The 56,786-nt window shown below is 63.8% G+C and carries 49 protein-coding genes (1 of these 49 only partly in view); 14 read left to right on the forward strand and 35 right to left on the reverse strand.

Translation table 11 applies throughout. The features are described from left to right. Positions 1–721, reverse strand: the 5' portion of a protein-coding gene (locus CH296_RS27010; protein ID WP_094686129.1) for an IS110 family transposase. Its footprint begins 272 nt before the window's first position; 721 of the gene's 993 nt are visible here — the first part of the coding sequence; its start codon is at positions 719–721; its stop codon lies off the left edge, out of view. Between the two features lie 93 nt (positions 722–814). Between CH296_RS27010 and CH296_RS27015 the strand changes: the two genes are divergently transcribed. Together CH296_RS27015 and CH296_RS27020 are read left to right on the forward strand one after the other, a co-directional pair. Next, positions 815–1,231, forward strand: coding sequence for a hypothetical protein (locus CH296_RS27015; protein WP_256980587.1), 417 nt, complete (start codon positions 815–817; stop codon positions 1,229–1,231). 132 nt (positions 1,232–1,363) lie between these two features. Beyond that, positions 1,364–1,651, forward strand: a complete 288-nt coding sequence (locus CH296_RS27020; RefSeq protein WP_256980588.1) for a hypothetical protein — start codon at positions 1,364–1,366, stop codon at positions 1,649–1,651. A 50-nt stretch (positions 1,652–1,701) separates the two neighbouring features. Here the strand turns inward: CH296_RS27020 and CH296_RS27025 are convergent, their stop codons facing one another. The 3 genes from CH296_RS27025 to CH296_RS27035 form a co-directional block, all read right to left on the reverse strand. Further along, positions 1,702–2,034, reverse strand: coding sequence for a hypothetical protein (locus CH296_RS27025; RefSeq protein ID WP_094686082.1), 333 nt, complete (start codon positions 2,032–2,034; stop codon positions 1,702–1,704). Positions 2,035–2,145: 111 nt separating this feature from the next. Next, on the reverse strand, positions 2,146–2,703 hold the full coding sequence (locus CH296_RS27030; RefSeq protein WP_094686083.1) for a hypothetical protein: 558 nt from the start codon (positions 2,701–2,703) through the stop codon (positions 2,146–2,148). A gap of 3 nt (positions 2,704–2,706) precedes the next feature. After that, positions 2,707–3,069: a hypothetical protein gene (locus CH296_RS27035; RefSeq protein ID WP_143546433.1), complete on the reverse strand. Its 363-nt coding sequence runs from the start codon at positions 3,067–3,069 to the stop codon at positions 2,707–2,709. A 207-nt stretch (positions 3,070–3,276) separates the two neighbouring features. Between CH296_RS27035 and mobF the strand changes: the two genes are divergently transcribed. Beyond that, complete coding sequence (mobF, locus tag CH296_RS27040) at positions 3,277–9,462, forward strand: MobF family relaxase (protein ID WP_256980595.1); 6,186 nt, start codon at positions 3,277–3,279, stop codon at positions 9,460–9,462. 46 nt (positions 9,463–9,508) lie between these two features. On the opposite strand, the gene CH296_RS27045 is transcribed toward mobF, so the two are convergent. After that, positions 9,509–10,732 carry a hypothetical protein gene (locus tag CH296_RS27045; RefSeq protein WP_094686086.1) on the reverse strand — a complete coding sequence of 408 codons (1,224 nt, stop codon included), beginning with the start codon at positions 10,730–10,732 and terminating at the stop codon, positions 9,509–9,511. Positions 10,733–11,127: 395 nt separating this feature from the next. Next, on the reverse strand, positions 11,128–12,087 hold the full coding sequence (locus CH296_RS27050) for a hypothetical protein (protein WP_094686087.1): 960 nt from the start codon (positions 12,085–12,087) through the stop codon (positions 11,128–11,130). A gap of 417 nt (positions 12,088–12,504) precedes the next feature. Here CH296_RS27050 and CH296_RS27055 point away from each other — a divergent pair, with 417 nt between their 5' ends. Next, positions 12,505–12,894: a hypothetical protein gene (locus CH296_RS27055; protein ID WP_094642651.1), complete on the forward strand. Its 390-nt coding sequence runs from the start codon at positions 12,505–12,507 to the stop codon at positions 12,892–12,894. A gap of 75 nt (positions 12,895–12,969) precedes the next feature. Here the strand turns inward: CH296_RS27055 and CH296_RS27060 are convergent, their stop codons facing one another. The 6 genes from CH296_RS27060 to CH296_RS29950 form a co-directional block, all read right to left on the reverse strand. Then, on the reverse strand, positions 12,970–18,993 hold the full coding sequence (locus CH296_RS27060) for a helicase-related protein (protein WP_256980596.1): 6,024 nt from the start codon (positions 18,991–18,993) through the stop codon (positions 12,970–12,972). A gap of 158 nt (positions 18,994–19,151) precedes the next feature. Continuing rightward, entirely contained in the window at positions 19,152–19,766 is a 615-nt protein-coding gene (locus CH296_RS29355; protein ID WP_094686089.1) for a hypothetical protein, read from the reverse strand. Positions 19,767–20,011: 245 nt separating this feature from the next. Further along, positions 20,012–20,473 carry a DUF4913 domain-containing protein gene (locus tag CH296_RS27070; RefSeq protein WP_179277837.1) on the reverse strand — a complete coding sequence of 154 codons (462 nt, stop codon included), beginning with the start codon at positions 20,471–20,473 and terminating at the stop codon, positions 20,012–20,014. After that, complete coding sequence (locus CH296_RS27075) at positions 20,470–22,368, reverse strand: type IV secretory system conjugative DNA transfer family protein (protein WP_094686091.1); 1,899 nt, start codon at positions 22,366–22,368, stop codon at positions 20,470–20,472. The genes CH296_RS27070 and CH296_RS27075 overlap by 4 nt, the downstream gene beginning before the upstream one ends. Then, positions 22,362–23,024: a TraI DNA relaxase gene (locus CH296_RS27080; RefSeq protein ID WP_094686092.1), complete on the reverse strand. Its 663-nt coding sequence runs from the start codon at positions 23,022–23,024 to the stop codon at positions 22,362–22,364. The genes CH296_RS27075 and CH296_RS27080 overlap by 7 nt, the downstream gene beginning before the upstream one ends. Before the next feature lie 393 nt (positions 23,025–23,417). Further along, complete coding sequence (locus tag CH296_RS29950) at positions 23,418–23,966, reverse strand: DUF2690 domain-containing protein (protein ID WP_094686093.1); 549 nt, start codon at positions 23,964–23,966, stop codon at positions 23,418–23,420. 535 nt (positions 23,967–24,501) lie between these two features. On the opposite strand from CH296_RS29950, the gene CH296_RS27090 reads away from it, so the two are divergent. The 3 genes from CH296_RS27090 to CH296_RS27100 all read left to right on the forward strand — a co-directional run bounded on the left by CH296_RS27090 (position 24,502) and on the right by CH296_RS27100 (position 28,898). Beyond that, complete coding sequence (locus tag CH296_RS27090) at positions 24,502–25,053, forward strand: hypothetical protein (protein WP_094686094.1); 552 nt, start codon at positions 24,502–24,504, stop codon at positions 25,051–25,053. 153 nt (positions 25,054–25,206) lie between these two features. After that, positions 25,207–25,968 (forward strand): DUF4839 domain-containing protein, encoded by a 762-nt coding sequence (locus CH296_RS27095; RefSeq protein WP_143546435.1) that lies wholly within the window; start codon positions 25,207–25,209, stop codon positions 25,966–25,968. Between the two features lie 101 nt (positions 25,969–26,069). After that, complete coding sequence (locus CH296_RS27100) at positions 26,070–28,898, forward strand: DNA methyltransferase (protein ID WP_094686096.1); 2,829 nt, start codon at positions 26,070–26,072, stop codon at positions 28,896–28,898. A gap of 68 nt (positions 28,899–28,966) precedes the next feature. Here CH296_RS27100 and CH296_RS27105 read toward each other — a convergent pair whose 3' ends face one another. The 3 genes from CH296_RS27105 to CH296_RS27115 all read right to left on the reverse strand — a co-directional run bounded on the left by CH296_RS27105 (position 28,967) and on the right by CH296_RS27115 (position 32,656). Beyond that, positions 28,967–29,869 carry an HNH endonuclease gene (locus tag CH296_RS27105; RefSeq protein ID WP_143546436.1) on the reverse strand — a complete coding sequence of 301 codons (903 nt, stop codon included), beginning with the start codon at positions 29,867–29,869 and terminating at the stop codon, positions 28,967–28,969. An 832-nt stretch (positions 29,870–30,701) separates the two neighbouring features. Continuing rightward, positions 30,702–31,136, reverse strand: a complete 435-nt coding sequence (locus CH296_RS27110) for an ASCH domain-containing protein (RefSeq protein WP_218830276.1) — start codon at positions 31,134–31,136, stop codon at positions 30,702–30,704. Then, on the reverse strand, positions 31,109–32,656 hold the full coding sequence (locus CH296_RS27115; protein WP_143546437.1) for a hypothetical protein: 1,548 nt from the start codon (positions 32,654–32,656) through the stop codon (positions 31,109–31,111). The genes CH296_RS27110 and CH296_RS27115 overlap by 28 nt, the downstream gene beginning before the upstream one ends. Positions 32,657–32,753: 97 nt before the next feature. Here CH296_RS27115 and CH296_RS27120 point away from each other — a divergent pair, with 97 nt between their 5' ends. The 3 genes from CH296_RS27120 to CH296_RS27130 all read left to right on the forward strand — a co-directional run bounded on the left by CH296_RS27120 (position 32,754) and on the right by CH296_RS27130 (position 35,409). Then, positions 32,754–33,005 carry a hypothetical protein gene (locus CH296_RS27120; RefSeq protein WP_094686099.1) on the forward strand — a complete coding sequence of 84 codons (252 nt, stop codon included), beginning with the start codon at positions 32,754–32,756 and terminating at the stop codon, positions 33,003–33,005. 328 nt (positions 33,006–33,333) lie between these two features. Beyond that, positions 33,334–33,636, forward strand: a complete 303-nt coding sequence (locus tag CH296_RS28675) for a hypothetical protein (RefSeq protein WP_143546438.1) — start codon at positions 33,334–33,336, stop codon at positions 33,634–33,636. A gap of 600 nt (positions 33,637–34,236) precedes the next feature. Beyond that, entirely contained in the window at positions 34,237–35,409 is a 1,173-nt protein-coding gene (locus CH296_RS27130) for a hypothetical protein (RefSeq protein WP_179277838.1), read from the forward strand. Between the two features lie 102 nt (positions 35,410–35,511). On the opposite strand, the gene CH296_RS27135 is transcribed toward CH296_RS27130, so the two are convergent. Continuing rightward, complete coding sequence (locus CH296_RS27135) at positions 35,512–36,141, reverse strand: hypothetical protein (protein ID WP_143546440.1); 630 nt, start codon at positions 36,139–36,141, stop codon at positions 35,512–35,514. 33 nt (positions 36,142–36,174) lie between these two features. After that, a complete protein-coding gene (locus tag CH296_RS27140; protein WP_068050821.1) occupies positions 36,175–37,083 on the reverse strand; it encodes a nucleotidyltransferase in 909 nt (302 codons plus the stop codon). A 298-nt stretch (positions 37,084–37,381) separates the two neighbouring features. Here CH296_RS27140 and CH296_RS27145 point away from each other — a divergent pair, with 298 nt between their 5' ends. Further along, on the forward strand, positions 37,382–38,065 hold the full coding sequence (locus CH296_RS27145; protein WP_143546441.1) for a DUF3800 domain-containing protein: 684 nt from the start codon (positions 37,382–37,384) through the stop codon (positions 38,063–38,065). Positions 38,066–38,484: 419 nt separating this feature from the next. Here the strand turns inward: CH296_RS27145 and CH296_RS27150 are convergent, their stop codons facing one another. Beyond that, the gene (locus CH296_RS27150) at positions 38,485–38,820 is read right to left on the reverse strand and encodes a hypothetical protein (protein WP_179277839.1); all 336 of its coding nucleotides are present in this window, start codon (positions 38,818–38,820) and stop codon (positions 38,485–38,487) included. Positions 38,821–39,046: 226 nt separating this feature from the next. On the opposite strand from CH296_RS27150, the gene CH296_RS27155 reads away from it, so the two are divergent. Next, the gene (locus CH296_RS27155; RefSeq protein ID WP_094686103.1) at positions 39,047–39,415 is read left to right on the forward strand and encodes an Lsr2 family protein; all 369 of its coding nucleotides are present in this window, start codon (positions 39,047–39,049) and stop codon (positions 39,413–39,415) included. 116 nt (positions 39,416–39,531) lie between these two features. Here CH296_RS27155 and CH296_RS27160 read toward each other — a convergent pair whose 3' ends face one another. Together CH296_RS27160 and CH296_RS27165 are read right to left on the reverse strand one after the other, a co-directional pair. Continuing rightward, positions 39,532–40,182 carry a hypothetical protein gene (locus tag CH296_RS27160; protein ID WP_094686104.1) on the reverse strand — a complete coding sequence of 217 codons (651 nt, stop codon included), beginning with the start codon at positions 40,180–40,182 and terminating at the stop codon, positions 39,532–39,534. An 88-nt stretch (positions 40,183–40,270) separates the two neighbouring features. Next, positions 40,271–41,365 carry an LGFP repeat-containing protein gene (locus CH296_RS27165; protein ID WP_256980589.1) on the reverse strand — a complete coding sequence of 365 codons (1,095 nt, stop codon included), beginning with the start codon at positions 41,363–41,365 and terminating at the stop codon, positions 40,271–40,273. 136 nt (positions 41,366–41,501) lie between these two features. On the opposite strand from CH296_RS27165, the gene CH296_RS29725 reads away from it, so the two are divergent. Continuing rightward, positions 41,502–41,792 carry a hypothetical protein gene (locus CH296_RS29725; RefSeq protein WP_256980590.1) on the forward strand — a complete coding sequence of 97 codons (291 nt, stop codon included), beginning with the start codon at positions 41,502–41,504 and terminating at the stop codon, positions 41,790–41,792. Here the strand turns inward: CH296_RS29725 and CH296_RS27170 are convergent. Continuing rightward, complete coding sequence (locus tag CH296_RS27170) at positions 41,754–42,383, reverse strand: hypothetical protein (RefSeq protein ID WP_179277841.1); 630 nt, start codon at positions 42,381–42,383, stop codon at positions 41,754–41,756. The genes CH296_RS29725 and CH296_RS27170 overlap by 39 nt on opposite strands. 544 nt (positions 42,384–42,927) lie before the next feature. On the opposite strand from CH296_RS27170, the gene CH296_RS27175 reads away from it, so the two are divergent. Beyond that, entirely contained in the window at positions 42,928–43,296 is a 369-nt protein-coding gene (locus CH296_RS27175; protein ID WP_094686107.1) for a hypothetical protein, read from the forward strand. A 40-nt stretch (positions 43,297–43,336) separates the two neighbouring features. Here the strand turns inward: CH296_RS27175 and CH296_RS27180 are convergent, their stop codons facing one another. The 14 genes from CH296_RS27180 to CH296_RS27240 all read right to left on the reverse strand — a co-directional run bounded on the left by CH296_RS27180 (position 43,337) and on the right by CH296_RS27240 (position 56,629). Beyond that, positions 43,337–45,724: a DNA topoisomerase III gene (locus CH296_RS27180; protein ID WP_094686108.1), complete on the reverse strand. Its 2,388-nt coding sequence runs from the start codon at positions 45,722–45,724 to the stop codon at positions 43,337–43,339. Between the two features lie 69 nt (positions 45,725–45,793). Next, on the reverse strand, positions 45,794–46,366 hold the full coding sequence (locus tag CH296_RS27185) for a hypothetical protein (RefSeq protein WP_256980591.1): 573 nt from the start codon (positions 46,364–46,366) through the stop codon (positions 45,794–45,796). Further along, positions 46,363–46,509 (reverse strand): hypothetical protein, encoded by a 147-nt coding sequence (locus CH296_RS29140; protein ID WP_179277842.1) that lies wholly within the window; start codon positions 46,507–46,509, stop codon positions 46,363–46,365. Before CH296_RS29140 ends, CH296_RS27185 begins: the two co-directional genes overlap by 4 nt. A 75-nt stretch (positions 46,510–46,584) precedes the next feature. After that, positions 46,585–46,983 (reverse strand): hypothetical protein, encoded by a 399-nt coding sequence (locus tag CH296_RS27190; protein ID WP_094686109.1) that lies wholly within the window; start codon positions 46,981–46,983, stop codon positions 46,585–46,587. A gap of 36 nt (positions 46,984–47,019) precedes the next feature. Next, on the reverse strand, positions 47,020–48,660 hold the full coding sequence (locus CH296_RS27195) for a peptidoglycan DD-metalloendopeptidase family protein (protein WP_094686110.1): 1,641 nt from the start codon (positions 48,658–48,660) through the stop codon (positions 47,020–47,022). Next, on the reverse strand, positions 48,657–48,995 hold the full coding sequence (locus CH296_RS27200) for a transposase (RefSeq protein WP_094686111.1): 339 nt from the start codon (positions 48,993–48,995) through the stop codon (positions 48,657–48,659). Before CH296_RS27200 ends, CH296_RS27195 begins: the two co-directional genes overlap by 4 nt. Then, positions 48,995–50,839, reverse strand: coding sequence for an ATP/GTP-binding protein (locus CH296_RS27205; RefSeq protein ID WP_256980592.1), 1,845 nt, complete (start codon positions 50,837–50,839; stop codon positions 48,995–48,997). Before CH296_RS27205 ends, CH296_RS27200 begins: the two co-directional genes overlap by 1 nt. Positions 50,840–50,890: 51 nt before the next feature. Next, positions 50,891–52,396 carry an SCO6880 family protein gene (locus CH296_RS27210; protein ID WP_094686112.1) on the reverse strand — a complete coding sequence of 502 codons (1,506 nt, stop codon included), beginning with the start codon at positions 52,394–52,396 and terminating at the stop codon, positions 50,891–50,893. Then, positions 52,393–52,821, reverse strand: a complete 429-nt coding sequence (locus CH296_RS27215) for a hypothetical protein (protein WP_094686113.1) — start codon at positions 52,819–52,821, stop codon at positions 52,393–52,395. Before CH296_RS27215 ends, CH296_RS27210 begins: the two co-directional genes overlap by 4 nt. Continuing rightward, on the reverse strand, positions 52,818–54,377 hold the full coding sequence (locus CH296_RS27220; protein WP_094686114.1) for a hypothetical protein: 1,560 nt from the start codon (positions 54,375–54,377) through the stop codon (positions 52,818–52,820). Before CH296_RS27220 ends, CH296_RS27215 begins: the two co-directional genes overlap by 4 nt. After that, positions 54,374–55,210, reverse strand: a complete 837-nt coding sequence (locus CH296_RS27225) for a hypothetical protein (RefSeq protein ID WP_094686115.1) — start codon at positions 55,208–55,210, stop codon at positions 54,374–54,376. Before CH296_RS27225 ends, CH296_RS27220 begins: the two co-directional genes overlap by 4 nt. Beyond that, positions 55,207–55,845, reverse strand: coding sequence for a hypothetical protein (locus CH296_RS27230; RefSeq protein WP_094686116.1), 639 nt, complete (start codon positions 55,843–55,845; stop codon positions 55,207–55,209). Before CH296_RS27230 ends, CH296_RS27225 begins: the two co-directional genes overlap by 4 nt. A gap of 54 nt (positions 55,846–55,899) precedes the next feature. Then, complete coding sequence (locus tag CH296_RS27235) at positions 55,900–56,175, reverse strand: hypothetical protein (protein WP_094686117.1); 276 nt, start codon at positions 56,173–56,175, stop codon at positions 55,900–55,902. Between the two features lie 163 nt (positions 56,176–56,338). Continuing rightward, on the reverse strand, positions 56,339–56,629 hold the full coding sequence (locus tag CH296_RS27240) for a hypothetical protein (protein WP_094686118.1): 291 nt from the start codon (positions 56,627–56,629) through the stop codon (positions 56,339–56,341). Positions 56,630–56,786 lie beyond the last annotated feature (157 nt).

Consider the following 56,786-nt stretch of genomic DNA (forward strand, 5'->3'; position numbering starts at 1 on the left):
GTGCGAGACCGGACAACGCGGCCAGGCGGTCGGCGCTGCCGATCGACTCCATGTCCCCGCCGGTGGCGGCGATGAATTCCGCTCCCAACAGTGGACCGATACCAGGCAGCGATTCGAGCATCTCCGCGTACCGATGCCCGCCGAAAACCTCGGTGATCTGTTTGTCGAGGGCCGTCAACTCGGCGAGGATGTCGAGCGCTTGCCGCGCCAAAAGCGCAATGGTGGCGGCCGCAACGTTTTGACCGGTGATCCGGACACTTTGTGCGCGTGCAGCATCGAGCGCTACCTCGGCGACCTTTGCTGGGTTGTAAACACCATGCTTACGAAGCCAGGTCTCCAACCTTGATCGCCCGGTACGGCGGATACCGTCGGGGGTCTGATGGCCGGTCAGCAAAATCAGCGTGCCTTTCGCATTCGACAAGTCCAACGCACGTTCGAGAGCAGGAAAGAACTCGCTGAGCAGCGCTCGAATCCGGTTGATCGTGCGGGTCCGGTCGCGCATGCGATCGGTTCGGTAGCCAGTGAGGATACGTAGCGCAGCTGCGGTCTCGTCCGGTATCCGGACTGTGTGCAGGTCGTGGCGCATTCGGGCCTGATCGGCGATGATCGCGGCATCCTTTGCGTCGGTCTTTCCTTCGCCGCAGCAACAGCGCCGCAGCAGCAACAACACCCGCCCCAGCCGCCGAGCCAGCGCAGCGCAGAACGCGCGGACCACCGTCATCGTCACCCACACCACACCACACCACCGCCATCGTCACCGGGCCCATAGACCGCCACTAGCACCGTCACCGCGGCCGCGACCGACGAAGCGCAGATGATCGTCGCGTTCGGGCACGTGATGATGACCTTCCACCGAGCCGAAGCCGTCTGCGACCTCATCGCCGGATTCGCCTCCGTCCGAAGCTCACTCGTCGGCGTGGACGGACACGCCCCCCACCGGGCGCAACCCGGCACACAATTCGGTGCCTCCGCGACATCCGTCGTCTGGCTCGGCGGCCCCGAACACTCCGTCGTCGCGCACAGCCGCTACGTCCCCGAACAACGCCGCACCGTCCACTGGGCAGACCTGCACATGGGCCCGATCACCTGGCGCATCACCGACCGCGTCGGCTACGACACCCTCATGGAGGAGCTGCGCCGCGTTCACCGCACTGCGGTCGGGGTATTCGTCGACGGCGGCCGCTTCCGCCGAGACCCCACCAAAATCCTCGACGCATTCGACAACGCCTGACCTGTTACAACACGTTCGGCCCCGCACCGCGGGGCCGAACGTCGTTATCCACAGCTTCGCCGGCCATCCACACCCGACCGACAATGGCGGTCGCGGCCCGCCCACGACAGCGCGAGAAAAGGAACACCGACGATGATCACCTGGACCGTCACCACCCGCCCCGAAAACAACCCCGAGATCCTCACCGCATCCGGAGCCGAACCGGACCTCGCCAGCGCCAAGAGAGCAGCCGCCAACGCCGTCCGCTACGCCCTGCTCGACGCCCGCGAACACGTCTCACCCGACAACGGCTGCGCCCCGTCGTATCTGGTCACCCTCGACGGCAACTTCGCGCTCATCGTCGGCCTCGGACGGTGCCGGACCGCGAACTTCAACGGCGTCCTCGACAGCCTCGAACGGTTCGACGGCACAGGGGAATGAACCTGCTCTATCTGTGAACCGCGTGCGGATCCGTCGGTGCGCTCGGGCGGTCAGTAGTAGTCGTTGCCGTAGGGGTCGCAGCGGTATCCACGGCGGGGTCGGTCGGCGACGCCGCTGGAACCGCCGAGCGCGAACAGGGGAAGCATGAACAGCATCACCGCGATGAACGCGCCGATCACTGCGATGAACGTGGAGAACACGACAGCGAGGACGACGAGGTATGCGCCGACACCGATGACGGTGAGAATGTTCGCCACGAACCCCTTCCATCCGGGGTCGTTCTCACCGAGGTACCGCACGTACCAGATCAGAAATCCGGCACCGGCGATGGCGAGCAGGGGGAGCGGGCCGACGTCGTCGGTGAAGAGCGAGGAGAGCGTCATCTTGTAAGTCCTTCTCGTGTGAGGACTGCTCTCACCGGTGCGGCGGGCGGCCCGAGCCTGATGGATCACTGCGTACCGTGCGCCACCGACATTGATCGGTCGCGCCCGCTTTCAGAACAGCGTCGGCGGTGCTTGCGCGCCGAAGCTGTGACCGGCGAGAGCGGCCAGCAGCCTTGGTTCGTCGTATCCGTCTTGGAGCGCGTCGCGGATCGCGACCGCGCGCCCATAGCGTCCGCGCTGATCCCCGCCTGCCGGTGTCGGTCCGATATGTCGGCCGACGGCAACAGCGTGCGCGAGGTTCGCCGACTGGGTGCCGCGTTTGAGGTGACCGTCGGCCACTCGCACGCACAGTGTCTCGTCGCAGTCGTGTTCGCCGACGATCCCATCTTCGAGGTCGCCGTATTCGAGCAACAACGCGAACCGGTGCGCCGAAAGCGTCCGTGGACTGACACCGTCGGTGAAGGTGAACCTCCCATAGGAATCAGGGAAACTGACGGCTGAACGCCACCACCAGCACGTCGGAGTTTTGACAACCTTCATCCAGAACCGCGCCACCGTCTTGGCGGTCAGCGGTCCTTGTAATGGTCGCCAAATCCGAGACACCGGCTGCGGCGCAGCGGCGTCGGTGGCGTCGCCGAACAACGCCAGTTGCATCACCGAAGCGCTCACCGGTTACCCCCGGCTCGTGGTGGGCTCGACTTCCGTGACGCTGTCGATCGTCGCCGCCTTGCTCGTCGTTGCATCCTCTGTCGACTCCGTGTCGGCGGCGGCGAGCACGGCAAGTAGTTTGCGTGCTTTTCCGGTCGTGATCCCGGCGAGTGACGCGGCCGCGCCGAGTGTTCCTTCCCTCGCACGGATGTCGTCGAGCGCGCGCGCCATCGCCAGCGTCGCGGCGTCGATCTGCTCGGCGGCGGTGAAGAACGCCGTCAACGAACCCATGTTCGCCTCGTCCCGGCGCTTGCGGTCCGCGAGCGCTTTCTGCTGCGCCGCCCGCGCCCGAGCACGCGCAGTCATCCGAGCCTGTGTCGACGCCATGCGGCCAACCATAGCCCCAAACCGCGTCAACTCCACAGATCCTGACACAACCTTCCCGCCACATGACCGATCCACCACCACCGAAACCCCAGTTCACAGATCCGATACCAACCCTCACCAACTATCGGACCAAAGCCAGGTTCAACCCCACACACCTCATGCACTATGGATGCTGACGCGTTTTCGCTGGTACAGTCCGCGGTTGTGATGGGTCTGCATAAGCTGACCGCTGGGGACGGGTACGAGTACCTGACCCGGCAGGTTGCGGCTGCCGATTCCACCGAGCGTGGGGCCTCCTCGCTGGCCGATTACTACTCCGAAAAAGGCGAGTCACCCGGCCGCTGGGCCGGGGCCGGCCTCGCCGGTCTGGGGTCGGTCGCGGCAGGCCAGCAGGTGTCCGAAGCGCAGATGAAGGCCCTGTTCGGTGAAGGTCTGCACCCGAACGCGGACCTGATGTTCGAGCTGGCACTCGCGCAAGGCGCGTCCCAGGCCGACGCTGCCCGGTCGGCGAAACTGGGCCGGGCGTTCAAGATCGACTCCGGAGCGACCGCGTATCGGGTGGCGTGCGCGGAGGCGTTCGTGGCGCACAATCTCGCACGCGGGCAGAAGTGGAACGCCCCGATCGACGACGCCGACCGCGCGCGGATCCGCACCGATGTCGGATCGAAGATGTTCGCAAAGGAGTACGGACGTGCTCCGGCCGACGAACGGGAACTGTCCGGGTGGGTGGCCAAGGTCGGCCGGCAGAAGACCACAGCTGTGGCCGGTTTCGACTTGACGTTCACACCGGTGAAATCGGTGTCGGCATTGTGGGCCGTCGCCCCGCGCGAAGTCTCGGAACAGATCGAAGCTGCACACGAGTCCGCGATCGCCGCCGCGGTGACGTACCTCGAGAAGCACGCGTGCTTCACCCGCGTCGGGACCGGGGGAGTGGCGCAAGTCGACGGCAACGGGTTGATCGCCGCACAGTTCACCCACCGCGATTCACGCGCCGGGGATCCGAACCTGCACACCCACGTCGCGATCAGCAACAAGGTCGCCGCGACGATGCCCGACGGCACGACCAAGTGGCTCGCACTCGACGGGGCCGCGTTGTACCGCAACAACGTTCCCGCCTCCGAGGTCTACAACACCGTCCTCGAAGCGCAGTTGCGTGAACGCATCGGCGTTCGGTTCACCGAGCGAGCGTCGACCGATCGCAGCAAACGTCCGGTCCGCGAAATCGACGGCATGGACGAACGTCTCGCGGAGCGGTGGTCCTCGCGTAGCGCCGCGATCAAACTCCGCACCGCCGAACTCGCGCGCGCCTTCCAGGCCGATCATGGACGTGAACCGACCGCCATCGAAGCGATCTCCCTCGCCCAGCAAGCGACGTTGGAAACCCGCGCCGCCAAACACGAACCGGTCTCGCACGCCGACCAACGCAGCGGCTGGCGAGCCGAAGCGATCGAGATCCTCGGCTCACAGAAGGCGCTGTCGGAACTGGTCTCCTCGATCACCGCGCACACCGCCGCCGAAGCGACGACGGACTTCGATCACGCCTGGGTGCGCGAGACCGTCGAACGCTCACTCGACATCGTCTCGCGGAAACGATCACGGTTCCTGCGGCACAACATTCGCGCCGAAGTCGTGCGGCAAGTACGCACCTTCGACCCGCCGGCCGAGCGCATCGATGCACTCGTCGAGAAGGTCACCGACCTTGCGTGTGGGGAGGAGTTGTCGATCGACCTCTCCGGTGCCGCCGGCACCGACCCCGCTGCCGATATCGCCCCGGATGTGATGCGCCGACGTGACGGTGCCGATGTGCACACCCGCCACGAATCGCAGTTGTTCACCACCGCAGCAGTACTCGATGCCGAGGCGCGCATCGTCGCCCTCGCCGGGCGCACCGACGGTATTGCGATCGACGACAAGCACGTCGAGATTGCGTTGCTCGAATCCGCAGCGAACGGTCTCGACCTCAACGCCGGCCAGCGGTCGCTGGTGCGTGCGATGGCGACCTCGGGAGCGAAAGTGCAACTCGCACTCGCCCCCGCAGGTACCGGCAAGACCGCGTCGATGAAAGCACTGACGACCGCGTGGCAGAACGCCGCAGGTCGCGTCGTCGGGTTCGCGCCGACCGCTGCCGCCGCCGCAGTCCTGCGTCAAGATATCTTGACGACTACCGACACGTTGGCGAAGTTCGTCGACATCACCCAACGCTTGCGCGAGGGCCGGTCGGTGAAAGTTCCGCAGTGGTACACCGACATCGGCGAGGACACTCTCGTCATCGTCGACGAAGCGGGCATGACCGGCACCCTCGATCTCGACGAAGCAATCACTGCACTCGTCGAGCGCGGTGCAACGGTGCGGTTGATCGGTGACGACCAACAGCTTGCCTCCGTCGCCTCCGGTGGCGTGCTCCGCGATATCCACGACCGCATCGGTGCGTTGTCGCTCTCGCAAGTCGTCCGGTTCCGCGACCCGGCCGAAGGTGCCGCGTCACTCGCGTTGCGTGACGGCGACGAAGCCGCGATCGGGTTCTACATCGACCACGGGCGGGTTCACGTCGGATCGATTGCGACGGTCACCGACGACGCCTACACCGCGTGGGCGGCCGACCATGCGGCCGGCAAGGACGCGCTCATGCTCGCCCCGAAACGCGAGCTCGTCGCCGAACTCAACACCCGCGCACGCACCGACCGCCTCGCCGCCACCGACACGCGAGTCGGCCGGGAAGCAGTCCTCGCCGACGGGCTCATGGCCAGCGCCGGAGACACCGTCCGCACCCGCTCGAACGACCGCCGCAACCCGCTCTCGCAGACCGACTGGGTCCGCAACGGTGACCGCTGGATCGTCGAGAAAGTCGGACGGGACGGCTCGCTGCGGGTCCGGCACATGGAACTCGGACGCAGCGTCACCCTCGACGCCGACTACGTGCAGTCCGCCACCGAACTCGGCTACGCCGGAACCGTGCACTCCGCGCAGGGCTCGACCGCCGACACCTGCCATGTCGTGGCCACCGGCGACGAAACCCGCCAGCTCGCCTACGTCGGACTCACCCGCGGCAAGCAAGCCAACCACCTGTACTTGGCGACCGCGTCGGACGGCGACATGCACACCGCGATGACCGAACGCGGAATGCTTCCCCCGACCGCGGTCGACGATCTCCGCGAGATTCTGCGGCGCGACGGCGCACAGGTCTCGGCGCACTCGACTCTCGCCGAAGCCGACGATCCGCACCTCAATCTCTCACCGGCTGCGCGGGCCTACGACTACTCGGTGGCCACCGGCTCCGAAGTGCACCTCGGCCCGGAGGTGATGGCCGCGATCGACGTCGCCGCCGAACAAGAAGCCCCCGGTTTGACCGACGAGCCCGCATGGCCGACCCTGCGCGGACACTTGGCGATCCTCGGTGCACACGGCCGCGATCCCGTCGAGGCCCTGCGCAGTGCTGTCCGCTCGCGCGAACTCGATACCGCCCTCGACCGGGCCGCGGTGCTCGACTGGCGTCTGAACCCGAGCGGCAAGCATTCCTCCGCCTCCGGGCCGCTGCCGTGGCTACCCGCTATCCCGACAGCGGTACATGGTCTGCCCGAGTGGGGTGCGTACCTCGACGCCCGCCAGGAACTGGTGACGGCGCACTGCGCACGCATCGCCGCCGACGTCGCCACGTGGACACCGACGACTGCACCGGTGTGGGCGCGCCCGCTGCTCACCGACGAACCCGACCGGGGGCTGCTCACCGATCTCGCGGTGTTCCGAGCCGCACACGACGTCGACCCGGCCGATCGCCGTCCGACCGGACCCGAGCAGCTCGCCGCCGCATCGGTGAAAGCACAACGCAGCCTCGACCGCCGCGCCGCCGAGCTGATCGACACCGGAAACGATGCCGTCGCCCGGTGGCGTCCGTTCGTCGACGAACTCGACACACACATCGCCCGCGATCCGTACTTCCCGATCCTCGCCGACCGACTCTCCGCCGCCGCACGCGCCGGAATCGAAGTCCACACCCTCGTCCGCGACTCCATCGCCACCTCGCCGCTACCCGACGAGCTGCCCGCTGCCGCACTGTGGTGGCGACTGTCCGGTGAACTCTCCGTCGCCGCGCTCGACGCCGACACCGACGGCGCGGTCCTCGAACCATCGTGGGCACCGGTACTGACCGAACTGCTCGGCTACACCGCCGCCGTCCGCGTCATGTCCGACGCGGCGTGGCCCTCGCTCGTCGCGACCGTCGACGCCGCCGACCCGACCCTGTGGACCCCGGGACAGTTGCTCGGGACCGCGTACGAGTTCCTGCACGGCGGCATCGACCCGGTCGATCACGGTGTCACCCTGCCCGCCCACGAACTCGCCACCGCCCTGACGTGGCGGGCCGAAATGCTGGTCCGCGAGAACCACCTCGCCCGCACCTACACCCCACCCACCGCCGAACCACTCTCGATCGAGGACGAAGAAGCCGTCCCCGTCGTCGACGACGCGGTCTCCGACACCGTCGGCGGTGAGCTGCCAGACGAGTTCGTCATCCCGGCACCACTACCCACCCACGCTGCCGCGACCGACACCGTCGTCGACGGCTCGAACCCCGCGATCCCGGTCGACGCCGATGCGGACTACCTCGCCTCCCTCGACGCACTCGACGCCCCCGTCGACTACGACCACGCGCCACCACCGGAATACGACAGCGGCTACGACCAGCCCCCACTGGGGTACGACGGCGAGTACACCGGGGTCGACCACGAGGCCGGCGCACCATTCGACATCGACGCCGCCGACACGATCGGCACCGCCGACGCCGAGGCCGATGTGTGGGATGCGTTGCGCTCGCAGATCGAGACGATCGAGCTGCCGTACCCGAGGGTCACCACCGACGAACGAGTACGACTGCTCACCGCAGATCTCGACGACGCGAAAACCAGGTACCGGGAGCTGCGCGGTCGAATTTCCGACGGCACCAGCCCCGCACAGTTCCATGCCCGCACGATGCTCGCCGAGCTGCAGGAGCGAGCCGACCGGCAACGCCCCGCCCGCATCGAGATGCTCGACACCCGCCAGGAGTGGACCGACCGCGAGTTCGAGGCCGAAGCGCTCTGGCATCACATCGACACCGTCATCCGGCCCGCCGTGGCCGCCGACGTCGCGGCTGCCGGGGACGACGACGATGCCCGCGCCCTCGCGCAGCGCGGTCTCGACTGGGAGATCTGGCGCGCCGGATTCGTCGACGACACCGCAACCGCAGCCCGCACCCGCGCACACGACGCCGCCGCCGAGTACGAGCGGGTCACCGCTGCCGACGGGGGAGAAGTCACCGCCGTCGACGTCACCACCGCACGCCTGGCGGCCGAGAGCATCGACCTCGCCGCGCTCGCCGAGCTCAAGGCCGACGTCGACCGCACAGAAGCGATGCTGTGGCGGGCCGAACAAGCAGCACAGCGCGCCGCGATGACCGACACCCCGACCCTTACACAGCAGGTGCAGCCCTCCGTTGAGGCTGTCGACGCACCAGCAGCCGACGCAGTCGAGCAGCTCGAGCGGACGGCCCCGACAGAGCTGGCGGTAGAGGACGCCATCGAGGCTGCACCCGAGCCGCCGCCGGTGCTCTCGCCGGCCGATGCCGCTCTGCTCGCGAAGATGGAGAAGGACCCGATCCGGCTCGTTCCGGACGCGGAACTGACTGCGTTCGTCGACCGAGCCGGACGCGACCGCACCGAACCCACCGTGGTTGCGGATACCGAGAAGCTGTATGCCCGACTCGACGAGCAAGCCGCAGCGATCGCAGCAGCCCGCGAACTCGCCACCGAATTGCGTCGCATCCGTGCCGACCACGAGGCCGCACGCAGCGAACACACGTCGCTCACCGAGCAGCTGTCGACCGCGAAGCGACGCGACCGCAAGACCCTCGAACCCGCTGCCGAGGACGCACGGCTACGCGAAGAACGTCTCGCCCGCCAGTTCGGCGACACTCAACGCGCCGCCCGCGACGCCGCCGGCCGGGTCCAAGCAGAGACCAGCGAATGGCCCGCGATCGCGGCACGCGCCGCCGACCCGGACCGCCGCGCTGCCGACCTCGCCGCTGCCGCTGTGTTCGACACCGCCATCACCGAACGAGGTCGGCGTTTGCGAGCAGTGACGCTGGCCGGCGAACGTCATGCTGCCGAACAGCGGGTACGCGCCGTCGCTGGTACAGCGCGCACGGTGGAGGCCTTGTCAATCGAAGGGCTCACCGACACCGACAACCGTGTCAGCGGCATCGAACCGGTCGACTCGGATGCGCAAAAGCGCATCGCGCACCTGTTCGCCGACGCGCCCGGCCCCACGCGGTCGCGGACCCGTACGCAGACCATGAATGCTGAACAGCAGGTGGGCCCTGTCGTCACCGAACGCCAGCACGAAAACGATTACGGACTCTGATCTTCCGGGTTACCGGAACATCGGTGAGCCCAGTTCTGCATTGGGGTCACTCATCGGTTTCTGCCTGTACAGCGGCCAATTCGGCTGCGACTGCGGCGTCTGCAACCTTGGCCAAGAGTTCGATGAACGAAGCGTCGTCCGGGCTCAACCTGTATGGAGGGGACACGTAGATGACGTCATCGTCTCCCAGTTGCAATTCGGCAGACGAGTCGTAGAGGCACTCGATGCCGCCGGCAATCACCAATTCATCGTTGGGTCCCACAGCGAAGCTAGCGGACCAGACTGCTCCGTTGCCTGCAGCGGAGTCGGGGTGCGGGTGCTCGAAATGAATGCTCGCGACCAGCTGCCCGGCCGCAGTGACCAAGGTCTTGCGAGCGGGTACGCTACCGCCCCCGACTGCAGGGTCGTCCTGGACGCGGGTGCCTGTTAACTCGCTCAGATATTCGGCCAGCCATTCCTGTGCATCCGTCTCATCACCGAAATTCAAGTCCAAGTCAGCGGCGACTGCTCGATCGACCTGGCGAACGTTCACTACCTCGGTGGCCCGTAATTCTGCGACACATCCGATCTGGAGCAGAGCGTCCACTTCGTCGTTGCTTGAAAAGATCGACCCGTCGCGATTGTCGACCGTGTACCCCTCGACCTGAATAACGGTGTCCAAGATCAGATCGAACGAGGCGTAGCGGATGTCTCCTGTTTCGGACTCGTCGACGCTTACGCCTGAGATGCCCACGACATGCGAGTTCGGGTGGACTTGAACATCGGTTACCTGATCGAACTGTGCGCCAGGGTTGGAGGGCAGTCCTGACAGATCGATCTCGGCGACCAACCTGGTCGCCCACGACTCCGCCGGCACGCCGTGTCCGTCGTCGCTGTCGTGCAGATCCTGCTCTGCATCCCGAAAATGTTTGACGATGGCGCTGCGGACCTCGGCGTTCTCCAGTCTCTGCTCGGCTTCTTGCTTCCGTTCGGCACGAGAGGACGCGAGTCCGTCCATCAACGCCTTTTCGTTCCCGAACACCTTGACATCTTGACCGCCAGCGATGGTGCCAAGGGTCTTGTAGATGTCAGGTTTGTTGCTGCTCAGAAATGCGAGTTCACCGACCCTGTGTCGTCCGTTGTGCTCTGTCGAGTCGCGCACCAGTGCCGAGTCGGCGGCTCCGGTCTTGACTCCGTCTTTTCGGACCCCGGGCCCCGTCAGAAGAATCTGATCTTTGAGGGCCTGGATGGCAGACCCGCCGTGCACTGGGACGACCTCGACGTTCGACATTCGCCGTAAGGTCTCCTCGATCGCGCTAGCGATTTCAGTTCTGGTCAGCGTCTTGGTCGGGGCACCTGGCATCCCGGGGATATCCAGATGGTCAAGTTTGCGGAGCCCTGGTAGCACTTCTGCTTGTGTTGCCGCAGCGTGGTCAGCCCATTCCCAGGTGACTACTTGAGGAACCCACAACTGGACTCCTTGGGCGGCGAGGCGCGCCGCGAGTCCCTGCACCCATGAGGCGTCGAACTCTCCTTTGTGTCCGGACATGTTGGTGTCCAGGACGACGAACCGCGCGTGTACGGGATCGGCCTCAGCAGGTTCTTTGGGCGCGCCTTCGGTCATGCCTCATTGAACCAGAACCGCACGGCGACCTTCGGTTTCTGCGTTTGCGGCACAGAACCTGGTTACACGGGCTCGAACTCGATGGGTCGTGCAATCTTGTTGAAAGTCAGGTGAGGTGATGGATTGACGACCAAACCACGTGTTTCCGCGTGAAAGCTCTCGATGTCCGCAATGTTCTTGACGATCGTCGCCCACCGCAAGTATGCGATGTCATCGATTCGTCGTAGGTAGTTCAGGACGCCGACGCCGAGTTGGCTGGTGGTGACGACGGTCTGTCCAGCTAACGGACGAAGAACCAACCACGTGACGTACTGCGCGACCTGAGGGGCGTGCGGCCGCCCCTTCATTGCCTTGCGGACACTGTCGAGGAACTTCTTGGGCCCGAAGTCGACGGTCTCACGGTGGGATTCGGCCCCCGAGGGTTGCTTGACTACAAGGCGTGGAGTCCATGCCGTGGCACGCGGAGTCCAGCTCTCACGATCCACGGTCGGGCGTTCGACTTGATCGTGACCGGAGATCAAATCCGGGTACTCGTCACCGAGCCATGCCAGGACGTCCTCCGCGCGAGCCCACCCCGGCCGACCGCGCTTCCCACGTGCCCGATAGTCCATCGCGTAGAGCACGTGCAGCATGTGGTGACCATTTTCCTTGAGGTAGTGCTCGACTGCATCGCGAATCACCACGACGTCCATGACGAGAACTTTCTCGGTGGTCCCGTCCTTCGTTGTGCGTTCGATCTTCTCGAGTACGCCCTGCGTGCGCATTCGCGCACGTAGCGCGTCGATGGTTCCGGCGACGGTCTCCTCGGCACGCTCCTCGCTGACCCGGAGAAACGTTCTCTCGACGACATCGTTGCGCAGCAGTTCTCGGTCGAAATAGCCGCCGATGGATCCGTCGCCGTTGCGCAGTCGAGCATCCTCGAGCTCCCACCCGATCGAGGACTCGATCGTTCTGTAGCGATGCCCGTTTGTGCACAGGCGGTCTCGCTTCAAGCCCTCCGGTATCGCCACGGTTCGCGTCACCCTCGTATCCGACGCACACAATGCACACAACACCCGTGATTCCTCCGTCGCTGTCCGGTCGAGCCCCATCTGCCACAGGGGTCACGCCATGACGGCGCAGGCCATGGCACTATGCGCTAACTAGCGTAGATGTGCGGGTGGGCGTGCGCAAGAGTTGCTTATCTGTACAACTTGGAACTGACCATAACTAGTGTATCGGTCGCTATTGCAACGTTATTACGTTGTGAGGCAGTCTTATTCGTGTGGCACCGGATCGGACCGCACTGCTCGCGAAATTGCAGACAGGGCCCCTTCGGGAACCTCTGCTTGGCTTATTTGTGCAGTTGTGGTTCGCCCGCCCACGGACGACCGTGACCATCGGTGCGTCTAGATAGGCATCGTGACCACATGACGATGCCCCTGCCGGAAGGAAGACCGATGACGGTCATCACCGACAAACCCCGTTCGTTGCTCCTCAAGATTCGCGTTGCTTTCGTCGTGGGACTGGCGTCTCTGTTCGTAGTTGCCGGAGCCGGGGCGGCATCCGCTGGCCCCCCGACGTATCCGATTGTCGATGTCCAGACAGGGGCTGCTGCCCGCACGGCACCATCCACTGCATCGGGCACTCTCCGTGGCTATGTGACCTGGCACGGCAACACTCAGCCGTCGTGGGTCAAGTGCTGGCAGGATGGCGATTGGGCCACCGGCAATTACCGCACCAACCGATGGTTCCTTGTCTACGTCAACGAGACGCGAGATATTGCTCCGCAGTGGCTGTACGTGCACGCGTCGTACGTCTACAACCAGAAGATCGTGGGAAGGTGCTGACGCTCACGACCATCTGAACACCATTGACAGAACAAGCTGCCCCGGAACGAGGTCTCGTTCCGGGGCAGCTTGTTTCTACGTGTCGAGGTCGTATCCGTTGTCGGGTTCGTTGTTGTGACCTGGTTCCGGTCCCTCGTTGTCCCTGCCGTGCCACGGCTTGGCCGTTCCGGGGTTGTCGTCCACCGCGCGGAGGAAATTACCGGGCCGGGTCGATGTGTCGCCCGGTTCCCGATGCCCGTCGACAACAGCGTTCTGTGCGGCGGCAAGCTGAGCAGCAATAGCTCTGTCGTGCATCATCGCTCGTACATCATCGGCGCTGCCCATTCCGAGGTCTTCGACGAGGGCTGGGGTCGGGTTGAGCATGAGCGACCACTTCGGCTCACGGCCTTTCGCTGCGGCGCGTTCGGCGCGTGCAGCATCTCGGGCGAGGGCTTCGGGGCTGGTCTCGGCCTCCTTGATCTCACGCCGCAGACGAGCGACTTCGTTCGAGAGGTCTTTGAGCTGCACTGCTTTCGGGAAGTCCGAGAGCTCGATCAGGTCGAGGTCGTCGAGGCGTTGTTCGTCTCGATCGAGTGATCGTTCGGCCTTGGCCAGGTCGGTGTCGACGGTGTACGCCATGTTCTCCACTCGCGTGAGCAGACCGAATGCGTGCTGGCTGCGGTCACTGTCTCCGATCTTCGGGTGTAGGTCGCGGGCTTCGATTACTTTCGTCGACGACCCGAGTCCGGAGAACGACAGATACAGCGCACTGTCCTGGGCGGGACGGGAGGCCTCGATGGGGAATCCGCTCATCTCCGCGATCACCACCGTCTTGGTGAGCCCTTCGCCCTTCAGGAACCGATAGCTGCTCTGCAACGCCATGGCCATCGCATTCGCGGCGTCGCTGCGTTTGTCGTAGAACACCCCGCGAATGGTCATGCCGGGCCACTGCTCGACCTCGCGCCGGCCTTTGAGCACTGGTGCCGCCTGGGCCAATTGAGCAACCCGCTGACGCGTGCGGGGTACTTCGCGGCGCAACCGGTCGCGGTCACGCTCGATCGAGCGCTGCTCGGCGAAATGCGAATCCGCCTCGGACTGAAGCTCCTGGAGCTGGGAGTCCAGCTCGATCTGCTGGATGTACCGATCGTCGCCGGTGGCAAGGGCCTTGGTCATCGCCGAGTTCTCGGCGAGCGAATCGCTGTCGAGGTCGACCACGCGGCGCATCGAGCGGTCCGCTTTCTTGAGCTGTTCGATGAAATGCGCCTTGCGGTGCACGGTCTGCCACATGACGGTGTCGAAGGTCTTCTCGGCGACGTAGTTGAACACCTTCACGTGCGCGTTCTGGTTGCCCTGTCGGATGATTCGGCCCTCACGCTGTTCGAGGTCGGCCGGTCGCCACGGCACGTCGACGTGGTGCAGCGCGATCGCGCGATCCTGAATGTTGGTGCCGGTGCCCATCTTCTCGGTGGACCCGAACACCACCGATACCTTTCCGGTGCGGCACATCTCGAACAGGCGGGCCTTCTCCGACGGCTTCGGGTAGTCGTGGACGTAGGCGATCTGCGCGGGCTCCATTCCGCCGGCGAGCAACTCGTCGCGGATCCCGTCGTAGATCGACCACGACCCGTCGGCTTTCGGGGTGGAGCGGTCGCAGAAGACGATCTGCAAGGCACCGGGCGTCGGGTGGGGTTCACCGGAGGCATCGAGGTAGGTGTTCTCGCTGGAGTCGTTGTGCACGTCCAGGATTCGCTGCGCGACGATGTGCGCACGGGAATGCTCCGGCGGTGCCGGATCGAGGTGCGCGACCCTCGGGTCGAGGGTGGCGTTGCGGCCGTCGTTGGCGACCTTGAGGGCGTTGTCGATGTCCGGGCGTTTGGCGTCGGCATGGTCGGCGCGATACCCGAGGTCGGCGATGAAGTCCTGCACTTCCAGCGCCGGGGTGAACGTGACGTCGGTGTTGCGGCCACCGTCCTTGACGGGCAGGTTCGCGGGCACCTGATCACGGGTGACGGCGTCGGTGTAGACGCTGGTCATCCCGATGAGATCGCCGACGTTGGTGAATTCACCGACCCGGGTGATCGCCCGCAGTCTCGATCCGGACGAGTTCAGCTCGACTCGTTCGACGGTGTCGGTGAATGTTGCTCCCCAGTCGTTGATCTGGGCGACCCCGGCGTCCTCGAGGAGATCCGGACGCAGGTAGTGCTGCATCACCCACAGCTCGGCGAGGGAGTTCGCGACGGGGGTGCCGGTGGCGAACGTGGCCACGCGTTCGACGTACTCCTCCGGCGGGATGCCTTTGGTGATCGCTTCCTCGCGGCGCATAGACCGCAGATAGTTCAGTTTCAGATCGAGGTCGGTGGCCCGGTGTGAGCCTTCGTTGGCGAGCTCGGTGACCCCGGACGCGCGGGCGAGGTTCTTGAACTCGTGGGCTTCGTCGACGAACAGGTAGTCCGCCCCCGATGCCTCGAACGTGAGCCCGAGATCCTTCCCGGCCTGTTCGAGCGCCGTTTCGAGTTTCTCCTCGAGCTTGGCCTTCATCGCCTCGAGACGTTTACCGGTCTGAATGCTCTCGACATTGTCGAGCTCGGCGGCGATAGCCTCGACCTGGGTGCGGATGTATTCGGCTTTCGTGCCGGGGTCGACGCCGATCGAGGAGAACGCCGACCGTGGGACGATCACCATGTCCCAGTCCTGTGAGGCGGACTGTGCGACGAGCAATCGGCGCCCTTCGGCATCGGTGGCCGCCGATCCGGAGAGGATCCGTGCGCCGGGATACCACTGGCCCGCTTCGCGGACGACCTGGTCGATGATGTGGTTGGGCACCACCACCCACGGCTTGTTCGCCAACCCGAGGCGTTTGAGCTCCATCGCACCCATGAGGATGGTGCCGGTCTTGCCGGCCCCGACGACGTGATCGAGAAGCACCGTCGGCTCGGAGACGATCCGGGCGGCGGCGTCGCGTTGATACGGGTACGGCGAGTACTTCTCCCCGAGGCCGGGGAAGGCCATGTGCGCGCCCGAATGCACGGGCGCGACAAGGGAGTTGAACTTGTCGTTGTAGATGTCGAGGAGCTGTTCGCGGCGCACCTCGTCGGCGTGCAGCGCCCACTGTCCGAACTCTTGCGCCAGTCGTCGCGCCTTGGACTGAGCGGCGCGGGTCGCGGCATCGTGCACCGTCGGTGCGCCCGCGCTGTCGCGGAACTCTTTCGAGCTGGTGATCTCGATCGGGTCGCTGTTGAGCAGGTCGGTGAGCATCGCGGGCCATTCGTAGTCCCCGGCGCGCATACCGGCGTTGCCGATACCGCGGTCTTCGGCCGGGCGGTGCTCGAAGTTGTACTTCGTCGACCACGCGCCCCGTTTGGGCACCAGACCCCATTTGAGATTCTGCGCGCCCGAGTCCGCGTAGTGCCCGACCGTGACCGACCATCGTCCTGATGCCCGCTCGATGGTCACCGGAACATCGGTCGGTACCTCGAACGTCTCGCGAACGAACTGGGTGTAGGTCTCGATCGGCACCCACGGCGCACCGAGAGCGACATCGACATCGGTCTTGCGCGGAGGAATCACGGCGGTCAACGCATCGACATTGGCCTGGTAGCGGGGATCGAGGGCGGCGATCTCTTCGGCGTCGGCGAGCTTGGTGCGGACATTGCCCGACAGGTACGAGGGCGACGACACCCACCGAGTCGGATCGGTCAACGTACGGAAGGCACGTCCCTCCATCTGACTTTCGGCCCGCTCGACCGTGGTCCCGAGCAGCTCGGCGATACGTTCGACGTCCAGACGCGCGTGCTCGTCGAGGCTGATGGCCATCGCCTCGTCGACCGTCTCGGCGTAACTGCGCAGCTCACGCGAGTGCAGGACGTCGGTGTGGAAGATCGCCGCCTTGCGGGCCGTCATGGTCTCCTCGTCGAAATGCTCGAGGGAGAGCACCGCAGCGAACGTCGGGTCGGTGCGGATAGCTCGGCCGAGGTGGCTCTGCAGCTTGGTGGGCTGTCGCGGGTTGATCCAGGCATCGTCGGACAGCCGGGCGTAGACGTCCTCGGGGATCTCCCCGGCATACGGGTCGCCGGCGACCCCTTCGTCCTTACGCCACGTCTCGATCAGCTTCGCCAGAGCGGCATCGTGCTGCGATTCGGTGAGGTCCTTGGGTATCGACATCTTGAACCGGTTGATCGGGCCGTAGCGGGCAACGTAGGCGTCGTACTGCTCACCCAGGATCTCCCGCAGCGCTTGCCGCTGGCCGGGGTCGGTGGGGCCGCGTTGGGCGTCGATCAGGGCATGGGTGGTGTCGCGTAGTGCGAGCAGTTCGCCCCATTCGGCGACCTGCTTGGCTCCCCGAGTGTTCACCGGCTCCCACTCGCGGGAGTTCCAGCGTTCGATGGTCTCCATCTGCGCGTCGTGCCGCAGCGTTCCCACCGCGAGCTCGTCCTGGGCCGGGCCGTTCCCGATCGCGAGGAGCCCGCGCTCGAAGTCCTCCCGGGTCGGGCCGAGGGTGTCGCGCCACGACGCGGTGAGCCCGAGCCCGCCGGCCTTCGCGAGATCAACGATCGTGGTGAGCCGATCCTCGACCAGGGAGGCGAGGTCGACGTCGCTGTCGGTCGCGTCGACGGACAGAGTCTCGTTGCCGTACATGCCGTGCCCGACCCGCAGCTCACCGAGCACCCAGTCGGGGTGGTCGGTGTAGACGGCGTTGATCGGCACGCCCTTGTCCTCGCCGGCATCGTCGAGTGCGGTGGCGTTCTCGAGCTGCAGGAATCGCTCGGTCAGCGGCGCAGGCTTCGCCCCGTCGGCGCGGCGGCGCAACACGAGAATGTCGGTGACGACCTCTGTCCCGGCGACCCGACGGAACGCGTTGGACGGCAACCTCACTGCGCCGACGAGGTCGCCGAGGGCGGCGATGTCGCGGCGGGCGCGCTGGTTCTGGGCGTCGAGGGTGTAGCGGGAGGTCAGGACGGTGACGTAGCCGCCGGGTGCGGTCATCGCCAACGATTTGACGATAAAGTGGTTGTGGATCGAGTGCTTGGCCTGGTTGTGGACCGGGTCATAGAGCCGGTAGTCCCCGAACGGGACGTTGCCGATCGCCGCGGTGAACGAGGACGTCGGTGCGGTGGTCTTCTCGAATCCTTCGCCGCGGATCTGCGCCGACGGATTCAACGCCGCGGCGATCGCGGCAGTGGTGGCGTCGAGCTCCACCCCGACCATCTGCGCCGACGCCGGGGCGTGGGCGATGAATGTGCCCGCACCGCAACCCGGTTCGAGGACACGGCCGCCGGTGAACCCGGCCCGGATCGTTGCCTTCCACATCGCGGCGGCGATGGCCGGGTCGGTGTAGTGGGCGTTGAGGATGGTGCGCTGTGCCTGAGCCCAGGCGGTGTCGTCGAGCAGCGTGCGTAGTTGCTCGCGTTCGGCGGTCCAATCGTCGCGTCGCGGGTCGAAGACCTGCGGGGTCGCGCCCCAACTCGACCAGCGAGCCAGGACCGCTTGCTCATCGGCGGTGGCGTAGCGATCCTGCGCGGTGACGACGGCGAGGGTGCGCAGGGCGTCGATGTTCGCTGATACACGGGCTTTCGCTCCGGACGGAACCAGAATCTCGGTGCCGGGCCGGAAGTCCACGGGCTCGACATTCCACAATCGCTCGGCGACCGTCTGCGTGTCGACCACCATCCCTTCGGTGGTGTCAGGGACTGCGGTAGTCGCCGGGGGATCGGGTGTCGGTTCGACTGTGGGGGAGTCGGTCTCGACGCTGGGTGGGGGAGTGCTCTGCGCGGCGAGGAGTTGGTCGACGCGGCGGCCGTCGACGGCGATCAGGTGCCGACTCTGGTTGCCGTAGCTGATCGCGGCGGCGTGATCGTCGGGCCCGAGGGTCTTCTGGTTCTCTTCCGGAATCAACGACACATCGCCCGCGCGGCGCAGCTCCATCAGAGCGTCTGTGACCTGCTCGGCGGTCAGTGTCCCGTCGAGGTCGGCGCGGATCCGCGCCAGACGCACAGAGGCTTCGTCCTCGCGCGCCAGCCGCCCGTACGCGTCTCGCACCAGCTCGACCGGGGACGGCGGTAGCGGCGCGGCGTCGACGGCGTTGTCCGCGAAAACCTCTGGTGTGGGCTGCAACTTCGGCACCGGTGGGGAAGCGTCGGCCTCAGCGACCAGAACGTCGGGATCGACTGGTGTGGGCAGCGGTGTGCCGCCGACATCGACGGCAGTCGGGGCGATCGGCGCTGCACCGTCGGCGTCGAACGCGAACAGGTCCAGCTGGGCGTCGGATTCGCTGCGGCGGGTTACTTTCCGCTTGCCGCGTGCTCGGCCACCCGCTCGTCGAGCTGGCTCGTGAACGTGGGAAACAGCGGGTGCTCGGTCGACGTCGGGTAGGGCTCGTTGTCCTCGATCCGCGCCGCGATCAAATGCGCTGCGTAGTACCGGAACCTCATCGGTTGCTCCGCCCACAACAGGTCCGTCAGCTGGTTCGCTTCCTTGTCCGGGTCCGCGCAGTTCAGTGGGTTGCGCCACCGCTCCGGATCGCTCCGATGCACCTGGATCCGTGCCCGATCCCGCTCGGCTTCGGCTTCCGGGCTCTCCTGATCCGGCGGGTAGGCCTCCATGTCCTCCGGGAGCTGGTTGTAGATCTCCTCGTTGATCACGAAGTCCGTCGCCTGCGCCCAGGCCTGGTTGATCAACCCGACCTGCTCCATGTACGGGGCCGGCTGCCCGTTCTCCCGGATGTAGCGTTGCAGCACTTGCTGTTCCATGTAGATCTTCATGTTGTCGATCCGCTCCGCGATCCGCTCGCTCTCGCTCTCGAGGAACGCCTGTTGATCCTCCGGGCTCAACTCCGGCGGCAGCCCCTGGTGCTGGAGATAGAGCTTCATGATGTCCTGCGTTATCGGGTCGATCATGGGTGTCACTGTCCTCTGTCTCGGCGAACAAATCGAGTTGGAAATCGTCGGAATCTTTGGCCACAGCGTGCGCTCCTGAAGTCGGGCGAGAGGTGTATGCGACCCGCGCAACCCGAGGCCGGGTGGGGGTCGTTAACGTCGTCGTCGGCTGGAGGCGCAATCTCCGGCCATTAAGGGCCCTGGTGGGTCATGCAGGACCCACCAGGGCTTCTGGCTGTTTCGGGTCAGGGGTTGTGTCAGGTTTTTCAGCCGGTGAGCTCGTCGAACCAGCCGGCCGGGGCCTGCACCAGGTTCAGCCGAATCGGCGGTGTCTTCTGATGAGAGTCACGGCTGCACAGGTACATCGGGCCATGCTCGGCATCGAGCATCGTGCGCAGTTGCGGATCGGCGTGATGAACCCACCACCCCGACATCGCGGCCCCGTCCTCGGCTGCGGACGCTGCCTCCCACGCCGTCCACAGTGCGTGCAGACGCACCACGACCTCGGGATGCTCGAACCAGCGTGGGCAGAACACCCGGTTCTTCCCGGCAGACGACGAGAGCTTGCGAGCCACGATGGCCGACAGCCACGTCTCGAACCAGGCATCGAAGCTCGAGTACTTCGTCGACGCAGCCTTCTCGGGATCCGAATCGGAGTTGTCGTGGTCGCCGGGGAAGTTCTTGTCGGGGAAGTCGTCGTCGGGGTGGAAGTCGTCGTCAGCGGTCACAGGAACGGCTCCTCGTCGACGTCGTCGATGGTGGCGGTGGCGTGTACTCGATCGGGGACGGAAATCTGCTCCTTGTCGGGGATGCCGTACATCGCGAACGAGGCATCGATCGCGTCGGCATTGGGGCCGTCGGACCAATACATCTTCTTCACCAACACCGGCCGATTACCCGAGATCTGCACCAACGCTCGGGTTTTCGGGATCGCGGCGAGATCGTCGACGGTCAGGATCGCTTCCTTGGACCAGGACTGCGACTTCGACGACGACCCACTGTCGAACACCCCGCCGCTACGCGAGGCCGACCAGCGTTCGACGTCGTGATCACCGACGAGCGCCGACAGCTCGGAGAGAGTGTTCTTGTCCTTCACACCGCCGCCGTACCAGAGGAAATTCGCGGCATCGAGGAGCTGCTTGACTCCGTCCTGGCCCCAGACTTTCTGGGCCTGAGAGAGGTTCTGCACGATCGTCATCACGCAGATCCCTTGCGATCCGAGGTGGGAGTACCAGGCAGGGAGCTCGGGCAGGCGGCAGACGTTCGCGGCTTCGTCGAGGACGCCGAGCATCGGCACCGGCAGTCGCCCGCGGGGGCTGCGGCGCGCGACGCGCTGGGCGGCGTCGATGATCGACCCGATCAAGGCCGTGGTCAGCGCCGACGACGAGTCGGGGCCTTCCTTCGACAACGCATACAGCGTGTCGTTACTGGTGACGAAGTCCTCGACGACGAATTCGCGCATCGAGTGCGGGTACCGCACCGATCCACCGATCTTGGTGTCCGGTGCGCCCTCGAGGGAGATGTCGCGGCGGTTCGGTGGGAGCACCGACATCGCGTAGGCCTGCTCCTCGAGCAGGCCGATGAATCGACGAGCCATGTCGTACAGGCCATCTCGCTGGCGCGGGTTGAGTTCGCTGGTCGACTTGAGCCGGTTGGCGATGATGTGGTGGCCGTGGACCGCGAGCAGCCGCTGGGGAAGTTCGTTCCCCTCGTCGGAGAGCCAGCCGTAGACGTGCAACAGATCCCCGTCCGCACACGCCGCCGCAAGCATCATCTGCGCCAACAACTCCTGAGCCCCGCCGTCGAAGTAGGCATCGACGCGGGCCGAATCGTCCTTCGATGCGGCAGCGAAATAGGAGGCCAGCTTGCGGGCGTCCATGATCGTCTTGATCGCGCGCAGCGGGTTCCACCAAAACCCGTCATCGCTCGTACGGGGTCCTTCGGCGATCCCCTGTAGGTCGTACCGCCACACCGCGCCGAGCAACTCCCGGACACGGCGTGTGAAGTCGTGCCCGTCACGCTTGTTCGAGGTGAACAATGCCGCGCCCGGTGCGGTGCACAGGGCGTCGATCGCCAGCGCCGCGGTCTTACCCATCCGTGGCCCGGCGAGGGCGAAGAGCATGTCTTCCCAGGACATGTACACCTTCTGATTGCCTTGGACGGTACGGCCAACGATGACCCCGATATCGGCGTCGTCCAGGGTGTCCCGGTCGACGAGGTCCGGTCTCAGCTTCTTCGCTCGTTCGAGTGCCTGCTTGCCGGTCACTCCACTGAGCTTCGATGTGGGACCCATCAGTCGGGCCTTGGCGTCGACATCGTCTTTCTTGCCACCTCCGGCCGCGCGTGCCGCTGCGGCAACCCCCGTCAGACCGGAGGCGATGATCACCGTGATCACGAAGATCACCGTCGAGACGGTCGGCCAGGTCAGCTGTCCGCCGGCCACGGAAAACAGGGCAACGAACGGATTGGCGGGGATCTGCTGGCCGGTGTCGGTGAACGCGTTCCCGAGCCACAGCGACCCATAGGCCACGGCGATAGCCACGATCGCGAGCAGGACGGCGATGAGCGGCAGCATCGACGAGGACGCACCGGCGCCCTTCGAAGTCGCCTTCTTCGTCACCATGCGTCCATTCCACCCTCGACCGCCGCGTCGACGCCGCGGTCGAGCTCGATGACGCGGGCGACCCGGTCGGTGATCTCGACGACCGAGTCCGACGAGCGGTCCAGGCGCGGTGTGTCGAGCATGAGATCGGCCAGACGGAGCGTTTCGACGTCGGCAGAGGTGGAGGACACGTCGAGGGTGTGCTCGGCGATGTCGTCGAAATCGAGGCCGTCGAGCTCGGCAGGCAACTCCAGGACGTCCAGCGACAGACCCGGCCGGAGCACCGCATCGTCGATACCGTTGTCGACCAACCGCTCCCGCCACGCATCCTCGTGCACAGCCGTGCGATCGACGGTGGCGTCCGCCCACTCCTGCTGCACGGGATCGGTGAAGGTCTGCGCCGCGATCAGCTCGTGCGCCACACCCGCCGCAGCGAGATACGCCGCCGCCCGCACCAACGACACGTCGGCATCGAGCAGCCCGAATGCTCGACTGTCACTGCGCGGCTCGTAGGAGTGCGACCGAGTGCGGATCTCCTCGCGGCGGACGTGCGCGCGATCGGCCAGGCTGCGGCGGCGTGCGGCAGCCAGGGTGGCGCGGCGACCGCGTTCGTAGGCGGCGGCAGCGATCTGCGAGCGGCGCTGCAGCTCCGCGGTCGAGACAGAGCGTGTGGTCATCGACGGTCACCACTGTCGATGGTGAACGAGATGTGATGAGTGCTCGGCGGGAGCGAGTGAGGAATCGACATGGAGGGCCTTCACTGGGAGCGTCGGCCAGCCCACAGCTCGAAGACACCGACACCCGAAAGCGGTGTGGTGCAGTGCTGTTGCTGGATGGACGCTCGACCGTGACCCTCATCGACGGTCGAACGTGCTCACCATAACGCATGCCGTGGGTCTGTCGCAGCCTTCGACATCCGTCTGGTTCGGAAGGCGTCAGTAGACTTCGCGCACCTCGGTGAGGTGTCATGTAAGCATTTACGCTGGCCCCCGGCGTGGGAGAGCTAGCCACGATGCAGAAACACGTATGCCCCGAACCGTTTCAGGATCGGGGCATACGTGGTCAGCTCATCAGTAGGAAGAGCAGAGCGGGTCGCTGGTCACTTCGTCGATCTTTTCGTGGGACATGCCGCCGGGAGTGGGGCTGAAATAAGGGAGGGTCACGGAGGTGCACAACACACCGTCCGCCGGCACCATGTCGGTCCACCAAGTGGTCGCGAGTCCGAGTGGACCACCGGACTTTTGGTGTGCCAATGTTCCACCAGTCTGCGCAACGTAAGGCGTCGATGACGTTGTCGTCTTCACGCTTGCGTGACTGACCGATGCACCGGTCGCCTCGCCGCCAGCAGCGCTACGCCAGTAGCTTGAGAACCGACCCCAACCAGAGTTGCACATGGCTGACCACCTCAGTTCGAGCATGCCTTGTCCAGCGAAGCTCATTGAACCGATAGTCTTGGCGTCCGTAGCGCAGACCGTGTCAGAGGGGTTCTTTCCGTAACATCCGCTGCCGTAACACCCTGTTGAGTCTGCAGATGCAACAGCGGGCGCGCTTACAAGCAGAGCGGTAGTCGCAAACAAAGTAAGTGCGACGGGACGAATTCTGAAACTCGATGAACTCACAGTTCTCCTTGGCTCACGTTCGCGTCAGCGAACCCGCCGCGGAAGCTACCGACCGAAACCAACGGCCCGATAGCCTCCGCAGCTTTACCTGGGTGTAACCCATCGATCTCGAACCTGTTGTTCGAGGCGAGGACTGGACCATCAGCAGCGGGCGGCTTGCCGACCGAACTCCCGCATGCATGTGAACAGTGTAGGGATAATAGGCATCAAAGGCTCATATATGCAATAGAGAGACACCAATGGCCAGGCCCCCTGTGGGAGTCTGGCCTTTGGGTGTACGGAACGCGGCAACGCCCCGCACCGATGGGTTCCCAGGTAAAGAACCGTTTAGCACTATCCAATTGCAATTGGATAGCAAACAACCGCGAGGGCCGTGGCTCAGTGCGCCTGGGTTCGCGGTCTGGCGAGTAGAAAAACACATATTGCCAACAATTGCAAGCTGTCAGAGTTCGGGCCTTGATCGTCGTACGTCGGTTTGTCTCGAAATGGCGGGAAGTCGTGCGTGAGGCCGCGACGGACCGGCAGCATCGCAACTATGGGTGATGTCATCGAGTTCGTGTCGCGGTTCTTTCTCACCGATCGACAGCGGGAGCTGATGCGGATCCATGCCTGGGTGTGCGCCGACGGCGCGTACGACGACATCGAGGAACGCGGAGACGATCCTGTCGATACGACCGAGTGGTGGTATCTGTTCGACCAGTTGCCGGAGTGCACCTACGACGAGTCCGTCACATGGATGCGTCAGATGGCCCGATCGTTCGACGACCTGGCCGAAGACCTCGACGCCGGCGAGTTACCCCGACCGCGCACGATGGCAGAGCAACTGGCGCTGTTGATTGTCATCGCGCAGGCCGCAGCTGCTCTCTCCGACGCCGAGTACGGCGAAGACGTCGCCGCCCTGGCTACTCACCCGCAAGACGGCGACTGGGATGCCGTGTCCGACGGCCTGATGGACGACCGTGATGCCGAAGTCTTCTACCACCCCGCCACCGCCATCCAAGGGCTACAGGTCTTCCCCTGCCACACGTGGTTCACTGCAAGGGTCGGTGAAGATCCACGCGATCCTCACCGAGGGTTTCGGCCGTAACCTGCGTAACCCTCACCCTCGTGCTGGATTCTGTACCGGCGCATCGGGACTGCGTGCCCGGCGGGCCCACCTCGGGCCGCGCAGACATTGTCGGTCGGTAAGCTCCCTGCGGGTCCGGTCACGTTCCGGCGCGAATCTGGGAGCTTTGTGGACATGACAACGGACACCGAAATCACATACGAGACCAAGACGGTCCGCGCGGTCCGCGGCCTCGAGTCTCGAACGATCGAGAAGATGGAACGCGAAGGCTGGGAGGTTGTCTCTCAGACACCCAGCAGAATCCAGACGGAAATCATCTTCCGACGCCCAACGCCCAGATCTCGCCGGGTCCTCTGGATTGTCGGTGGTGGCGTGTTCGCGCTTGCGCTCGCGGTCATCTTCGCCATCGGGATTATTGGCGAAAGGGACACTGACTCAGGGGAAACTGCCAGTCCTGCGTCGAGTGAGATAGCTGCACCGAGCGAGCAACCGTCCCCGGAAGCGACAGGAACGGCGACTCCGGCACCATCGCCGGTGCCTGATGACGTTGTTCTCACGCCTGAGAACAGTCCGGAGTTCGCCAGTCTGCTCGCGTTGACTGACACCTGCTCACCTGACATCGCAGCGTTCGCTACGGCTCATCGCGGTCAGACGATCTCGTTCCCGGGCAGCATCGTCGCGATGGGACCCCACGACGGCGCGAGCACCAGATACGACATCCTCATCAACGCGGGCGATTTCAGCGAGACGTTCTCGCAACCCGGGCCGAGTTTCCAGTTCCGTGATGAGAACACCGTTTCCGATTTGCAGTTTGTTGGCCCGGTACCGGACGCAATCGGCGTCGGCACGAACCTGGGCGTCACGGCGAAGGTCGACCGCTACGTCGAGAATCAGTGCCTGTTCCTCCTCGAGCCGGTTGCCACTGCCGTTCGCTAGGTTCAGTGCGATGCTTGGCAGCCGCAGCGACGAGCTGGCGTCCATCATGGGCAGCGGCTAAAGACAGCCAGTCGCTCGAATAGAGCCTCTACGCTTCGAGGGTGCCGTCGGATAAGGAAGCTCTCAAAACGTTCGTTGAGTACCGCCACACCCACTTGTCAGGTGATGAGAAGGGGGAGTCGCAGGTCTTCCTCGACAGGCTGTTTCAAGCGTTCGGCCATGGCGGTGTTCGAGAGGCCGGCGCAACACTGGAGGGGCGGATCCGCAAGATCGGTGAGCGCGGAACCTCGTTCGCCGATCTGATCTGGAAGCCGCGGTGCATCATCGAGATGAAAAAGGCGGGCACAGACCTGTCTCTGCACTTCCGGCAGGCATTTCGGTACTGGATGGAGGCAGTGCCGAACAGACCGCGCTATGTGGTGTTGTGCAACTTCGACGAGTTCTGGATATACGACTTCGACCAGCAGATGGAAGCGCCTGTCGATTCGGTCCGGCTCGATGACCTTCCGCAACGACACGAGGCACTGGCATTTCTGCTGCCCGAGCCTGAAGAGCCGATGTTTCTCAATGACCTCGTCGAGGTCACGCGCGAGGCAGCGGCCAAGGTGTCCGGGGTGTTCCGGTCGATGAAGGATCGCGGAGTCTCCAGGATCGACGCTCAACACTTCGTCCTTCAATCGGTAGTGGCAATGTTCGCCGAGGACATCGGCCTGTTGCCGGAGAAGTTCTTCACACGCACCGTCACAGACGCCGCGACTGGCCGCGACGCTTACGACCTGCTGGGATCGCTGTTCCGCGAGATGAACAGCCCAGGACGCACCGGCGGAGGAGCGTTCAAGGGCACGCCCTACTTCAACGGCGGGCTCTTCGAGAAGATAGTCCCGATCGAAATGACCGACGACGAATTGGTAGCGATGAGGTCCGCCGCCTATACCGACTGGGCAGAAGTACGACCGGAAATCTTCGGCACCCTGTTCGAGACGTCCATGGCGAAAGGCGAACGTCACGCTTACGGGGCGCACTTCACATCGCAGGCCGACATCGCCCATGTCGTGACCCCGTGCATCGTCGACCCGTGGATGGCGAGAATCGAAGCTGCCAAGTCCATGGCCGAGCTGGAGCAGATCCGATTCGACATGGGCCAATATCGAGTCCTCGACCCCGCATGTGGATCGGGTAACTTCCTCTACGTCGCCTACCGAGAGATGCGGCGTCTGGAAGCAGAGGTAGTGGCGCGAATAGACCAACGCCGCAAAACCAAGGACAAAACCCAATACGTTTTCTCCTACGTGACGCCGGACCACTTCCTCGGCATGGATAACAACCAGTTCGCAGTCGAAGTCGCCAAGGTCACGATGATGATGGCCAAGAAACTCTCGGCCGACGAACTCGACGAAAGCGCCGACTCGGCGCTACCGCTGGACAACCTCGACAAGGTCATCACCTGGGGCGATGCCCTGTTCACGCCCTGGCCGAAGGCCGACGTGATCATCGGGAACCCGCCCTACAATGGACGCCGAAAGATGACACGAGACCTCGGCGCAGACTACGTGGCGCGCTTGGACGAAAAGTACCCATCCCCTGGGGTATCGGACTTCGTCACCTACTGGTTCCCACTGGCACACCAGGCACTTCCCGATGGCGGCCGCGCCGGATTCGTTGCTACGCAAGCCATTCGAGACGGATTTTCGAGAAAGGCATCCTTGGACTATCTCGTCGATCACGACGGGGTGATCTTCGATGCAGTCTCCTCGAAGCCGTGGTCGGGTGACGCCGTTGTGCATGTCTCGATCATTAACTGGATCAAGGGCTCCGATCACGCGCCAGAGTCGAAGATGCTCTGGCTCGACAACGGGAATCTGCGGTTACCTGTCGATACGATCGCTCCGTCACTGAGGCCGTCGACCGACGTCGGAAAAGCAGCATCACTTGCAATGAACAAGAAGCCCAAACTCATTTTTCAAGGGCAGACGACAGGTGCGATCGGTGCGTTTCGGTTGAGCCCGGATGAAGCTGCTGAGATGGATGAAGGCTCGTTGCAGTTCATTCATCCCACGATCGGTGGTGATGGGCTGCTTCACTCGCTAGCACCGAAAGCATTTCTGATAGATCTCCCTCACGCCGATGCTGTCCAGGTCAAACGGCAAGCACCAAAAGCGCTAGCGCGATTGCAGCGAATGGTCCTCCCGGCCCGGCAAAAAGCGGCCGACAAGGAAGCTATCGAAAACGCCACGGTGCTCAAACGTAACTCCGCTGCGCGAGTCAATTGGCACAAGAAGAAGTTCCTGAACACGTGGTGGCAACACGCCTACCGGCGCTCGGACATGCTCGACCAGTTCGAGCCGCTGACCAGATATATCGGCACGTCGCGAGTAGCAACCGAAAAGCGAATGTCGGTGTTCCAGTTCATCGACACGAGCATTCGCCCGGACGATTCGATGACGGTCATCGCGTTGGACGACGATTACTCGCTGGGGGTGGTGTCGTCAGCTTTGCACCGAGCGTGGTTGGACGAGCGGTGCTCGAAGATGAAGGCTGATCCGCGTTACACGTCGACTACGGTGTGGGATTCATTCCCGTGGCCGACCTTGCCAAACGACATCGATGTCGCACGAGTTGCGAACGTGATGGGCAAGATCACCCAGTACCGGGCCGAACGGCTATCGGAGGGGATCACTCTGGGAGACCAGTACGACGCGTTGCGCACACCCGGTAAGTCCAAGCTGCGAGATCTGCATTCTGAGCTCGATTCTGCCGTGGTCACGGCATACGGCTTCAACCCTGATGAAGACCTCCTTGCGCAGCTTCTGGCCCTGAACCTCGCCGCTGCGGTCGATCCCGAGGTAGCGACACGCCCCGGAGGCAACGGCCGACCGGGGGTCTACACGACCGAATACAAACTGGAACCCATGACGCAAACCCTGGAGTAGTCCGTGGCTGTTGTGGATGCGGCAGGTCCCGACTGGTAGAGCAAATTGCGCTATGTGCCGTCGTGGGTTCAGGTTTGGTGTAGCTGTCGGTGCGCCTTGAACGAGGCCGCGCGGCCCGGACTGAATGCCGGGCACGGTGATCCGACGAGCGCGGAGCGCGCGTTCACGAGCGCGTCGACGGCGGTGGGTCGTCCGTCGACGATGGTCCCGCTGTCGTCGACGGTGATGTAGCCATGCTCGAACAATGCATCGCACCCGAGCAGGCACGCCAGCATCGCTACGTTCGGATAGTCCCACCGCTCCTGGTTCGTGCAGTGAGCGCGGGGTTTGATGTGACCAGCTACGAGCAGCGCGGCCGGTAGCAGCCGACCGCAGAGCCCGCATGGGGCGTCGGCGCGGCCATCGAGCAATCGGCGGCGCAGTCCCCGCTGCTCGATCCGTCCCCACACGAGGGCGGCGGCGTCGGTCTCCTCGTTTACCGGTGAAGACGGGGACTCGCCGGAGGGGCTCGGGTCGTCGAGATCGATCTCCGCGAGCACGAGATCGATCTCCTCGAGCAGTAGCGCCCCCTGCTGCGCGGTGAGGGTCGAGAGGTACTTCTGCTGAGGTGTGCCGTTCTTGTCGAGTGGACCTGGTGACCCGTGCGGGAGTAGTTCTGCAATTCGCTCGAAATGGACGGCCAGCCCTTCGATTACGGGATCGACTCGAACGAGCCACCCGTCATCTGGCTGGGCGGCGATGTCTTTGGGATAGCCGTCCGGGCGGTGGCACGGGACGGAGGCGGTCGTCGCGACGCTGACCGCTCGCAGATACGGGCCGTCGTAATGGAACACGACGTCGCCTGGCGCGATGTGTTTGATGAGGGCGCGGTCGGTCGGCAGCGAACCGCCGATTCGAGGTGCTGTCCAGAGCGATCCTTGTCTGATCGCTGTGGTGTGGTTTTTACCTTGGCTAGCCCACCAGAACGCCATGCCCACCCTTCCGATTCCGCAGCAATCTGATTCGATCCTGCGCGGCGTTCCGCCGATGAGCAAGTTGCGGTGCGCTGCGCCGTAATCACCGTCGAACCTCTCGCCGCGCGCTCGCTGTGCGCACCCGGCAGTTGCCGCCATTTTGCGGGCGTCAGAAACGAGCGGGTAGAACCCGACTCTGCACGCCCCCAAAATCGTCGCGATCAGTTCGAGCCAACGAGGGGGAGAGGGCGGCGCACTCAGGAAACTGTGCGCCGCCCAATCCTGCTAGCGCTGTCCTCGTCGTAGCGCGCGCAACGAACGTGAAGTCGCCGGCGTTCTCAGGGCTCGCAAGATCGCCGCCCTATCCTTCGGTTTGGTGTTCCGGAGCGCGATCGTAACGACAATCGTCCGGGCAACAGCCTGAATCGTCGCAAGAATCAAGAGAAATACAGCGGTCGAGGTGGGAATATCGAGCAGCATGGCCGGTCCTTTTGCACGTCGGACTGACCAAGCACCGGTCTGCGGTCCCACCCTGACCAGCACGCATGCTGGTTTTCCAGGCTTGGCAACTCCATTTTACAGCAATGTCTCATGTCTCTACGCGAAAGCTTTGGTTGCAGTCGAGACGCTGTGAGTCCCTCGGCAGGCATGAAGTTCGTTTGTATAACGATGTTCGACCACATTTTCAGCCAACCGGGCGGTTGGCGCGCCAGCCAAGCACACTTACGTAACGACATTCAATGCGGATAACGGTGACGGTCCGTCACTATGCATCGGCACCGTGTCAACAGCTCAGCGGTATCTAACGTTAATCAGCTTGGAGTCCGGATTCGGTGTTCGCCTGCGAGGTTTATTGATTGATCAACGATTTGAGCGTGAGCACGGCGGTGTCGTCGGCCAGGTATTGGAAGCTCTGTGGGGGACGAGCGATGCCGAAACTCTCACGCAGATACATCGGCTTGCGTGCCCTCCAAGTGTCGCCCACCTCGATCCCCACTCCGGTCTCTCGGCCCGAAAAATAGTTCACGTAGTCCTTGATGCCAATGCCTGCGACTTCCTCGAAGCGCAGCCACAGTGTGTGCGGGCTCAGAGAGTGCTGCTCTCGCACCTCGAACGCCCCGACTACCGCACTGACCGGAGCCGTTGCGTACACAACGACGTGTGTGACGTCATCGGCGATGCGGCGTTTCCGAAACTCAACTCGTTTGGTGCCGTCCAAGATGCGCTGAGCGTATTGCGGATGGAAGGACATGAGAATCACGCGCCCAACTGGGTACGAATCCATGCGACACCTCCTGTCGAAACCCTGGCAATGCTCTGGGGCGACGTCGACATGACACCGGCCGCGCGCAATGTAGCGGCCGGCCACGGGGGCGAAATCCGGGTATCCAGTCGAAACAGGACTGCGAGGACACCGCCCCTGGAACACATTCGCTCGATCTCCTGATAGTCGTAGACGGTTCGTCCCCGTACAAACGCCGCAATCTGGCTCGGCCGGGCGCTCACCAAAGTTTGCTCTACGACACCGACAGCAGTTACCCGAGCTTCCTCGTCAGGCTTTGTTCGAAGAAAAGCCAGGAGATGGCCGGGCTCTAGCAGTCTCGTGTTCGAGCGGCATAGGTATGCCTTCCGGATTGCGTTTCCGCACGGCTCATTCTCGAACAACGAACCCTGGTCGTCGCTGTCTGGCAGCAGACGATCGTGGTAGCTGTGCCTGATCGGCACGACGTGCGCCTCTTCGATTCGTAAGGAACGAGGGCCGTACCTGATGGCGTGATCGAGCGGTGCCAGAGGCACCTGCCCCGGCGGTGGAACGCGGTGTTTGGCCATCACAAGCTCGCCCTCCGCGGTAACCGTGTGCTGAAAGAAGCCGAATTGCTTCAGCCAGCCAACCAGTTTCTCGTGTTTCGGCCAGGCCGTGAGATACATAGCGGGGTAGTTGCGGGCCGCCGCGTAGTCGATGACCGCTCTCAGTAGGAGCTCGCCACGTCGCGCTTGACCTGACCCGCTGCCGTCCTGCACCTTGAAAGTGCAGATTTTCAAGAGGCGTTCGCCGAGCTCGAACGCACCGGTTTCTTCCTTGAGTACCGCCACACCATCCGGGGCCAAGGGTGACCCCAGAATGATGGCTGGCCGGTCCTGATGAACGACTTTGTCGGACCACCACCGGTCGAAAGGCTCGTAGTCACTTCTGAGGCTGGTGAAGAGATCGGCGTTACGGTTGATCTGATAGGCCGGAACGATCGCGGCTGATGCCGCGTTGTTCAGGGCCGGATCCTGGAGCTCTCGAAGCCAGTCGATTGCCGCGTCGATGTCGAACACATTGGTGAGTCCGGCTCGGGCGGCCCGTCCCCGCATGGCGTTGTCCTCGGTGACCAGAACGGTTGGGAATCCTGTTGCGTAGGTCGACAGTACTTCGAGGTCGGCCGCGTTGTTCGTCGAAAGGTGACGGGGAAATTGCTGCCTGACGAGTGGGTTTTCTGGAACTCGGTCCAGCACCCGGTAGTACTTTTGAAGCGTCCGTAGCCGCGCATGGCGTATGTGATCGGGAGCGTTGACGAAGTCGCTGCGCGTGCCGCTGCTGAGAAGTAGCTCGAATCCAAGATGTCGTGCGAGCTGGACGAGGGTGTCCGCCGCGGCCGCGTTGAGGTGCAGCTCTGGCCCGTCGTTCTCATGGGCGATGACGACATTCGTATCCAGCAGCAGGCGGGGGGAGTCTGTAGTGCTTCGGTCATACATGGCAAGGCATTCCCATCCGTCGAACCTAGTGCGCCGATCACTATGACGGCCCGGGGCCTCGATCATTCAGGGCGACGCCTGCGGTAAGTGATCGTCCGTCGCCGGACGTTCGTCGTCGAGTAGCGGTTTCAATGTCCGGAGAAACGAGTGATACAACCTCGACATGACTTCGGACTATTACGTGGACAACCTGCGCGTTGACGAGCGCACCAATGCGGCCGCGATGCTTTCTCTCTTCGGCGCTCTGGTCGGTCTGTTTCCCGTCGCGATCGTGTTCGGAGCAATCGGATATGTCGAGGTTGGTGGCCGCGAGAACGAGCGCGGATCGGGTATCGCCGTCGCTGGGTTGTTGCTGGGCTTACTGGAACTGATCGTTCTACTCACTGTTCCGCTCATCCTCATATATGCGCGCTAGTCGACCGCAACTTCGTGGTGAGATGAGCTGTATGGTCCCCAAAGCGAATGTATGGATGTCGCGCTCGGTCGGGCTCGACCACGCGGTCAACACGATCTCGAGATGGTTCCAGAAAAATACGAATGGGTACTCCGAGCGCGCACTACTGATCCCAAAAAAAGGTGAGCTTTCGAGTCCAGAACCTGCACTGGCTCAATATATTTCGAACGGGAACATCGGAAGCACCAAAGGCAGGTCCGCCACCTCAGGTGGACCTGTACTCGCTATCGGACCTACGTGGCAGCTGCTCGAGACCGCACTCAGTCTTGCTGACAATCAAGCGCTCGGAGTGATAGAACACATCCCCGGGGCAAATGCCGGCTGGGCGGCTGCAGCGGGTGCCATCGACCTCGAAACAGGGGAACCGACCCCGGACATACCGACGCAGATGCGAGAGGCGCTTGTAAGACTCCACGACGCGGGATACAACGGCTACCACCGTCGGGAACCCTACTTTCGTGCGCGGTTCGGCCCGCCCATCGAGACGCTTCGCGCCAACGGATACTCCTTCGACTTCGTCGCCAGCTATCTCATCGCGCTTGGCGGCGGCCGAGCACACAGCTTGGAGGATCTCCGCAAGATCTATCGGTAGTGCGATGGTTCGGGTGTTAGACGACGCTGTATCCAAGCGGTTTAGCCGCACCACCCGCGACTCAGTGTGCCGTCGAACCGACGTTCACTCGACGTACACCGCGCTCATCGTTCGCGAGGATCCCGCTGAAAGGATCTGCGTCAGCGGAGCTGTCACCGTTGGTGCAGAGACCATTGAGCCCCACGGCCGCTGGTAACTGATTCGACCCTGACTTCTGTTGGTGCGGCGAAACGGTAACCAAACTCTGGAGAGCTTCTGCTATGTCAGCCTCGGTACTGTGGATGTGTGAGCACACGTCGGATCCCGTATCGCAAGTTTGCGCAGGCGGTCCGGAAGTTCGATACGGGACTGTTATTGGAGAAAGTCGCTTCAACGAGCGTCGAACTCGAGCGTGCCGATGCTGGCCTGCGACCGCCGCGATGGGCTCCCGACAGCCCGGTGCGCCAGTTCAGCCTTGCCGCGGTCGCCAGAACCGCGCTCGTCGAATATGGACGTCGAGCAAAGGCAACACCCGACAGGCCGGTTACCGATCGCGAGCTCCACGACCTCTGCGGGATGAGCATCGACACGGACCATCCAGACGTGCCTGAGGTGGGGGTCTTGGGCACTCCCGAGATGACGCGCATGATCGCGCGACTCATGTACCAGCAAGGCGTCTTCGGGTATTCCGCTTTCGAGAATATTTCTCGCAGCATCGGGTTGTTGGTCGAACACGATGCGGGAGCGTGCGACCTTCCGTCCCCCGCCGAGTGGAAAGACGTGCTCGGCGTGACCCTCACCGACTACATGACTATCGTCTTTCAACTCGGATCTCTCGCCACGACATACGGCGGACGACTCACCCTCGACACCATTCGCGAATGCCGCAAGTTGGGCTTCTTTGCCGGCGCTGATCCGGAGACTGTTCTCGGTGTGATTCGGAACCATCTCGCCGCTCCGCTCCGCACTCTCGCTGTCGATGGCCGCCGTGACGAGCTGGCAGAGGCGAAGATGTGGTCCTACAACCCACTCATGGGTCACCCGCTGATCGATGACGGGCGGAACGGCTACCTACTCCCGATCCATCGCTACCTGATCGAGAAGATCACACCACTCGGCCTCTTCTTCACGGGTTTGACGGCCTTCGGTGATACCTTCCCCGTCGAGCTGGGCAAATCGTTCGAGCTGTACATCGGCCAGCAGTTGGCGCTCCTCGAAAGAGTTGGTGCAGTGATCCACCCCGAAATCGTCTACGGACGACACGGTGGCATGAAGACGGTTGACTACTTCGTCGTCCTCGACGAGGTCGTCGTTCTCGTCGAGGTCAAGCTGTTCAAAGCCACGGCACCTGCTCGAGCAGGTGTCACCGCCGGGCTCGAAGCGCTGGTGCACAAAGTTCAACGAGCGCGCAGGCAGATCGACAAGACCGCAGCCCTGCTGAGGGCGGGCACCCCCGAGCTTGCCGATATACCCACTGACAGACCGCTCCGGGGCCTCGTCGTGACGAGCGAGCCGCTTCACAGCATCGACACGTTCCTGTACGAGGATATGTTCGAGCCCAATGAAATCGAGAGCTCGACTGCCAGCGCGCACGACATCGAACGAATTTTTCCAATCTTGGCCGAGCAAGCTGACGCCGGCGACCGACTCTTTGCCGCGCTGACCTCCAACGCTCCTACACCACCCAGCCTCAACCGCGCAGTCACGGGCCTGCCCGCCGTGAAGAATCCGATCAGTGATGCCTTGTGGCGACGGTGGGAGACGCAACTCGTACCCCCGGGCAGCATCAGATGAAATCCGTCTTAGTTCTTGGCCGATAACGGATCTTATGTAGGTTCGCTACCTTCGCTCTTCGGCACCCGAATCGACGAGGAGTACCCCGTGGACGGTGACGTGTCAGACCTGGCCGCTGTTGGGGCGTAGTTCCCTCACATGTGCCGCGGCTTCCTGAAACGACGTGTATCCCTTGGATCTGTCGATCAGGCGTAAGTCCATCTCGCCCTGGGTGTATCGATCCGTGAAGTAGACGCCGCGGATCGATTGTGGGACACGGCGTGCCGTATTGAACGAACAGGAGCCTAGATGCGGGTGGCTGCGAGCCTGGTGCTCGGGGCGTGGATCATTCCGGTAGAGAAAATTCAGCCGCTCCACGTCATCACCGGGCAGGTGACTCCAGAAGAACGACTTGCTGTCGCTCCCACTTTGTACGGTCATCTGCCGAACGTGGATAGACCAGAAGGATTGGTTGATCACGACGTACGCCGGAATGGGTCCGCGGTTACCCCCTTCCGGTATGTGACTTTCCGCCGTGGGTGTCAGTGTCACCTCCCATAGACCGTCGATTCGCGGCCTGCGGATCAGCCGGTTCAGCAGCGGGAGACGCCACAGCCACAGATCCCACCCGAGCAGCACCGCAGAAGCAGCGGCGGGGAGAACGCCGACGACTATTTTGGCGACGCTGTCGAGGTGGATGCCCGATAGCGCGAATATCGCTGTGTAAGCGAAACCGACCGATAGGACAACCATGCGAACCAGGGTCGTCGGGCGCATATGCAAGGATCAGCTCCCGTATCCGAGGTGATTCCACGTCGCCAGAACCAGATCTTTTCCATCCTGGATCGACCACTTCTTGTCCTCGGTGAACAGCCACTTCATCCAGTTGGGCTCGACCATCGCGCGTTTGCTGTCCTCCGATTCGAGCAGGCCCCACAAGCTGCTTAACGTGGCGCGGAAGCCGTCATCGAGATCACCGGTGGTGAGAGTCGAGGCTGGCGCGTTGAAGACCAGGCACTCCATGAAATATGAGGGCAGTTCGTCGATGGTGCCTGCTGTCGCGAGGTAGTTCTCGGCGTTTTTCAACGCGCGAACATAGTTTTTGTACCGGTGGTTGGTCTGGGTATTGAGGTTGCGCCCGTTGTCCAGTTGTTGTTGGGGCCAATTCACGATCTTGTTTCCACCGTCTGTGGGAAAGACGCAGCTACCCTCCGGTGCGATGGTCCGGTCGGGATTGTCGTAGCGCCGGTAGAGGAAGCTCGGTACGACGTCGACGCTTGGGCGGCTGCCTTCTACAGCGCTGATGTTGATGGCGACTCTGCCACTGGTGTCGACGGAGTCTGCTCCGAAGGCGGCGATGAGGGCATCTACAACCGCCCGGCGCCATTTCTGGGGAGTCCACGCGCCCTGGTAGGGCGTCAACGGAGGTTCTGCTCCGACGACGCCGGCCTTGTAGCCGTAGTAGAGGCAGCCGTGGAACTCGACAACCACGTCGACATCACTGTCGCGGCGAACGTTGGTGTTGTTGGGGTAACTCCCCTTCGTGTAGATGAGCGGGTTGATGCCATCGAAGGCGTCGCAGGTCGTGATCGCCCTGCGAACCATGCTCTCCGCCCGCTCTTGCTGCAACCGTTCGTTCTCGCTCGAGGGTTTGATCCAACTGCTCAGTAGCTCCGCGCGCGCGGTTGCTGACATACCCACTGTGACTCCCGTCGTCAGGTATGGACCATATCGGGCATCTCCGACATAGCTGCCTCGGAATGGCGTCGTTGCTCTGGTGCCCCTTACGAAACATCTGCCGCTGGTCGACGGCCAGGTGTATGTCTCAGGCGTGTCGGCCGATACATTGAAACGGTCATGGCCGTAATCTGGGTACCTCCCCCGTTTCGGTGCAGGGTTCGACGTCGTTGCCCATTTCGAAAGTTGGCGTGTTGTTACTGGCACTGAGAAGGCCGGCCGTCATTATCGACCCGTGCCCCCTCATCTAGATCGCATGATTTATGTCGATGACTCAGGTCATCCGCAGTCCGGGCTCGCTGTCTACGGCTGGATAGAGTTCAGTCCTGATCATTGGCGTTCGGTGCTCCGGTTCTGGTTGGACACGCGTAAACGCCTGTGGCGCGAGTTCGGCGTTCCGGTGACAAAAGAACTACACACCACGGAGTATGCGAACGGTCGCGGACGGATCTCCAAACGGATTCCTGAGCGACACATTCACGAGGGACACGAGTACTGGAAGGACTTCGGGCGTGAGGTCGCAATCGAATGCCTGGACACCCTTCGCTCGACCGAAGGCTTGATCGTCGGAGCGGTATATCGCCGAGGCCAGCCCGATGATCTCGCGCGTACCAAGCGCGAACTCTATGCCGATCTCGTCACCCGAATCGAAGGCGAATTGGCCAGATCCGACTCGTTGGGCCTGATCTTCATGGACGGTGACGGCAGCGATAGTTCCTACCGAACGACACACAGGGGCCTCGCACTCGGTGAACGGCGCGTGATCGAAGACGCCATCCACATCGATTCGTCGGGATCACAACTGGTGCAGATGGCTGATCTCGTTGCATGGTGCGCCAACGTAGTGGTGGACAGCCACGTGAAGAACGAATTCGCTGGGCGCTGGTACGCGGACTACCTGTCCGAGCGCGACCCGAATCGGGAACCCGAGGAAATTTAGCCCCAGAAACAGCAAGACCCCCTTATCCACAGGTGTGGGGGGGTCTGCAAGACAGATACTACCGCGTGGGGAGTACCAGGGCAAACGCAATCCTGTACTGCTGACCAACAGCCCAAATCGCTGCTCACGAACTCACGAGCTCGCCCTCAGCCGAAGACAATCTAAAAATCGGCGGCCTGACCGACACCGAAGCCGCTCGAACAGAGCGGTGAACACCCCGTCGTGGCTCCGTGACGGCGGCCGTCGGAGCGTTCTGTCATCTTTAGAGGATGATGAATATCATTGCCGATAATATAGATTATGTCAGGTCTAAGCTGGGAATCGTTGTCCGGCAGTTAATTTCGATCATACCCGCTCGCGCGAAATTACTGGCGCCGATGTCGGCCTACCGCCCGACATGCAGCGGGTTCTCGGGGACGTCAGGAATCGAACGAGCTATACATCACGCGAGAGGTCATGGTGTCGGCCGCGCCGTTGAACGCGCCGAAAGCCGACCGGAGCAGCTCGTAAGCAGGGGCCAACTGCGTCTGCTCGATCTTTGCTACCGATGAGACGGTCCATCCGATGATGCCGTCGTGTCCTGGAACCGGCTTTCCGAAAAGATCGACCAGGGCCTCGCGGCGGTATCCACTCTCCACCAGGTCGTTCTCGGTGTACCAGTCGTCTCGGGGGTTATGAACGTATTCACCCTGGACCCTCTGTAGCTCCTTCACGAGCCAGTCGCTGTCGGCCGATGGAGTTGCAGGTTCGGACATTTCAGATCCCCTCCGGCGAGTCGCACATCATATGAGCTGCTTCGGACTGGGCGATTCTATCGCCGCTCATATCGACCGCTCAACGTGTGTTTCTGAAAACCGAACTGACACTGCGGCGCGCCCCTCCGCCGGTGAAAAGGGGTTTGCAGCTCGGCAACTCGTTTGTTGGCTACGCTGGCCGTTACCGAGTCCCTGACATTGTGTGTGATCGAAAGGTTTTCCGGCTGTGGCCAAACGAGTGACAACCCAATTGGTGGACGATATCGACGGGTCGGTCATCGACGACGAATCCGGCGAGACAATCGAATTCGCGGTCAACGGTGTCGAGTACGTGATCGACCTGAAAGCGAAGAACGCCAACGAGTTTCACAGGAAGCTCGGCTACTACATCGAGCATTCGACGCGTGTCGGTGGCCGCAAGCGCAAGCCCTCCCCCAGCGGCGCGACGACGCCCGCGAAGGCCGGGTCATCGGCCACGCGTGATCCGGCGCAGACTCGCGCGATTCGGCAGTGGGCGGCCGACGAGGGCTACGAGATCAGCGATCGCGGCCGTATCCCGGCCGCCATGGAAGAGGCGTACAACGCCGCTCACTGACAGCAGCATCGAGACGCCTGTCGGCTTCCGGTAGGAGGGGACCAGAGGCTAGGGCACGCAGAATGGGGATGTACAGCCCTTACTCCGTCTGCGGGTCGGTGAGCGAGTGAAGTGGATTAACGAAGAAGTGGTTCGAGATCGATTGTCACGCTCGCGGCGGTGTTCAGTCCGAGTTCCGCGTATGCGATGGAAAACGTGATCGGTCCGGATTCGGGGAGGGGGCTGAGAAAATACGTTGCACCAGTCTCCGTTGGACGGCTGTAGCTTCGTCCCCCGTACAGCCATGAGGTTGTTACGTCGTCGTCGTCGGGGGCATCCCACGCGAAGCTCTTTTTGTTGGATACCACCTTGCCTGTAGGAAGCACGAGGCCGAGGTATATCCGGTGTTTCGCGGGGGGGCGTACGCGATGCGTCAGATTGAGACGGTCACCCAACAACCCACCGCCTTCGTGAAGGGATGTTGCAGAAAGGTCGAACTGGAGACCTGTTCGGAAGATGCGAAGCCGATCGATCTGTATCTGGACTCCGCCGAGAAGTGCGTCATCGAGCGAGAACGGATACCTCTCAGTGGGTTCGACCAGTAGGCCCTCGTCTTCGAGGGGTGGCTTCCGTAGGGGATGAACATCCCGCCGGTTGGCCTTCCGCTCGCGGATGGCTTCCTTGCGAGCGATGTGTGCGCGCACCTCGGGGGGGTTTTCACCCACACTGCTCCAAGGGACGCGCCGGACTCCGGGCTCGTTCGGATCGATGCCTTCTACCCACTCCATACCCTTATGGTCCCATCGCGTGTACTCGGTCGTGCAGAGCGGTGGGCCTGGTCGCGACAAAATGGCCAGGCCCACCGAGTCGGCGAGACTAGAAGTCGTAATTGACGCGGCTCGCGGTCACTACCTCGTCGGTCGTGCTGTTGTAGATGAGTCCGCCTCGGAGGAAGTATGTAATCCTCTGGCCGACTGGCGCAAGACCTGCTCTGGTGTTGAGTTCGTCCGAGAGGGGATAGTTGAGGGGGCCGTTCTCGTATCCCTGTGCTGCCCAGGCGTCGTAGATGCGTCCGGTTATTGCGTACGCGCCGTAGATCGGATGCCAGTAGATGAAACCGCCTTGAAACTGCTGGTGGCGGCCCAGATTGTCGGTGTTGAGTACGTCACCGGCGACCGGGTATCCGAGATATCCGGATTCGTAGCCCAGGCTTGCCCATTTGTTGAAGAACACCTCGGACATTGTTTGAGCCCCGGTGGCCGCCGACCAATAGATCGCGCCGTGCTCGAAGCGGTTGAAGCGGCCCCCGTTGGGTGTCCCCTGCTCGTCGGTGATCGGGTAGCCCAGGAATCCACCTTCGGCACCGACTGTTCTCCACTTGTCGCGAATCGCACCACCGACGAAGTAGGCCTCGTTCAATTTCCAGTAGACGGATCCGCCCTGGAATTCTTGCCGTCTCCCGACGTTGTCCGGGTTCACGATTTCGTCGCTGGTGGGGTAGCCGAGGACACCACTTTCCCATCCGTTCCGTTGCCACGCGGCAAAGAAGTGATTGACGACGGGGTGCGCGCCGGAGGCGGCCGACCAGTAGATCGGTCCGTTCGCGAAGGTCTGCCGTCTGCCGAAACCGTCGGGGTTGACCAGTTCTTCGGAGGTGGGAAACAGAAGGAAGCTGAACTGGGCACCGAGGGAGTTGTATTTGTCTCGGATAGCGCCGCACACCCAGTTCTCGGAGGGCCAATATTGTTGGCAGTCAGGGCCCGGTGCCGGGATTGCCCGTGCTGCGGTCTGTTGAGTTTGCAGTTGTTGCAGCTCGGCTTCGCGTACCTCAGCTCGGTCGGCGTCTTCTTTGGTGAACGGTTCCGGCCATTCTTCTCGGTCCGAACGCATCTGACCAGGAATGATCGTGCTGTTCGGGTTCTCGGTGGGAAGGCCGGTGTACGGAATCTTGGTACCGGACGTAGTGGGCACCGGTGCTTGGCTTGTCGGTGATTCGGACGCCGTCGTTTGAGCAGCGGGGGGCTGTTGTAGCTCAGGCTCGGGCGAGGTCGTGGGCGCGGCACTGGTAGCCGGTGTTGTGGTGCATGGCGCTGTTGTAGGAGCCGTCGTGTCGGCCGGCACCGTGGTGGTCGGCGAGGTCGGTGATCCGCAGGCGTCGTTCGTTCTGTCGGCGGCGCTGTCTGTCGTGCTCGGGATCGTGGAGGTTGGTGTCGATGGCTCCGGCTGCGCCATCGCGGTGGAAGGTGAGAGGAAGGTAAGTGCGGCGATCGTTCCAATAGTCAGTATGCGAGCTCGGCGCGTGTACGCCATGGTCTTCTCCTTTTGCGAGAATCGGGTTCCGAAAACGGGCGCAGTTCTTTTAATCATCGAACCTGCAGATGGTTCCCTGGGCCGGTGACTCACCGCTCTCGGTCGGATCACAGTGCGCTTTTGCAGTCTTGACGCCTACCGTTTGGTAGAACTCGTCCAGGTTTTGGGTCCACGCCCGGATTCCGACTTCGAGGTCCTGATTCGCCGCGTTGAAGGTATTGGTGCTTTGCATCTGCCCGCCACCGTTGCAGCGGAATCCGTCACTGTTTTCTGCGTCGATTTCCACACCGTTCACGATTATGAAAATCTGAATATGTGTGTCGTAGTCGAGGTACGGAAATGTCTCATCTTCCGGGCTGTAAAGGCAGTTCCAGCTGACGACGGGGCGGGTCGAGACCATGGTGACCGTGAATCTGAACTGAAGCTGGTCCGTTAAATCCCGTCGTAATCCCCCGCTACTCAAGATGGTTGACCCGATATTGACCTTCATGTTGCGCATCACGGAGACATCGGCGTCCCCTTTGACGGAGAACAATGTAGATGGATAATCGGGTTCGTTGCTCGGGTCGGTCGGAATCGCGGTCCCAGGGCCTTGTTTGAGCATGGGATCAATTGCTTGCGCGATCGCTTGGGACGCTCCTGCCGTGATCATTAGTGAAGCGATGCTGGACAGGATCACCCCCCTGGCCAGAGTGCGCCCGATACTGCGGGGTGTATAGAACGGCATCCTCGGTCTCACTTCCCTCTATTTACCATGAGTAAAGAACTAGAAAAATATTGCACGTAGCTGGTATTTGTGCGACCGGTCGGCCGTATCGATTTGATTACGAACGGTTGGAAGAACCATTACTGCCACATGTTGTTTGTGTCGGATCGAGTAATCCCGACTGTAACGGCCATTGTGGCGTTTACCGCCTGTTTTAATTGGGCTAAAGGCCGTATTCGATGTCGTGATGGGCGTCGACCTTGCGTGTGGGTTGTGCGCGGTCGCGTCCGTGGGATTCGAGGCCGGACGATTGCCGCTCGGAACTGAAGAGTTACGAGAATTGGGGGCGCACGGCCGGGACCAAAGTCTCGGTGCTCTCCGGCCGAGCGGATATCCGGGCGAGCGGGTAAGTCGCTGATGGCTGCAGTCGGAAGTTTGTCGGTTAGGGCAGCGCGGGCAGTTGCATGACCGCGTCCGGCAGTAGCAGGTGTCGGTGCCCGGTTCTACAGTGTCGCGTGTGAGCGGGAACGAGGACGTCGGCGTGGCGATGGTGCCCGAACGTGTGCTGGACGGCCTCGCCGAGGTTCTGATCGACAGGCTCGATCAACTTCTCGATCGGTTGACCGACCGGGCGCTGGATGCGCCGACAGCGGGGTCGGCTCTCTGGGAATCGGAGTGGGGCGACCGCGATTCGGCGATCGGTCGAGCTCGAGCCTTCGAGCGGTCTCGGGTTCGAGCGGAATTGGTGCGCCGCGCGTTTGTCGGCCTCGACATAGTCGGGAGCGCTGCACCGGCTGTGCAAGCTCGGCATTCTCCCCCGGTCCGACCCTGTCGGACAAAAGCCGGACGTGCCCGCGTCGACGACGCGCAGTTGGCTTTCTTCTGAATCTTCCGCTCCATCCCTCTGCCGCCCTGCGGCATAAGGACTACTTGCGTACGGTGCGTTTTTTGGTGCCTGCGGTGGATTTGCGGTCCTCGAACTTCGACTTGAATCCGAACGTCTTGCTGCCCTGGTAGGTGCCTGCGGCCAGTGCGCCCTTGGCCCGGTATGTCTTGCCTGTCTTGCTTGTGGCGTCGAATTCGATGGTCTCCCCGGCCAGTAGCTTCTCGAGTTCCTGCTCGGTGAAGTCCTTACCTGGCCAGTGGTCGTTGGCACCCCATCCGCGGCCTTTGAACGTGACCGGTTTGCCTTTCCACACTCCGCTGACCAGGTCTGTCCGAGGTGCGCGCTCGGCGAACTGCGGGTTGAAGCTCACGTGTGGGTACTGCTTGCCGTCTTTCTCTCTCACGCCTGGTTCGAGTTTTCCCGTGCAGGTGAACGTCTTTCCCGACTTCGCGCTCGTCGCGACGATCTCGATGACCTGTCCGGCGAGTAGTGCCGCTACTTCGGTGTCGGTGAACCGGTGGCCACCGAAGACTCGCTTCGCGCGGGTGATGACCGTGCCTGCGTGGGTGAAGTGCAGCTCCGGCGGCAGGTCGATCATCTCCACCACCGCCCGAGTCACTCCGGCTTTGCCCATGCGTGCCGTGAGTTCGCCGGACAGCGTGCTCGAATTTGCCTTCATCGTCTTCAGGTCGTGACGAACGAGATCGGCCACGAGGGACAGGTAGTCGGCTGCTTCGCCGGTTCCGGCCTGGATTTGCGCCATCTGCTCGAAGACCTGCTCGGTGATCGTCAGGTCGCCGATGTGTGTGCCGGGCAGGATGCGATGGTTGAGTTCACCGATCGCGCTGAGGGTGATCTTGCCGCGCTTCTCGACCATCAGGGCCTTGCCGCCCGAGTTGTTCGTGACTTCGGCATAGGTGCTCGTCCGGGTCGCGCCGGTACCGACGCTCCGTTTCTCGAGCTGTTTCATCAACCAGCCCATCGTCGGATGCGGCGGCCGTGCAGGGAAGCCTTCGTGGACGAACGGGTCCGCGACAGTACCCAACGCCGTCGCACCAGTGGGTTGCTCGTCGCGCTCGCCGTCCTCCTCCTCGACGACGAACACACCTTTCCATCCGAGCACTGCGGGCACATTCAGCGAGCCGACGAAGCTCGGGTATTTCCCGACGTGCCCGCGGTGCTGGTCATACTCGTAGTCGGGGGCGAGCATCGTGAGGTAGTTCTTCGCGAGGAGCTCGTAGATCTCCCGACCCAGCTCGCCGTAGGCCTTCTCCACTGCCGCGAGGCTCGGCGGTACGTTGGGCCCCGGACGGTTGGCACCGTGCGCGCCACCGGACTTGATATGGCTCGTGCGTGGGCCGCGATGGCTCAGCGCCGCCGGATCCACGCCCACCACACCGGCGATCGCGTCGACCGAGGGAAGCAGCTCGTTGAACTGCTCGATCGAGATGAACTTGTCCTCGGTGCGCGGGTAGGACACCACCTGCGCCTCGTACATCTTCTGATAGGTGTCGAGAACGTTCTTCGCCCCGAAACCTTTCTTGGACAACAGAGATGACAGTGCGGCCAGGTCCATCAGTTTCGGCGGTCCCGTTTTCTTGCGTGTGGTCCCGTCGTGGACGACCGGTGACGACTGAAGGCCGCCGGGAACATCGTTCTCGTTCTCGAATCGATCGACCTCGGGGTCGGTGTACGTCACGCCGTTCTCGTCCCGAAACCGGTTCTCGTAGAACGCCTTCTTGACGTATCCGTGGTGCGCGTCGAGCCCGTCACCGACGATTACGACCATCGCGGACTTGAGCCGCCCGTTACGCAGTACCGTGCTCGCCCCGGTCGTCTTGGTCGCGAGTCTGGTGAACTGCATCGAGAGCATGTCCCACTTCGACCGGAAGTCGGCCTTGCGGTAGTCGCCTTCGGCAGCGATCGCGGTGACCGGCCGACGGGCTGTGAAGGCCTTACGTAGCGATGCCGGTGTCTCGTCCAGGAACTCCATGCGTTCGAGCTTCTTGTTCTCGAGGCCCAGGTACTCCACGATCTCCCAGCCGAGGAGTGAGCCTTCACCGGTCGGGTCGAGATCGGCTGCATTGCAGATGCTCTCGCAGCCCGAGAGCACCGTCTGGAGTTCTTTGAGCAGGCTCTTCGCGTCCGGATCGGTGACCAACTTCCCGCCGGACACCCGGCGCCGGATCTCTCGCTCCCAGCGGAAGTCGGCGGCATTCCACGGGAGATGTTCGAGCTCCCAGCTCTTGTACTTGTCGGTGAGAGGCGCGGGCACCATCGCGGCGGGGTCTTTCATTTCCAGCAGGTGCCCGCGAGCGTGGACGATGACGTACTCCGTGCCTGCGAACGTGCCACTCATGCCGCCCAGTGCGGCGGCGAAGTTACGTGCTGCGGATGGCTTTTCGGTGAGGATTCCCACTTTTCCCATGACAATAGATCCTTCTCTGCGGTGCGTGCGGCGTGTGGACAGCGAGGGTGTTTGCCGGTGGACAGTCGGCTAGAGACCTGCGCTGACGAGGCGATAGTTCGCGACTTTCCAGCCGTCGTCGGTGAGTTCGACGTCGACGGCTCCGGTGTAGCCGGTGAACGGGGTGATCTCACCGCTGCGGTGTTGGACGACGCGGTCGATGACGACAGCCACGGTGGCCTTGGCGTCGCCGTCCTTGTCGAGGCTCTCACCGTCGAGATTGACGCTGGTGTCCGGTCGGGCGACGGCGGTGACGATGTCGCCGCTGCGCGCCCACGCCGACCATTCCGGGATCGGTTGCGGCGCTGGATCGGGTGGTGTGGTCGCGGCGGTGGCCATCGATCCGGTCAGATGTTGGCGTTGCCCGTGCATGGCATCCCACGGTGAATCCTGCACTGCGGGTTGCCAGGTGTACACAGCGGACATCACCGCCGTCGCGACACCCACGGGGTCGGTGGCGGACGGGTCGATGGCGATCCCGGCGTCGGTACCCGGTGGTGGCGGTGTGTCCGAGCCGCGGAAGACGAACACGATCACAGCGGCAATGGCGACCACACCGACGATGCCGAGACACGCGAAAACGATGCCTGCTCTTCGGCTCATCTCGTGGTCTCCTGCGAGTCGGAGTCGTTCGCTGATTCAGCATCGGTGTCGCAGATCTGACCCAGTGCAGCGGCTTTGGCGACGACTTCGAGCCAGTCGACGATCGGTGCGTCCGCTCGGCGACTGTGGAGGATCTGTGCCATGTCTGTGCTCCTTGATCTGTGATGGTGCCAGTGTCCTGGTGGCCACCGACAACAAATGTGCGAGTGGGTCCAGCGCTAACCGACGGTGGGGACTCCTGCTGCGGCGACAACGCTGACCGTCCAGATCGCCCACATGACGAGCGCGGTCGCCGCCAAGTGGATGGCTTTGCGGAGCGCAGTGACAGTCCAGTTCTGCGCTCGCGCAGAGGCGTCGGCGACAGCGACGACGCTGCCTATGGTCATCGCCGCGGTGACGACGATGACGGCCCACCAACCATGCGCGAGAACGTCGCGGGTCGCCGCGGCGCGGCCGCTGTCCTCGATCGTGGTGATCATCGACTCCAGGATCAATCGGGCGACGGGAACAGCCCACACCGTCCATACGATGACCGAGGTCAGAGCAAGGGCTGTCAGTGCTCGATGCCGGTCGTGGGACGTCAGGTCGTGGCTGGTGCGTGTCGGTGCGGTGCTCATGAGTGGGCCTTTCCGTCGAGCATTGGTCGGTGGCGGCTATCGGGCCAGGTCGTAGTCGGATGCGGTGGCGGTGATGGTGGTGACGTAGTTCTGGGTCTCCGAGTAGGGCGGGACGCCGCCGAACTGTTGGACCGCTCCGGGGCCGGCGTTGTATCCGGCGAGCATCAATTCCACGGGATCACCGGTGATAGAGCCGGATTCGATGCCCGGTCGTAGGGTGTCGGCGACCGAGCAGTTGTAGCGGCCCTGCGCCATGACGGCGTCGCCGATGTCGTTGGGATCCCCCTCCCCCGCAGCTCCGGTGACCACACCCTGATCGTCGACGGGGAAACCGAACGACGCCCACGTTCCGGGGAGGAACTGCGCATACCCTTCGGCCCCGGCCGGGCTGGTCAGGCCCGGTGTGAAGCCGGATTCCTGTTTGAGCTGAGCGGCGAGGATCGCGGGTGAGAGCTCGCGGCACTGGGTGGCCGACAGCGCGAGCCACGGCTCGAACTCGGGCGGGATCTGGCCGGCGGCGAGGTTCGCGTGATCACCGAGACCGGCACCGGGTGCGGTGGTGCAGTTCCCGGTCGCCTTCGGTGCGGATCCGCCGCCGCCGCCGGGGACGGGCCCGTAGGTCTGGCCGGGTGCCGGTGCGCCGTGGCCGACGGTGGTGACGTGGAGGTGGTCGAAGTGGTTCTGGGTGGGAGATCCCCTGTCCTCCATGGTGTTCGGTTCACCTTGGGAGGGGATGTATTCCTGTCGCCAGATCATGTATTCGATCTGGAGATAGTCGCGGTTCGCCCACAGGTAGTCCTTGACCTGGTCGCCGAGCGCTTTGCCTTCCTCGGAGGACCAGTTGTCGATCATGATGTCCGCGGCCCGGCCGGAGGGGTGGTCGTCGAATCCCCCACCGTCGGCCCGCCACCCACCGATCGTGGTGATCTGCGGGAACTTCGCGTGAACAGCGCGGGCGACGCGGACCGTGTCGACCTGAAAGTGCTCTTCGGATCCGACGCCGGCGGGGAGAGCCGCCATCTCCGCGGTGCCGCTGTTCGGGGTGGGCGTGGTCGGTGCACTCGTCGATGGAGACGGTGACGGCAGTGGGCTCTGGCCGGTCTGTCCACTACCGGGCTCGGCGGCGGCGTCGTAGAACGGCTGCGGGTCGATCGCGTTGTCGGGCGACCAGGGCCCGGTGTGGTACTCGAAGTGCAGGTGCGCGCCGGTGGTGTCGCCGTTGTTGCCTTCGTCGGCGATGTGCTGACCCGCGGTGACGTGCTCGCCGGGCTTGACCAGGACACCGTCGGGGAACATGTGCCCGTACACCGTGGAGACGGTCTGTCCGTCGATGTTGTGCTCGAGGACGATCCACATCCCGAATCCGGTCGCGGGTTCGGCTTTGGTGACGATGCCGTCGGCGTAGGCGTAGATCGGTGTACCGACGGGACCGGCGAGGTCGATGCCCTTGTGCATCGTTCCCCACCGCGACCCGAACGGGCTCGTCAACTGGCCTTCGGAGGTCTTCATCGGCTTGGAGAACGACCCGGCCGGAACCCCGCCTGCAGCAGAGGAAATGCTCTTCCCGGGAAGACAATCGGTGGGGACTTCCTCGCGCACACCGGTGGTGACGAACAGGACCACGAACAGTGACAGTGCGAGGACGACGGCCAGCGCAATCGCGCCGCCTTTCTTCACAACGCGGCCGTCCGTATCGACTCCGCGCCGATCGATCGCGGGGCGTGGGCGGCCAAACGCTCGCTGAGGGTCCGGTTTTCCGACCGCAGTCGGGTGATCTCCTCCTCGGCGGCCCGCAGTCGTGCGGTCACCTCGTCCGCCGCGGGTCGACGCGAGGGCCCGTACTTGTCCTTGATCCACCGGGCCACGGTGTTCTCGTGAGCTCCGATCGAGACAGCCAAGGCTGCAACGCATTCGGCGCGGGAGGAGTAGTTGTGTCGCGACTTCTCGTATTGATCGAGCGCCCACGAGCGGGTCTGCGCCGAGTATTCGGCGCGGGGGTACTCGGCGGTCATCACTGCGCTCCGACCAGTACAGAGTCTTGGCCGTAGTGGGCGTCGTCGCTGTCGGCGGCGTGGTGCTGGCCACCAGCGAAGTACTCGGCGAAGCGGGCATTGGTGTCGTGGACCCCGGTGTCGTATTCGACGTCGGTGAGCACCGTCTGGATGGGGATGCCGGGGGTGTTGTCCTTGGCGACCTTGATCAGGAACTTTCCGCGCCCGATCGGGTTCCGGACCGTACGTCGTTCCGAGCCCCGGAGTGCTGCCCCGCGCGACCAGGACGTGACCATGCCTGCTTCGGCGGCGGTGAACTTCAGCTCCCCGGACAGGCGTTCGACCTCACCGATCGGCAGTCCCCCGCACACGACCATGCCGGCGCGGTCGATGAACCCCTTGGCGGTCTTGATATCGGCTTCAGTGGGCAGGGTTTCCAGGTCGCGGCCGGTGTGGGTGATCATCAGCAAACCGGTCGCGTCGGTGCGGTTGAGGCGGGTGATCTCGTTGACGCGGGCAACCATGCCCGGTCCGGCTCCGATGACCTGCCACAGCTCGTCCAGAGCCATCAGAAACAGTCGCTGCCGGTCCAGGCCTGCGTCGGCGAGCAGGTGCGCCGCTTCCACGGTGCCGTAGGCATCGGCCCAGCAGGAGAGCATCACGGCCGCTTTGAGGGTGGTGTCTCCGCGGTCGAGGGAAGAGACGTCGATGCAGATCATCGGTGCGTCGAGGTCGATCGGTTCGGTGGTGTGGTCGGCGAAGATGTCCCCGAGGGGGCCTGAGGTCAGTGCGCCGAGGGCCTGCATCAGTTCGGTGATCGCCTCGCGGTAGCCCTCGCGGTCGGTCTTGTAGGCCGCTTGGAGCATGTCCGCCGATCCAGCGTCGATGCGGGCGTAGAGGTCTTTGAGCAGCGGCGGGTACTCGTAGGTGAAACCGCCGTCGGCGTACAGCTCGCGCAGCGCGATACCGATCAGGGAGTTCTCGAAGGCTTTCACCGAGTGGGTGTCGTAGCGGATCAGCTCGACCAGGGCGCAGACGGCGTTGATCTGGCGGGTGGAGATGGTGATGGTGGCGACGTCGATCAGCTCGTCGAGCTCGGCGATGCGATCGGGGTCGGTTTCTGCGTTGCGGGCAGTGATCGCGCGGACGACTGCCTGTCCGAGGGCTCCGGCGGCGAGGGGGTTGAGGTGTCCACCGCCGTGGCCGAGGGTGATGATCTGCCCGCCGAGTAGGCGGGTGAGCTTGACGTATTCGCCTTTGATGTCGCCGGCGACGATCGGGGTCTGTCCCCAGCCGCACGCGCCGAGGAGGATCTTGCGGATCAGCGTCGATTTCCCCAGGCCGGGCAGGGACAGGACGAACATCGAGGGGTTGCCGATGAGCTTGTCGCGGAAGTACGCGAACGGATCGCAGGAGACGGCGTTGCCGGTGATGACGTGCTGGCCGACGATGGTGCCGGCCGAGGGTGCAGCTGCGCCGATCGCCCACGGGTTGAGCCCGCACATCTGCACCGAGGTGGCTTCGTACTCGATCGGTGCCGGGACGGTGGCCATGCGGCCGCCGCCGGGCCCTTTGAGGCCGCGTGTACTCGACGACAGTGCGGCGCGCCACCACGGGTCCCCAGCGGCGTCGTGGACGGCCCGTTCGACGTGAGGGTGATCGTTGCGCCACCGTGCGAGGCCTATGCCGCGTCGGGAGTACTGGTAGGGCTCTTCGGCGTCACCGGTCGCGACGGCTGCGGCGAGCTCGGCGTAGTCGGTGTCGCCGATGATCCAGCGGACGAATGCCGACGGCCGCGCAGCGTCGGTCTCGACATACAGGTCAGCTGCGTGTCCCAGGTCGGGGCGGTCGTCGGTCATGGTCATCGGGGAGTCTCTTTCTCACGCAGAGTGGGGGCCGGTGGGGGAGAGCAGTGTCTAGCTGCGGCGCACCAGGATCGAGGTGGAGATCTGATCGGGTAGCAGCACTCCGACGCCGAGACCGGCGACGAACGCGGCGTCTTGGAAGGCGAACGCGCGGCGCAGTCGCAGCCGGGATCGGGCGGCGAGGGATTCGGTGACGGCGGCGGCGTTGGCGATCTCGTCGACCGATCCGACGGTGATGGTCAGCAGTGCCGAATAGCGTTCGTATCCGGCGCCGGAGACCATTTCGCGGCGGGCCTGCTCGGCGATCTCGTGGCGCTTCTCCGACCCGGCGGAGGTGATCTTGTTTCCGCGAGAGTTGATCGCGTGCAGGGCGTCTCGGTGTTGCTTGTCGACCTTCTTCGCGGCGTCCCCGGCGGTGTAGGGGCGGTAGACGAGAGTGAGGCGCTTGCGTGGGAGGTCGTCGTGCGGCTGCAGGAGCGGTTTGAGGACGGTGTCGGTGAATACCGATTCCGGTGGTGCGGCCATCTCCCAGACGACCGAGACTCCGCCGTCGTGGCGGTAGTGTCCCCATTCGGTCTTGGCGCGGGCGGGGCCTGCGTCGTCCCAGTCGACGCCGTGCTCTTCGCCGGAGATCTCGAGTTCCTCGAAGTCGTTCTCGGTCGAGGGGTTGTAGGAGCGGTGCACGGCCGCGGTGATTTCGGCGGCGGTCATCGGTTGTGCGTCGATCCCGGCACCGGAGAGCGACTCGTACAGATCCGGCAGGCGGCGGGCCAGTTCGGTGGCCATCTCTTCGGGGTCCTTCTGTCGCTCGCGGGTGGTAGCGCGGAAGGTGATCGACAGTCGTGCCAGGGTGCGGTGGCGACCCGAGGGCATCCGGACGGCCGATTGCTCGACGAACGACGCCGCCAAGGGCGGTGCGGTGGAGACGAGTTCGTGTTCGGCACGCCGTGCCAGCCGCAGCCCGGTGGCGGGGATATTCTCCACCACCACCACGGCACCGACGATGTCGCCGGGCAGTCCGAGGTCGGCGAGGTAGACGCCCCAGTCGGCGGTGTAGAGGTCCTTGTCGCGCTGGACGATCGCTTCGTCGCCGCCGGGCAGGGCGTCGAAGATGACGGTGTAGCGGTGATCGTCGGGGTTGTGGATCATCCCGAATTCGTTGCCGTGTCGGTCGATTCCCATGTAGACCTTGGTGCGGGCGAGTAGGCCGGGGAGTTTGTAGCGGCCACCGGGGATCCTCGAGTGCGGTCCGGCGTGATATTCGGTGGACTTGTCGATGTGCTTGCGCCGCAGCCATTGCATTCTCAGTTGTCCTGTCTCGTAGAGTGTTCGGCCGTTCGGGGCGATGACCAGAGGGGCGAGGGCGAGCGCGCCGAAGCCCATCAGCGCGAGTCCGGCCACGACGTAGACGAAGATCAGAACCACGAACGAGATCGCGAAAAACCCTGCGCCGTAGGCGATGACCTTCGTCGGTAGGCCGAACGCGAACGTCGACTGCGGCCGGTTACCTGCCGAGTAGATCGGCGGCTCGTAGGGGGCTTCGAGCTGGGCGGTCATCGCACGGCACCACGTGCGATCAGTGCCGATCCGACGGTGACGGTGACGGCGACGATGTAGGCAAGGGCAGCGGTACGTGCGGGGATCTTCTCCCACCACGCCCACTGCACCGCCGGTCGCCAGGTGTGGGCGGCGGGAGACTGCGGCCCCTGGGCGGGGGTTTTCACTCCGACGGCGGGTGCGAACTCGTTGGCGTACTCTGCCCGGCCCGGTGCGCGGCGAAAGCTTAGGTGCGCGGAATGGAACCCGTTGAGGGTCCTACGGTCTCGTCGTGCCGCACGCTTCCAGGCGACCGCCGACCGTCCAGACCTGGCAGATGGCCACATAGCCATCATCAGCGCCTTGTCGGAGGTGATGATGGTGGTGCGCGAGTCCAAGGTGAGGACGATGCGCTTGGACGAGAGTCGTCGATCGTGTTGTCTCATCGTTGGATCCGTCCGTGGTAGTTCCCGACTGCGCCTTCTGCAGCCGAGCCGAGCGCAGTCGAGGCCGAGCCGGCGGTGCGACCGGCGTTGCCGGCTGTCTTCAGCGCACCCGCTGCCCCACGCAGACCTGCCGAGGATGCTGTGCGCCCTGCCGACCCGACGGCCGAGCCGACCCTGCGGGCTGCGCCCATCGGACCGGACGATGCGCCCGCGTGCGAGGGACTCGATCCCCCGTTGTAGCGGCCCTGAAATCCGGGAGACGAACGTGCGCCGGTACCTGCGGCACCCGAAGATCCGCCTCTGCCGCCGCCACCGGAGGACCCAGCGACGGTGTTCGCCGCTGCACCGAGGGCGCGCGATGCCGCCATCCCGCCTGCCCCCATCACCGCACCTCCTGCTGCGCCGAGCGCTCCTACTTCCCGCCCACCGGCGGAGATGGTTTCCGCTGCGGGAGCAACGATCTTGACCAAGGTGGGCAGGGAGAACCCGACGACGGCCAGCAGGATCGAGCCGATGATGACCGTGGCGATCTGATCCGAGCTCGACGCCGAGGATGCCCAGAACGCGAACAGATACAGCAGCGTCGCTACCGGCTTGAACAGCAGCGCGCCGAGAGTGAACGCGATCATCGACTTGTAGGAGCTACGCCCAGTGCCGGTGGCCGATGCTGCGGCGGCGAGCGGGATGACGGCGACGACGACGCACAGCACGGCCTCACGAATGAGCAGCGCGATGAGCTGGGCAACCGAACCGAGGAAGGCGAACCCGGCGCAGGCGAGAGCGAGGATCGGGCCGAGGCCGGTCTTGTCGTCGAATGCGGTGATGGCGGTGATCTTCTCGTTCAGGTCCCCGCCGACGAACTTCTTGAGCGCGTAGGCCGAGGCGACGTCGCCGACTTGGTGGAACATCAACACCAGGATCGGCAGTAGCGACACGGTGACGACGGTGCGCACCAGCATGCTGGCTGTTTCGGTGGCTCCTTCCATCACGGCTTGTTTGCGGGCGATGGCGAGTTTGGTCATGGCGAACACGATTGAGGCGAACAAGGCGATGACGGTGAATCCGGTGATGATGTTGCGCAGCCCCGACATGGCGTTCTCGGCGGCGAGTCCTGGTATGCCCGAGGACATCCAGAAGGTCATGACGGTGCGGAATGCCTGGCTGTTTCCTTCCATCACTGCTTTGGTGAAGTCGCCGACGGGGTCGCCCCAGAAGGCGGACGTCGCGGAGGAGACGGCAGTGGATATCGCGTCACCGGGGTTGTCCTCGAACGAGTTGGAGAGGCAGAACACCTGAGGGAGTGCGTCACCGGTCACGCTGTTGAGTTGGTCACCGATCCAGGTCGAGTCCGCGCGCGCCTTGTCCAGGCATTCTCGGCGGTCCTTCTGAAAGTCGTTGCCTTGGTCGGCGATATCTGCGATTCCAGGAACGGGCGGTGGGTCCTGGGCGTACGCGACGGCGTTGCTTCCCACGACGATCCCGACGGTGACCACCGCGAGAAGAAGGAACCGAATCGCACCGCGCCGGATTCGCTCGAAGAGGTTCGGGCGCGTCACCCGAAGCTCCAGGGAGTGAAGGAACTGATGTCGGTGATGTCGGTGTCGGTGGCGACGGAGCGTTTGTCTAGCCGGCTCCTCCAGGTACCGCCGTCGTAGAACATCGACGTGCGCAGGACTGTGTAGACAGGGGTGGTGCGGCGTTGCCCGTTGTCGTCGATGGGAACTTCGATGGCGAATTCGACTGACGCGAAATCAGAAGTGCAGCTTCCGATACGGAACGCCACCGGAGCCGGAAAACCAGTGGCGGCGTCTTGACCGGGCGCGTCCCACGCTTCGGCAGAGGCACCGCGATCGAGTTCGTCGGTGTGCACCGTGAGGAGCTCGTAGGCGTCTTTTGCCACCGGACCGGGACCGTACGTCGTTGCCACCCAATTCCACCCGGCCAGGGCTGCCCCCTGGGGAGTCTGGGTGTAACCGGTGGGTACGTTGCCGGTCACCGCGGCGGGGCCGTCTGTGGTCGAGACCAGCAGCGGCAGTGAGGCGGTCTGTTGGATCTGCACTCCGGACGGCGAGGTGACGGGGGTGTTGGTCGGGGTGCACTCGATCCGTGGCTCCGGAGCGGTCTGTGGCAGCGGCTGCCCGATCGGGTTGTTGGGGACGGTGACCTTGCGGCCGAGGATGTCGACGACCGGTGTCCCGAAACCGCGTTGCCCGTTGCTGCCCGAGCCTGATGCGTCGGTGGGTTCCGGTTGGGTGGTCGGCGGTGCGGCCACGGGCGGTGCACTGGCGTCCTCGTTCATGTTCGGGACGATGAAGAAGATCGTTCCGACGATTGCGATGACGACCAGGGCCGCGACTGCAATCAGAATGCTGCGGATGCGGCGGCTCATGACGTGCGCTCCAAAGTGGTGTAGCCGTCGAGGGTGTCGAGTTCGACGGCGTCGATGTTCTCCTCGGCGGTCGGTAGGACGATGCGCCAGTCATCGGATATCCATTGCAGAGCAACGGGATAGGAGTAGAGCTGGTCGTCGGTGCCGATGGTTTGGGCGACCGACACTGCTGCCGAGAGCGGGTTGTCGGTGTAGTCGGTGACCTCGAAGCCGACGAACTCAGGTGCGGCGTCGGCGGGGACCGATCCGGAGACGGTGACGGCGGCGCGTGCGGCCGCGAATTCGTCTCGCCCTGGTCCGGGTGCGGTGACGGTGTTGACCACTTCCGGCCACGCGCGGTCGTCGGCGACGGCGAGTGCGGTCTGCCCGTTGATCGCGGCTAGGACTGCGCCTTGCGGGGTCTGTGCATATCCGCTGCGGTCCACCGATGTTCCGGCGAAGGGCCCGTCGACCCGTGACGTCGGCACCGAGACCCCTGCTACCTCGCGCCAGGTTAGCTCGGCCGGGGCGGAGCGCAGATCGGGTGCTGCGTCCGGGGTGGCGGTCGGGGTCTCGTCGTTGCCGGATCCGCACGCAGCGAGTGCGAGGACAGTCGCCGCTGTTGCGGCGATCCGGAGTGTGCTGGAGACGGTCATCAGGTGAGGCCTTTCGGGTCGAGTGCAGTTCGGGCGCAGCGGATGTCGGGGTTCTCAGGCGAGGACGGCTTTGGCGATTCCGGATGCGGATCCGATGATGGCGGCGCAGATCAAGATCCGGGCCAGGGTGGCGTCCTCGACCACCTGTGTTCCGGTGGACTTGCGTTGGTTGACGAATACCGCGCCGCACACGAACAGTGCTGCGATGCACGTGACGATGGCGAACCAGAGCAGCCACGACAGGCCCTCCATGATCGGCTGCCACACCTCGTCGGGCCACTCCACTGGTTCCGTGGGTGGTTGCGCCAAGACCACGGCAGGTGTGTTCACGTCGCTGTTCCCGCGGCGGGAGAGTTGCCGAAACTCAGACGGATGCCGAGGGCGATACGCATGCCGGAGGAGATCAGTGGCCCGCTCCCCAGGCATCCGTGAGGCAGGTACCCCATCTCGTCTGCCGTGTCGTACGGCCCGTCAAGCTCGCGGGGTCGGGAGGTCAAAACACGAGCCCGTTGATTAGACCCGCCGCAGCACCGACGAGTACGGCCCCGACAAGGTTCCACATGATGGCGGACCCGCCGTCAGATCCTCCGTTCTTCTTAGATATTCCGAGTGTTGCGGCGGCGTAGACGAGTGCACCGACCAACCAGGTGATGGCGCCCCACATCAACCAGCCCAGCAACATGGATACTTTGTCGCCGATTTCACCGGTGGGTACCTGCGGGCTTACGTCGCCGATGTTCTGGGCTAGAAGGTCGGTGGCCGACGCGGCGAGGGTGGTGATCATGATGGTCTCCTGGTGTAGTAGTCGGTGTTGTGCTGTGAATGGTCAGCGACCTGCGGCGATGCGAGCTGCGGTGAAGATTTCCCGCCCGATCGCGGCGAGTTCGGGGTTCGGGGTGGTGGTCGAGGGGGCGGGTGCCCGCATCCGCCCGGGTGGGGGT

It is taken from the genome of Rhodococcus sp. 14-2496-1d (assembly GCF_002259365.1).
Taxonomy (GTDB): Bacteria; Actinomycetota; Actinomycetes; order Mycobacteriales; family Mycobacteriaceae; genus Rhodococcoides.

What these genes read in the sequence shown, in the direction of transcription:
- CH296_RS27015 (WP_256980587.1), top strand. Translation starts at nt 815, where the DNA reads ATGATCGTCGCGTTCGGGCACGTGATGATGACCTTCCACCGAGCCGAA.
- CH296_RS27020 (WP_256980588.1), top strand. Translation starts at nt 1,364, where the DNA reads ATGATCACCTGGACCGTCACCACCCGCCCCGAAAACAACCCCGAGATC.
- CH296_RS27025 (WP_094686082.1), bottom strand. Translation starts at nt 2,034, where the DNA reads ATGACGCTCTCCTCGCTCTTCACCGACGACGTCGGCCCGCTCCCCCTG.
- CH296_RS27035 (WP_143546433.1), bottom strand. Translation starts at nt 3,069, where the DNA reads ATGGCGTCGACACAGGCTCGGATGACTGCGCGTGCTCGGGCGCGGGCG.
- mobF (WP_256980595.1), top strand. Translation starts at nt 3,277, where the DNA reads ATGGGTCTGCATAAGCTGACCGCTGGGGACGGGTACGAGTACCTGACC.
- CH296_RS27045 (WP_094686086.1), bottom strand. Translation starts at nt 10,732, where the DNA reads ATGTCGAACGTCGAGGTCGTCCCAGTGCACGGCGGGTCTGCCATCCAG.
- CH296_RS27055 (WP_094642651.1), top strand. Translation starts at nt 12,505, where the DNA reads ATGACGGTCATCACCGACAAACCCCGTTCGTTGCTCCTCAAGATTCGC.
- CH296_RS29355 (WP_094686089.1), bottom strand. Translation starts at nt 19,766, where the DNA reads ATGATCGACCCGATAACGCAGGACATCATGAAGCTCTATCTCCAGCAC.
- CH296_RS27075 (WP_094686091.1), bottom strand. Translation starts at nt 22,368, where the DNA reads ATGGTGACGAAGAAGGCGACTTCGAAGGGCGCCGGTGCGTCCTCGTCG.
- CH296_RS27080 (WP_094686092.1), bottom strand. Translation starts at nt 23,024, where the DNA reads ATGACCACACGCTCTGTCTCGACCGCGGAGCTGCAGCGCCGCTCGCAG.
- CH296_RS27090 (WP_094686094.1), top strand. Translation starts at nt 24,502, where the DNA reads ATGGGTGATGTCATCGAGTTCGTGTCGCGGTTCTTTCTCACCGATCGA.
- CH296_RS27095 (WP_143546435.1), top strand. Translation starts at nt 25,207, where the DNA reads ATGACAACGGACACCGAAATCACATACGAGACCAAGACGGTCCGCGCG.
- CH296_RS27105 (WP_143546436.1), bottom strand. Translation starts at nt 29,869, where the DNA reads ATGGCGTTCTGGTGGGCTAGCCAAGGTAAAAACCACACCACAGCGATC.
- CH296_RS27110 (WP_218830276.1), bottom strand. Translation starts at nt 31,136, where the DNA reads ATGGATTCGTACCCAGTTGGGCGCGTGATTCTCATGTCCTTCCATCCG.
- CH296_RS27115 (WP_143546437.1), bottom strand. Translation starts at nt 32,656, where the DNA reads ATGATCGAGGCCCCGGGCCGTCATAGTGATCGGCGCACTAGGTTCGAC.
- CH296_RS27120 (WP_094686099.1), top strand. Translation starts at nt 32,754, where the DNA reads ATGACTTCGGACTATTACGTGGACAACCTGCGCGTTGACGAGCGCACC.
- CH296_RS27135 (WP_143546440.1), bottom strand. Translation starts at nt 36,141, where the DNA reads ATGGTTGTCCTATCGGTCGGTTTCGCTTACACAGCGATATTCGCGCTA.
- CH296_RS27140 (WP_068050821.1), bottom strand. Translation starts at nt 37,083, where the DNA reads ATGTCAGCAACCGCGCGCGCGGAGCTACTGAGCAGTTGGATCAAACCC.
- CH296_RS27145 (WP_143546441.1), top strand. Translation starts at nt 37,382, where the DNA reads ATGATTTATGTCGATGACTCAGGTCATCCGCAGTCCGGGCTCGCTGTC.
- CH296_RS27150 (WP_179277839.1), bottom strand. Translation starts at nt 38,820, where the DNA reads ATGTCCGAACCTGCAACTCCATCGGCCGACAGCGACTGGCTCGTGAAG.
- CH296_RS27160 (WP_094686104.1), bottom strand. Translation starts at nt 40,182, where the DNA reads ATGGAGTGGGTAGAAGGCATCGATCCGAACGAGCCCGGAGTCCGGCGC.
- CH296_RS27180 (WP_094686108.1), bottom strand. Translation starts at nt 45,724, where the DNA reads ATGGGAAAAGTGGGAATCCTCACCGAAAAGCCATCCGCAGCACGTAAC.
- CH296_RS27185 (WP_256980591.1), bottom strand. Translation starts at nt 46,366, where the DNA reads ATGAGCCGAAGAGCAGGCATCGTTTTCGCGTGTCTCGGCATCGTCGGT.
- CH296_RS29140 (WP_179277842.1), bottom strand. Translation starts at nt 46,509, where the DNA reads ATGGCACAGATCCTCCACAGTCGCCGAGCGGACGCACCGATCGTCGAC.
- CH296_RS27190 (WP_094686109.1), bottom strand. Translation starts at nt 46,983, where the DNA reads ATGAGCACCGCACCGACACGCACCAGCCACGACCTGACGTCCCACGAC.
- CH296_RS27200 (WP_094686111.1), bottom strand. Translation starts at nt 48,995, where the DNA reads ATGACCGCCGAGTACCCCCGCGCCGAATACTCGGCGCAGACCCGCTCG.
- CH296_RS27205 (WP_256980592.1), bottom strand. Translation starts at nt 50,839, where the DNA reads ATGACCATGACCGACGACCGCCCCGACCTGGGACACGCAGCTGACCTG.
- CH296_RS27210 (WP_094686112.1), bottom strand. Translation starts at nt 52,396, where the DNA reads ATGACCGCCCAGCTCGAAGCCCCCTACGAGCCGCCGATCTACTCGGCA.
- CH296_RS27215 (WP_094686113.1), bottom strand. Translation starts at nt 52,821, where the DNA reads ATGAGACAACACGATCGACGACTCTCGTCCAAGCGCATCGTCCTCACC.
- CH296_RS27225 (WP_094686115.1), bottom strand. Translation starts at nt 55,210, where the DNA reads ATGAGCCGCCGCATCCGCAGCATTCTGATTGCAGTCGCGGCCCTGGTC.
- CH296_RS27230 (WP_094686116.1), bottom strand. Translation starts at nt 55,845, where the DNA reads ATGACCGTCTCCAGCACACTCCGGATCGCCGCAACAGCGGCGACTGTC.
- CH296_RS27240 (WP_094686118.1), bottom strand. Translation starts at nt 56,629, where the DNA reads ATGATCACCACCCTCGCCGCGTCGGCCACCGACCTTCTAGCCCAGAAC.